At 72.0% G+C, this 54,468-nt stretch carries 54 protein-coding genes and 1 riboswitch (1 of these 55 cut by a window edge); of the genes, 33 read left to right on the top strand and 21 right to left on the bottom strand.

Going from position 1 to position 54,468, the window contains the following annotated elements; translation table 11 throughout:
• The 5 genes from ASF49_RS20215 to ASF49_RS20190 form a co-directional block, all read left to right on the top strand.
• Positions 1-229, top strand: the 3' portion of a protein-coding gene (locus ASF49_RS20215; protein WP_055957014.1) for an ABC transporter permease. It extends 716 nt beyond the left edge of the window; 229 of the gene's 945 nt are visible here — the last part of the coding sequence; its start codon lies beyond the left edge, outside the window; the stop codon is at positions 227-229.
• 208 nt (positions 230-437) lie between these two features.
• A complete protein-coding gene (locus tag ASF49_RS20205) occupies positions 438-1,346 on the top strand; it encodes an ABC transporter permease (RefSeq protein ID WP_056477386.1) in 909 nt (302 codons plus the stop codon).
• Positions 1,347-1,348: 2 nt separating this feature from the next.
• The gene (locus ASF49_RS20200) at positions 1,349-2,377 is read left to right on the top strand and encodes an ABC transporter ATP-binding protein (protein ID WP_200930092.1); all 1,029 of its coding nucleotides are present in this window, start codon (positions 1,349-1,351) and stop codon (positions 2,375-2,377) included.
• Positions 2,374-3,303 carry an ABC transporter ATP-binding protein gene (locus ASF49_RS20195; protein WP_056477384.1) on the top strand — a complete coding sequence of 310 codons (930 nt, stop codon included), beginning with the start codon at positions 2,374-2,376 and terminating at the stop codon, positions 3,301-3,303. Before ASF49_RS20200 ends, ASF49_RS20195 begins: the two co-directional genes overlap by 4 nt.
• Positions 3,304-3,323: 20 nt before the next feature.
• Positions 3,324-4,901, top strand: a complete 1,578-nt coding sequence (locus ASF49_RS20190; RefSeq protein ID WP_056477382.1) for a gamma-glutamyltransferase family protein — start codon at positions 3,324-3,326, stop codon at positions 4,899-4,901.
• A gap of 16 nt (positions 4,902-4,917) precedes the next feature.
• Here the strand turns inward: ASF49_RS20190 and ASF49_RS20185 are convergent, their stop codons facing one another.
• Positions 4,918-5,856, bottom strand: coding sequence for a pirin family protein (locus tag ASF49_RS20185; protein ID WP_056477380.1), 939 nt, complete (start codon positions 5,854-5,856; stop codon positions 4,918-4,920).
• A gap of 244 nt (positions 5,857-6,100) precedes the next feature.
• Here ASF49_RS20185 and ASF49_RS20180 point away from each other — a divergent pair, with 244 nt between their 5' ends.
• Positions 6,101-7,327: an adenylate/guanylate cyclase domain-containing protein gene (locus tag ASF49_RS20180; RefSeq protein WP_056477378.1), complete on the top strand. Its 1,227-nt coding sequence runs from the start codon at positions 6,101-6,103 to the stop codon at positions 7,325-7,327.
• An 82-nt stretch (positions 7,328-7,409) separates the two neighbouring features.
• Here ASF49_RS20180 and ASF49_RS20175 read toward each other — a convergent pair whose 3' ends face one another.
• On the bottom strand, positions 7,410-7,610 hold the full coding sequence (locus tag ASF49_RS20175) for a hypothetical protein (protein WP_056477376.1): 201 nt from the start codon (positions 7,608-7,610) through the stop codon (positions 7,410-7,412).
• A gap of 203 nt (positions 7,611-7,813) precedes the next feature.
• Here ASF49_RS20175 and ASF49_RS20170 point away from each other — a divergent pair, with 203 nt between their 5' ends.
• From ASF49_RS20170 to ASF49_RS20130, 9 genes are all read left to right on the top strand, one after another.
• Entirely contained in the window at positions 7,814-8,293 is a 480-nt protein-coding gene (locus tag ASF49_RS20170; protein WP_056477533.1) for a DUF2721 domain-containing protein, read from the top strand.
• A 120-nt stretch (positions 8,294-8,413) separates the two neighbouring features.
• On the top strand, positions 8,414-9,721 hold the full coding sequence (locus ASF49_RS20165; RefSeq protein ID WP_056477373.1) for an NAD(P)/FAD-dependent oxidoreductase: 1,308 nt from the start codon (positions 8,414-8,416) through the stop codon (positions 9,719-9,721).
• A 66-nt stretch (positions 9,722-9,787) separates the two neighbouring features.
• Positions 9,788-11,299, top strand: a complete 1,512-nt coding sequence (locus ASF49_RS20160; RefSeq protein WP_056477370.1) for a glucosamine inositolphosphorylceramide transferase family protein — start codon at positions 9,788-9,790, stop codon at positions 11,297-11,299.
• Between the two features lie 167 nt (positions 11,300-11,466).
• Positions 11,467-12,792, top strand: a complete 1,326-nt coding sequence (locus ASF49_RS20155; protein ID WP_056477367.1) for an MFS transporter — start codon at positions 11,467-11,469, stop codon at positions 12,790-12,792.
• 5 nt (positions 12,793-12,797) lie between these two features.
• Positions 12,798-13,913 carry a metallophosphoesterase family protein gene (locus ASF49_RS20150; RefSeq protein ID WP_056477364.1) on the top strand — a complete coding sequence of 372 codons (1,116 nt, stop codon included), beginning with the start codon at positions 12,798-12,800 and terminating at the stop codon, positions 13,911-13,913.
• Positions 13,914-13,967: 54 nt separating this feature from the next.
• Positions 13,968-15,236 carry an arsenic transporter gene (locus ASF49_RS20145; RefSeq protein ID WP_056477361.1) on the top strand — a complete coding sequence of 423 codons (1,269 nt, stop codon included), beginning with the start codon at positions 13,968-13,970 and terminating at the stop codon, positions 15,234-15,236.
• A 43-nt stretch (positions 15,237-15,279) separates the two neighbouring features.
• Positions 15,280-16,209: a DMT family transporter gene (locus ASF49_RS20140; RefSeq protein WP_056477358.1), complete on the top strand. Its 930-nt coding sequence runs from the start codon at positions 15,280-15,282 to the stop codon at positions 16,207-16,209.
• Between the two features lie 304 nt (positions 16,210-16,513).
• Positions 16,514-16,738 carry a hypothetical protein gene (locus tag ASF49_RS20135; protein ID WP_055956977.1) on the top strand — a complete coding sequence of 75 codons (225 nt, stop codon included), beginning with the start codon at positions 16,514-16,516 and terminating at the stop codon, positions 16,736-16,738.
• A 23-nt stretch (positions 16,739-16,761) separates the two neighbouring features.
• A complete protein-coding gene (locus ASF49_RS20130; RefSeq protein WP_056477355.1) occupies positions 16,762-17,019 on the top strand; it encodes a BrnA antitoxin family protein in 258 nt (85 codons plus the stop codon).
• 52 nt (positions 17,020-17,071) lie between these two features.
• On the opposite strand, the gene ASF49_RS20125 is transcribed toward ASF49_RS20130, so the two are convergent.
• Both ASF49_RS20125 and ASF49_RS20120 read right to left on the bottom strand, forming a co-directional pair.
• The gene (locus ASF49_RS20125; RefSeq protein WP_056477352.1) at positions 17,072-17,554 is read right to left on the bottom strand and encodes a YaiI/YqxD family protein; all 483 of its coding nucleotides are present in this window, start codon (positions 17,552-17,554) and stop codon (positions 17,072-17,074) included.
• Positions 17,551-18,618, bottom strand: coding sequence for an adenylate/guanylate cyclase domain-containing protein (locus tag ASF49_RS20120; protein ID WP_056477349.1), 1,068 nt, complete (start codon positions 18,616-18,618; stop codon positions 17,551-17,553). Before ASF49_RS20120 ends, ASF49_RS20125 begins: the two co-directional genes overlap by 4 nt.
• A gap of 273 nt (positions 18,619-18,891) precedes the next feature.
• Here ASF49_RS20120 and ASF49_RS20115 point away from each other — a divergent pair, with 273 nt between their 5' ends.
• The 3 genes from ASF49_RS20115 to ASF49_RS20105 all read left to right on the top strand — a co-directional run bounded on the left by ASF49_RS20115 (position 18,892) and on the right by ASF49_RS20105 (position 22,759).
• A complete protein-coding gene (locus tag ASF49_RS20115) occupies positions 18,892-19,731 on the top strand; it encodes an aldo/keto reductase (protein ID WP_056477346.1) in 840 nt (279 codons plus the stop codon).
• A gap of 84 nt (positions 19,732-19,815) precedes the next feature.
• Positions 19,816-21,123 (top strand): OprO/OprP family phosphate-selective porin, encoded by a 1,308-nt coding sequence (locus tag ASF49_RS20110; protein WP_082511441.1) that lies wholly within the window; start codon positions 19,816-19,818, stop codon positions 21,121-21,123.
• Positions 21,124-21,241: 118 nt separating this feature from the next.
• Entirely contained in the window at positions 21,242-22,759 is a 1,518-nt protein-coding gene (locus tag ASF49_RS20105) for an FAD-dependent oxidoreductase (RefSeq protein WP_056477343.1), read from the top strand.
• Positions 22,760-22,777: 18 nt separating this feature from the next.
• Here the strand turns inward: ASF49_RS20105 and ASF49_RS20100 are convergent, their stop codons facing one another.
• The 3 genes from ASF49_RS20100 to ASF49_RS20090 form a co-directional block, all read right to left on the bottom strand.
• On the bottom strand, positions 22,778-24,982 hold the full coding sequence (locus tag ASF49_RS20100) for a transglycosylase domain-containing protein (RefSeq protein WP_056477340.1): 2,205 nt from the start codon (positions 24,980-24,982) through the stop codon (positions 22,778-22,780).
• 218 nt (positions 24,983-25,200) lie between these two features.
• Positions 25,201-25,650, bottom strand: a complete 450-nt coding sequence (locus tag ASF49_RS20095) for a GNAT family N-acetyltransferase (RefSeq protein WP_056477337.1) — start codon at positions 25,648-25,650, stop codon at positions 25,201-25,203.
• Positions 25,651-25,709: 59 nt separating this feature from the next.
• On the bottom strand, positions 25,710-26,033 hold the full coding sequence (locus ASF49_RS20090; protein ID WP_056477334.1) for a hypothetical protein: 324 nt from the start codon (positions 26,031-26,033) through the stop codon (positions 25,710-25,712).
• A 169-nt stretch (positions 26,034-26,202) separates the two neighbouring features.
• Here ASF49_RS20090 and ASF49_RS20085 point away from each other — a divergent pair, with 169 nt between their 5' ends.
• The gene (locus ASF49_RS20085; RefSeq protein WP_056477332.1) at positions 26,203-26,421 is read left to right on the top strand and encodes a hypothetical protein; all 219 of its coding nucleotides are present in this window, start codon (positions 26,203-26,205) and stop codon (positions 26,419-26,421) included.
• Positions 26,422-26,445: 24 nt separating this feature from the next.
• Here ASF49_RS20085 and ASF49_RS20080 read toward each other — a convergent pair whose 3' ends face one another.
• On the bottom strand, positions 26,446-26,745 hold the full coding sequence (locus tag ASF49_RS20080) for a hypothetical protein (RefSeq protein ID WP_056477329.1): 300 nt from the start codon (positions 26,743-26,745) through the stop codon (positions 26,446-26,448).
• Between the two features lie 144 nt (positions 26,746-26,889).
• Between ASF49_RS20080 and ASF49_RS20075 the strand changes: the two genes are divergently transcribed.
• Positions 26,890-27,747, top strand: coding sequence for a glutamine amidotransferase-related protein (locus tag ASF49_RS20075; protein WP_056477326.1), 858 nt, complete (start codon positions 26,890-26,892; stop codon positions 27,745-27,747).
• A 4-nt stretch (positions 27,748-27,751) separates the two neighbouring features.
• Here the strand turns inward: ASF49_RS20075 and ASF49_RS20070 are convergent, their stop codons facing one another.
• From ASF49_RS20070 to ASF49_RS20060, 3 genes are all read right to left on the bottom strand, one after another.
• Positions 27,752-28,864: an acyltransferase family protein gene (locus ASF49_RS20070; protein WP_056477323.1), complete on the bottom strand. Its 1,113-nt coding sequence runs from the start codon at positions 28,862-28,864 to the stop codon at positions 27,752-27,754.
• Between the two features lie 123 nt (positions 28,865-28,987).
• The gene (locus ASF49_RS20065; RefSeq protein WP_056477320.1) at positions 28,988-29,362 is read right to left on the bottom strand and encodes a hypothetical protein; all 375 of its coding nucleotides are present in this window, start codon (positions 29,360-29,362) and stop codon (positions 28,988-28,990) included.
• 24 nt (positions 29,363-29,386) lie between these two features.
• The gene (locus ASF49_RS20060) at positions 29,387-30,232 is read right to left on the bottom strand and encodes an alpha/beta hydrolase (RefSeq protein WP_056477317.1); all 846 of its coding nucleotides are present in this window, start codon (positions 30,230-30,232) and stop codon (positions 29,387-29,389) included.
• Positions 30,233-30,473: 241 nt separating this feature from the next.
• On the opposite strand from ASF49_RS20060, the gene ASF49_RS20055 reads away from it, so the two are divergent.
• The 3 genes from ASF49_RS20055 to ASF49_RS20045 all read left to right on the top strand — a co-directional run bounded on the left by ASF49_RS20055 (position 30,474) and on the right by ASF49_RS20045 (position 32,029).
• Positions 30,474-31,241 (top strand): hypothetical protein, encoded by a 768-nt coding sequence (locus ASF49_RS20055; protein ID WP_056477314.1) that lies wholly within the window; start codon positions 30,474-30,476, stop codon positions 31,239-31,241.
• A gap of 185 nt (positions 31,242-31,426) precedes the next feature.
• A complete protein-coding gene (locus ASF49_RS20050) occupies positions 31,427-31,657 on the top strand; it encodes a hypothetical protein (protein WP_056477311.1) in 231 nt (76 codons plus the stop codon).
• A 117-nt stretch (positions 31,658-31,774) separates the two neighbouring features.
• Complete coding sequence (locus tag ASF49_RS20045; RefSeq protein ID WP_055956943.1) at positions 31,775-32,029, top strand: hypothetical protein; 255 nt, start codon at positions 31,775-31,777, stop codon at positions 32,027-32,029.
• A 96-nt stretch (positions 32,030-32,125) separates the two neighbouring features.
• Here ASF49_RS20045 and ASF49_RS20040 read toward each other — a convergent pair whose 3' ends face one another.
• Complete coding sequence (locus tag ASF49_RS20040) at positions 32,126-32,866, bottom strand: BA14K family protein (RefSeq protein ID WP_056477308.1); 741 nt, start codon at positions 32,864-32,866, stop codon at positions 32,126-32,128.
• 148 nt (positions 32,867-33,014) lie between these two features.
• A riboswitch (TPP riboswitch) is annotated at positions 33,015-33,123 on the top strand.
• A gap of 78 nt (positions 33,124-33,201) precedes the next feature.
• Here ASF49_RS20040 and thiC point away from each other — a divergent pair.
• A complete protein-coding gene (gene thiC / locus ASF49_RS20035) occupies positions 33,202-35,094 on the top strand; it encodes a phosphomethylpyrimidine synthase ThiC (RefSeq protein ID WP_056477305.1) in 1,893 nt (630 codons plus the stop codon).
• Between the two features lie 22 nt (positions 35,095-35,116).
• Here the strand turns inward: thiC and ASF49_RS20030 are convergent, their stop codons facing one another.
• The 3 genes from ASF49_RS20030 to ASF49_RS20020 all read right to left on the bottom strand — a co-directional run bounded on the left by ASF49_RS20030 (position 35,117) and on the right by ASF49_RS20020 (position 37,969).
• Entirely contained in the window at positions 35,117-35,620 is a 504-nt protein-coding gene (locus ASF49_RS20030) for a TY-Chap domain-containing protein (protein ID WP_156653111.1), read from the bottom strand.
• A 167-nt stretch (positions 35,621-35,787) separates the two neighbouring features.
• Entirely contained in the window at positions 35,788-37,323 is a 1,536-nt protein-coding gene (locus tag ASF49_RS20025) for a Y-family DNA polymerase (RefSeq protein WP_082511440.1), read from the bottom strand.
• On the bottom strand, positions 37,241-37,969 hold the full coding sequence (locus ASF49_RS20020) for an ImuA family protein (RefSeq protein WP_056477299.1): 729 nt from the start codon (positions 37,967-37,969) through the stop codon (positions 37,241-37,243). The genes ASF49_RS20025 and ASF49_RS20020 overlap by 83 nt, the downstream gene beginning before the upstream one ends.
• Before the next feature lie 328 nt (positions 37,970-38,297).
• On the opposite strand from ASF49_RS20020, the gene ASF49_RS20015 reads away from it, so the two are divergent.
• From ASF49_RS20015 to ASF49_RS20005, 3 genes are all read left to right on the top strand, one after another.
• On the top strand, positions 38,298-39,191 hold the full coding sequence (locus tag ASF49_RS20015) for a collagen-like protein (RefSeq protein ID WP_056477295.1): 894 nt from the start codon (positions 38,298-38,300) through the stop codon (positions 39,189-39,191).
• 158 nt (positions 39,192-39,349) lie between these two features.
• On the top strand, positions 39,350-40,075 hold the full coding sequence (locus ASF49_RS20010) for a molecular chaperone DjiA (RefSeq protein WP_056477292.1): 726 nt from the start codon (positions 39,350-39,352) through the stop codon (positions 40,073-40,075).
• Positions 40,072-40,827 carry an N-acetylmuramoyl-L-alanine amidase gene (locus ASF49_RS20005; RefSeq protein WP_056477289.1) on the top strand — a complete coding sequence of 252 codons (756 nt, stop codon included), beginning with the start codon at positions 40,072-40,074 and terminating at the stop codon, positions 40,825-40,827. The genes ASF49_RS20010 and ASF49_RS20005 overlap by 4 nt, the downstream gene beginning before the upstream one ends.
• 75 nt (positions 40,828-40,902) lie before the next feature.
• Here ASF49_RS20005 and ASF49_RS20000 read toward each other — a convergent pair whose 3' ends face one another.
• The gene (locus ASF49_RS20000) at positions 40,903-41,928 is read right to left on the bottom strand and encodes a TerC family protein (protein ID WP_056477527.1); all 1,026 of its coding nucleotides are present in this window, start codon (positions 41,926-41,928) and stop codon (positions 40,903-40,905) included.
• 188 nt (positions 41,929-42,116) lie between these two features.
• On the opposite strand from ASF49_RS20000, the gene ASF49_RS19995 reads away from it, so the two are divergent.
• Positions 42,117-43,358, top strand: a complete 1,242-nt coding sequence (locus ASF49_RS19995; protein ID WP_056477286.1) for a TIGR03862 family flavoprotein — start codon at positions 42,117-42,119, stop codon at positions 43,356-43,358.
• 98 nt (positions 43,359-43,456) lie between these two features.
• Here the strand turns inward: ASF49_RS19995 and ASF49_RS19990 are convergent, their stop codons facing one another.
• Positions 43,457-43,726: a hypothetical protein gene (locus ASF49_RS19990; RefSeq protein WP_056477283.1), complete on the bottom strand. Its 270-nt coding sequence runs from the start codon at positions 43,724-43,726 to the stop codon at positions 43,457-43,459.
• A 205-nt stretch (positions 43,727-43,931) separates the two neighbouring features.
• Between ASF49_RS19990 and ASF49_RS19985 the strand changes: the two genes are divergently transcribed.
• The 3 genes from ASF49_RS19985 to ASF49_RS19975 all read left to right on the top strand — a co-directional run bounded on the left by ASF49_RS19985 (position 43,932) and on the right by ASF49_RS19975 (position 49,179).
• Positions 43,932-44,555, top strand: a complete 624-nt coding sequence (locus ASF49_RS19985) for an urease accessory protein UreE (RefSeq protein WP_056477280.1) — start codon at positions 43,932-43,934, stop codon at positions 44,553-44,555.
• Between the two features lie 51 nt (positions 44,556-44,606).
• Positions 44,607-45,617, top strand: coding sequence for a tRNA dihydrouridine(20/20a) synthase DusA (gene dusA, locus ASF49_RS19980; RefSeq protein ID WP_082511439.1), 1,011 nt, complete (start codon positions 44,607-44,609; stop codon positions 45,615-45,617).
• A 211-nt stretch (positions 45,618-45,828) separates the two neighbouring features.
• Positions 45,829-49,179: an autotransporter outer membrane beta-barrel domain-containing protein gene (locus ASF49_RS19975; RefSeq protein ID WP_056477277.1), complete on the top strand. Its 3,351-nt coding sequence runs from the start codon at positions 45,829-45,831 to the stop codon at positions 49,177-49,179.
• A gap of 72 nt (positions 49,180-49,251) precedes the next feature.
• On the opposite strand, the gene ASF49_RS19970 is transcribed toward ASF49_RS19975, so the two are convergent.
• From ASF49_RS19970 to cobS, 3 genes are read right to left on the bottom strand one after another with little or no spacing between them, the layout of a single operon-like run.
• A complete protein-coding gene (locus ASF49_RS19970) occupies positions 49,252-49,941 on the bottom strand; it encodes a retropepsin-like aspartic protease family protein (RefSeq protein ID WP_056477274.1) in 690 nt (229 codons plus the stop codon).
• A complete protein-coding gene (locus ASF49_RS19965; protein ID WP_056477271.1) occupies positions 49,938-50,153 on the bottom strand; it encodes a DUF1289 domain-containing protein in 216 nt (71 codons plus the stop codon). Before ASF49_RS19965 ends, ASF49_RS19970 begins: the two co-directional genes overlap by 4 nt.
• A 51-nt stretch (positions 50,154-50,204) precedes the next feature.
• Positions 50,205-51,023, bottom strand: coding sequence for an adenosylcobinamide-GDP ribazoletransferase (cobS, locus tag ASF49_RS19960; RefSeq protein ID WP_056477268.1), 819 nt, complete (start codon positions 51,021-51,023; stop codon positions 50,205-50,207).
• A 101-nt stretch (positions 51,024-51,124) separates the two neighbouring features.
• Between cobS and cobT the strand changes: the two genes are divergently transcribed.
• Positions 51,125-52,162: a nicotinate-nucleotide--dimethylbenzimidazole phosphoribosyltransferase gene (cobT, locus tag ASF49_RS19955; RefSeq protein ID WP_056477265.1), complete on the top strand. Its 1,038-nt coding sequence runs from the start codon at positions 51,125-51,127 to the stop codon at positions 52,160-52,162.
• Positions 52,163-52,167: 5 nt separating this feature from the next.
• Here cobT and ASF49_RS19950 read toward each other — a convergent pair whose 3' ends face one another.
• Complete coding sequence (locus ASF49_RS19950) at positions 52,168-53,703, bottom strand: sensor histidine kinase (protein ID WP_056477262.1); 1,536 nt, start codon at positions 53,701-53,703, stop codon at positions 52,168-52,170.
• A gap of 292 nt (positions 53,704-53,995) precedes the next feature.
• On the opposite strand from ASF49_RS19950, the gene ASF49_RS19945 reads away from it, so the two are divergent.
• Positions 53,996-54,451 (top strand): (2Fe-2S)-binding protein, encoded by a 456-nt coding sequence (locus ASF49_RS19945; RefSeq protein ID WP_056477259.1) that lies wholly within the window; start codon positions 53,996-53,998, stop codon positions 54,449-54,451.
• Positions 54,452-54,468: the final 17 nt, after the last annotated feature.

Below are 54,468 nucleotides of genomic sequence, written 5' to 3'. Positions count from 1 at the left end.
CATCACCCTGGGCGCCCTCGAATTCGGGCAGCTCCTCTCCGGCGCCGTGCTCACCGAGCAGGTCTTCTCGGTGCCGGGCTTCGGCAAGCTGATGGTCGATGCCGTGTTCAACCGCGACTACGCCACCGTGCAGGGCGTCGTGATCTGCACCGCCACCACCTACGTCCTCCTCAACCTCGCGGCCGACCTCCTCGCGGCCTTCGTCAACCCGAAGCTGAGGCGCGCGTGAGCATGGAAACCGCGCAGGAGCACCGCATCGCGAGGATATCGAGCGCGCCTCTCCTCCCCCTTGCGGGGAGGAGTTGGGAGTGGGGGCGGCTCCGCTGGCCTCAGACGATCGAGGGGCGCCCGACCGCCCCCACCCTCGGTCCCTCCCCGCAAGGGGGAGGGGAGGGCGCCGCTTTCGGGGACGATACGATCAACGGGAGCGGCGCCCGATGACCAAGGCCGTCATCGCCCCCGCCGGCGTCGCCCTGCCGGCCGCGGAGCCCGGCCCCCGCGCCGAGCCCGGCCCGATCCGCGAATTCTGGACGCGCCTCAGCGGGCGGCGCACCGCCATGGTCGGCCTCGTCATCGTGGTGGCGCTGATCCTGATGGCGGTCTTCGCCGACTGGATCGCGCCCTACGATCCCATCGCCACCGACTGGGGCGCCATCCGCACCGCGCCGAGCTGGGCGCACCCGTTCGGCACCGACGAGGTCGGACACGACGTGCTCTCGCGCATCATCTTCGGGGCGCGGGCCTCCCTGGGGGCCGGCCTGACCTCGGTGGCCCTCGCGGTGGCCCTCGGCCTCCCGTTCGGGCTGCTCGCCGGCTATGCCGGCGGCGTGGTCGATCTGCTCATCATGCGCCTGACCGACGCGCTGCTGGCGATCCCGTTCCTGATCCTCGCGATCGCGCTCGCCGCCTTCCTCGGCCCGAGCCTGACCAACGCCATGGTGGCGATCGGCCTCTCGGCGACCTCGACCTTCGTGCGCCTGACCCGGGCGCAGGTGCAGGCGGTGGCGGCGGAGGAGTTCGTGGAGGCCGCGCGCGCGGTCGGCAACCCGCCCTGGCGCATCGCCATCCGCCACATCGTGCCCAACATCGTGCCGGCGATCCTGGTCCAGGCGACCCTGACCATCGCCGCGGCGATCATCGCCGAGGCCAGCCTGTCCTTCCTCGGCCTCGGTCAGCAGCCGCCGGAGCCGTCCTGGGGCTCGATGCTCAACGTCGCCAAGAACTTCCTCGAGCAGGCGCCCTGGATGGCGATCTGGCCCGGCGCCTCGATCTTTCTCGCGGTGCTGGCCTTCAACCTCCTCGGCGACGGCCTGCGCGACGCCCTCGACCCCCGGCAGAGGACCTGACGATGGGCCAGGACGGGGAAACCTTGCTCGACGTCCGCGATCTGGCCGTCGCCTTCGACAGCGAGGGCGGCGCGGTGCACGCGGTCAACGGCGTGTCCTACACGCTGGCCGAGGGCGAGACCCTCGGCATCGTCGGCGAATCCGGCTCCGGCAAGAGCGTCCACGTGCTGGCGATGCTGGGCCTGATCCCGCGACCGCCCGGCCGCATCACCGGCGGACAGGTCCTGTTCGAGGGCCGCGACCTCTTGCGCCTGCCGGAGCGCGATCTGCGCAAGGTGCGCGGCGGCCAGATCGGCTTCGTGTTCCAGGACCCGATGAGCTCGCTCAACCCCGGCATGACGGTGGCCGCGCAGATCGTCGAGCCCCTGCGCATCCATCTCGGCCTCGACGGTCGCGCGGCCCGCGCCCGCGCGAAGGACCTCCTCGACCTCGTGCGCATCCCCAATGCCGGCGCGCGCCTCGACCAGTACCCGCACGAGTTCTCCGGCGGCCAGCGCCAGCGGGTGATGATCGCCATCGGCCTGTCCTGCCGCCCGAAGCTCCTCATCGCCGACGAGGCGACGACGGCCCTCGACGTCACCGTGCAGGCCGAGATCATCGCCCTGGTGCAGGAACTGAAGCGCGAGATCGGCATGGCGATCGTCTGGATCACCCACGACCTCGGGGTGGTGGCCGGCATCGCCGACACCGTGCAGGTGATGTATGCCGGCCGCATCCTCGAGCGCGGCCCCGTGGACGACATCTTCCGCGATCCACGGAGCGCGTACACGCTCGGCCTGCTGCGCTCGCTGCCCGATCTCAGCCGGGGCCGGGCCGGGCGCCGGCGCCTGCACCAGATCGAGGGGGCGCCGCCCGACATGCGCCATCCGCCGCCGGGCGACCCCTTCGCCGCGCGCAACGCCTACGCGACGCCGCGCTGCCTCACCGAGGCGCCGCCCCTGGTCCAGGCGCCCGGCGCCGCGCCGGGCCATCTCGTCGCCGCCTGGTACGACCTGCCGGCGCGGCTCGCCGCCGAGGAGGGTGCGCGATGAGGCCGGAGCCCGCCGACCGCTATCCGCTGCTCTCGGTGCGGAATCTGAGCAAGCACTACCCGCTGCGCAGCTGGTGGGGCGGCAAGGGCTCGGTGTTCCGGGCGGTCGAGGATGTCAGCTTCGACATCCGGCCCGGCGAGACCCTGGGGCTGGTGGGCGAGTCCGGCTCGGGCAAGTCCACCATCGGCCGCGCCGTGACCATGCTGAATCCGCCGAGCACCGGCACCGTCGCCTTCGAGGGCACCGACCTCGCCAAGCTCTCCGCCGGGGAGATGCGCCGGATGCGCGCCCGAATCCAGATGGTGTTCCAGGACCCCTACGCCGCCCTCAACCCGCGCATGAGCATCGGCGACTACGTGGCCGAGCCGTTCCGGCTGCACCGGCCCGAGATGGCACGGGCGGAGCGCCGCGACGAGGTCGAGGGCCTGCTGGCCCGGGTCGGGCTCGATCCGCGCTTCGCCCGGCGCTACCCGCACCAGTTCTCCGGGGGCCAGCGCCAGCGCATCTGCATCGCCCGCGCCATCGCCCTGAAGCCGAGCTTCATCGTCGCCGACGAGCCCATCGCCGCCCTCGACGTCTCGATCCAGGCGCAGGTCGTGAACCTGCTGCAGGATCTGCAGGACGAGCTCGGCATCTCGTACCTGTTCATCTCCCACGACCTGCGCATGGTGCGCTACCTGTGCCAGCGCGTCGCCGTGCTCTGGCACGGCCGCGTGGTCGAGCTCGCCGAGGCGGATGCCCTCTACGAGGACCCGCGCCACCCCTACACCCGGCGGCTCCTCGGCGCCGTGCCGGTGCCGAACCCGGTGGAGGAGCGCGCCCGCCTGCGCGCCGCCTCCCTCCTGCCCCCCGCCGACCCGGATGCCACCGGCGGCCTGGTCGAGGTCGCCCCCGGCCACTGGGTCGCCGACACCCGCTACTCCTGACGCGCCAAGGACCCGACGCCGTGAGAGACTTCTCCCAACCGGGCCGCTCGCCCGTCTATGCCGCCAACGCCGCGGTCGCGACCTCCCATCCCCTCGCCAGCCTGGCGGCCATCGAGATCCTGAAGGCCGGCGGCAACGCCGTCGACGCCGCCATCGCGGCGGTGGCGGTGCAGGGCGTGGTCGAGCCGGCCATGACCGGCATCGGCGGCGACTGCTTCGCCCTCTACGCGCCGAAGGGTGCCTCCGTCCCGATCACGCTGAACGGCTCCGGCCGCAGCCCCGCGGCCGCGCACGATGCCTGGTACGTGGAGAACGATGTGGCCATCGAGGCCACCTCGCCGCATGCCGTCACGGTGCCGGGCGCGGTGGCGGCCTGGGCGCGGCTGCTCGCCGATCACGGCACCCGCAGCCTCGGCGAGCTGCTCCGGCCCGCGATCCGCTACGCGGAGGAGGGCTATGCGGTGCAGCCGCGGGTCGCCTACGACTGGGCCCGCAACCGGGACAAGCTGCGGGCCGATCCGGGCTCGGCCGCCGCCTATCTCGTCGACGGCGAGGCGCCGAGGGTCGGCACGACCATGCGCCATCCGAAGCTCGCCGCCACCCTGCGGCGCATCGCCGAGCACGGCGCTCCCGGCTTCTATGAGGGGCCGGTGGCCGAGGACATGGTCGCGCGCCTGCGCGCACTCGGCGGCCTCCACACCCTGGAGGATTTCGCCGGCGCCGCGCCCGAATACGTGACGCCGATCTCCACCCGCTATCGCGGCTACGACGTCTACGAGTGTCCCCCGAGCGGCCAGGGTCTCGCCGCCCTGATGATGCTCAACGTGCTCGCGCGATACGACGTCGGCGCGCTGACGGAGCTCGACCGGGTCCACCTCTTCGCCGAGGCCTGCAAGCAGGCCTACCACCATCGCGACGCGCTCTTCGCCGATCCGGTGGTGCACGCGGTTCCGGTCGAGCACCTGCTCTCCCAGGCCTGGCAGGCCCGAGCGCACGGCGCCATCGACATGACCCGCGCGCAGGAGCCCGTGCTGTGGCCGGAGATCCGGCACACCGACACGGTCTATCTCTGCGTGGTCGACCGCGACGGCAACGCGATCTCGCTGATCAACTCGATCTTCCAGGGCTTCGGCAGCGGCATCACCGCGCCCGAGAGCGGCGTGCTGCTGCACAATCGCGGCTTCTCGTTCCGGGTCGAGCCCGGCCACCCCAACACCATCGCGCCGTCGAAGCGCCCGATGCACACCATCATCCCCGGGATGCTGATGCGCGACGGCGCGGTGGTGGCACCCTTCGGCGTGATGGGCGGGCACTACCAGGCCATGGGCCACGTCGAGCTCCTGACCGGCATCATCGACCGGGGCCTCGACGTGCAGGAGGCGCTGGATGCGCCGCGCAGCTTCGCCTACGGGGGCGGTATCGAACTCGAAGGCGGCTTCGGTCCGGGCCTCGCCGAGGCGCTCGCCGCCCGCGGCCACGTCACGGTGCCGGCCCCGGTCCCGATCGGTGGCGGCCAGATCATCTGGATCGACCCGGCGACGGGGATGCGCGCCGCCGGATCCGATCCGCGCAAGGACGGCTGTGCCCTCGGCTACTGAGGCGTGGGATGCCGGCTCAGGGGTAGCGCACCGGGGCCGGCTGCTCGGGCAGGGGAATGAACTCGGATTCGCCCGGTACGGTGTCGAAGCGGGCCTGGCGCCAATCCTCCTTGGCCTGCTCGATCCGCTCGGGCCGCGAGGAGACGAAGTTCCACCAGAGATGGCGCGGGCCGTCCATCGGCTCGCCGCCCAGCACCATGAAGCGGGAAGCCTCGCTCGCCCGCACGCTGATCCGGTCGCCCGGCCGGAAGACGAGAAGTTGGCCCGGGCCGAACCCGTCCCCGGCGATCTCGATGGCGCCCGAGACCGTGTAGATCGCGCGCTCGTCGTAGGTCGGGTCGAGGGGCAGGACCGCGCCGGCCTCGAGCATCACGTCGGCATAGACCATCGGGCTCGATGTCCGCACGGGGGATTTCGCGCCGAAGGCCTCGCCAGCGATCAGCCGGACGGTCTTGCCCTCGCCGCTGAGGATCGGCAGCGCCCCGGCTTCGTAATGCTCGAAGGCCGGTGCGGTCTCCTCGTCCCTGCCGCTCAGCGCCACCCAGCTCTGAAGGCCGAACAGGGTCGAGCCGGTCCTGCGCAGGTCCGCGCCCGTGCGCTCGGAATGGGTGATGCCGCGCCCGGCCGTCATCCAGTTCAGTTCGCCCGGCCGGATCGGCAGCTCGGTGCCGAGGCTGTCCCGGTGCATGATCTCGCCCTCGAACAGGTAGGTCACCGTCGAGAGGCCGATATGCGGGTGCGGGCGCACGTCCATGCCCTGGCCGAGCAGGAACTCCGACGGCCCCATCTGGTCGAAGAAGATGAACGGGCCGACCATCCGGCACTCGGTCGAGGGCAGGGCGCGCCGGACGGCGAAGGAGCCGAGGTCCCGCGAGCGCGGCACGACCAGGGTCTTGATCGCGTCGCAGGTGAAGTGGTCGCCCGGAATCGGTTCGTCCGCACCGTGCCAGCTCATCCGAAATCCTCCTGCGAGATTCCATCCGGACGGATCGGCCCGTCCGTGCCGGTCAGCCTTAGCACGCGGACGCGGTCACGGCGTCCCGGGGCCGAGTGTCCTGGCGCCGAGTGTCCTGGCGCCGGATTCTCCGAGACCGGCATCCCTGGCGCGCAGGCGCCGGCGGGCCCATGATCGCGACACCGGCGGCCGGTTTCGCCGGGGCTTTCCCGGCCGGGGCGGTGACGGGCAACGAGGCGCGGACATGAACAGTCCCCTGCATCAGGACGAGAGCCGCCGCTTCGCGCGGGCGCAATTGCGCGGGCAGATGCTGGACTGGCTCCTCGCCGGGACCCGGGGCGAGCGCTTCCTCGACGACATCTTCGTGGCCTTCTGCGCTCGCCTGCGCGAGGCGGGCGTGCCGGTGGCGCGGGGCACGATCCACCTGCGGACGCACCATCCGCTCTGGCTCGGCACCCGCATCCTCTGGCGCAGGGGGGCGGAGACGGCGGAGCTGCAAAACTTCGAGTACGGCATCGTCGACACCGACCAGTTCAAGCTGAGCCCGGCCGCCGAGATCCTGAACGGGGCGGACCAGGTCCGCAAGCGCCTGGAGGAGCCGGAGCAGCCCGAGACCGACTACGGCATCTACCGGGACCTGCGGGCGGAGGGACTGACCGACTACGTCGCCTGGCCGCTGCACTACACGCTGGGCAAGCGCCACATCGTCAGCTTCTCGGCCGACGGACCCGGCGGGTTCGAGCCCGACGACCTCGACCTGCTGGCCTCGCTCCTGCCGGCCCTGTCGGTGGTGACGGAGGTGCGGCACAAGAACCGCCTCACCCGCCTGCTCCTCGACACCTATGTCGGCCCGCATGCCAGCGAGATGATCCTGAATGGTGCCACCCGGCGCGGCAGCGGCGTCACCGTGGAGGCGGCCATCATGGTCATCGACCTGCGCGGATTCACCGAGATCTCCGAGCTGTGGCCGCGCGACGACGTGATCTCCCTGCTGAACGACTACTTCGACGCGATCTCGCTGCCGATCGAGCGCCATGGCGGGGAGATCCTGAAGTTCATGGGCGACGGCCTTCTGGCGATCTTCCATCTCGACACGCCGGCGGCCTGCACCGCCGCGCAATCGGCCGCCGGGGAGGCGCGCGCCGCCATGCGGGCGCTGAACGCGGCGCGGTCGGCGCGCGGGCAGCCGCGCCTCGGCTACGGCATCGGCGTCAATGTCGGCGCGGTGATGTACGGCAATATCGGGTCGCGCTCGCGCCTCGACTTCACGATCATCGGCCCCGCCGTGAACGTGGCGGCCCGCCTGGAAGGCCTGACCAAGGTCCTCGACGTCAGCGTGCTGTTCTCGGGCGCCTTCGCGGCCCGGTCCGGCGACGGGCATCGCCTCGTGCCCCTGGGGACCTTTCCCCTGCGGGGCGTCGGCGATCCCCTGGAGGTGCTCGCCCTGCCGGACGACGAGGGCGAAGCGTGAATCGCTGCGCCGTCCGCGAAACGACGAAGGCCAGCCTCGCGGCCGGCCTCCTGGATGGTCGAAGCGGGTTCGAGGCCGCGACTTACTCGGCGGCGCTCATCTCGGGCGAGAAGTGGCCGCACCAGTCGGCGGAGCCAACGACCGGCCACAGGCCGTGATCGGACGGACCCGGCTGGCTGATCGGCGGGTTGAACCGGCACAGGCCCTCGTCGGCCGACGCGGCGGCGCCGTTGACCTTGTGCTCGTCGAAGAACTTGCAGCTCTCGCACTTCGCGTTCGCCATGTCCGTGATCTCCATCCTGCGCGGCACCCGTGCCGCCCGTAGTTACAAATTAGAACAGATCCAATGTAGCAGTCAACTGCGTTTTCGGCGGTGGGTTCCCATCCGCTCGGGAAAAGGGATGCGAGTGCCGATCGTGAGCCGACCGGGCGCCGATATGGGGCGACCGTATTCCGGCCGGCCGCACTTTGGCCTATCAGCCGCCCATGTCCGCTACGCCCGTCGCCCCCGACGACATCGCCCACGTCATCCAGATCGCCCTCGCGCCCGCCTTCCTGCTGACGGCGCTGGCGACCCTGCTCAACGTCTTCTCGACACGCCTCGGCCGCGTCGCCGACAAGGTCGATGCGGCGGCGGCGGGCCTGCGGACCGCCGATGCGCACGAGGCCGTCCGCCTGTCCCGGCAATTGTCCTACCTGCGGCGGCGCTCCTTCGTGCTCGACGGGGCCGTGGTGCTGGCCTGCACCGGTGCGGTGATGACCGGCATCGCCGTGCTGACCCTGTTCGTGGGGGCCTTGCGCGATGCCGCTACCGCCTCGATCCTGTTCGCCTGCTTCGGCATCGCGTTGGTCTGCACCGTGGTCGCGGTCGTCGCCTTCCTGGTGGAGATCCTGATGGCCGGCCGCGGCATCCGGGACGAGGTCGACCGTCAGCAGGAGCACGCGGAGGACCGCGGCGCCCGCTGACGCGGCGCCCCGGCTGGCCGGGCGGCGAACGGGAGGCCGGCGCGCGCAGCGATGGCCTCGATCAACCGGCCGCACCCTGCTACGCGCCTTCCCGTCGGTGAGGAATGCGGTGGAGGTCCGATGAGCGGCGAGACGGACAAGGCGGATGTGATCGTCATCGGCGGCGGAATGGTCGGACTCGCCTCGGCGATCGCCCTGCGCGACCGCGGCCTCGACGTCCTGCTCTGCGATCCGGGCGAGGCGCGCGCCCGCACCTCCTTCGGCAATGCCGGCGTGATCAGCCGGGGCTCGATCTTCCCGATGTCGAGCCCGGCTCTCTGGGCCAAGCTGCCGACCTACCTGCGCAACGCGGATCGCGGCCTGCGCCTGCGCCACGCCCACGTGGCCCGCGTCCTGCCCTGGACGGCGCATTTCCTGGCCTCCGCCCGGACCTCCGCCTGGGAGCGGTCCGCCGCGTCCCTGCTGCCGCTGACCAGTGCGGCGCTGCCCGAGCATCTCGCGCTCTCGGAGCGGGCGGGCGCCGGGCACCTGCTGCGCCGCTGCGGCTGGATCAAGCTCTACCGGACCCATGCCGCCTTCGCCGGCGCGGCCCTGGAGCGCGCGATCCTCGCCCGACACGGCGTGACCTTCGAGATCCTCGACCCGGACGACATCCGCGAGGCCGAGCCGGCGCTGGTCCGGCCCTACGCCCAGGGCATGCTCCTGCCGGAGACCGGGGCGGTGAGCGATCCCGGCGGCCTTCTCGAGGCCTATGAACAGCTCTATCGCGGGCTCGGCGGCCGAACCCTCCGGATGGTGACCACCGCCCTGGAGCCCGACGGCGAGGGCTGGCGCGTCCGGCACGAGGGCGGGGCCGTTCAGGCCCGCCAGGTCGTGCTGGCGGCCGGCGCCGCGTCGGGGGACATCGCGCGGGGCCTCGGCTACCGCTTCGCCTTCGCGGCCGAGCGCGGCTACCATGCCCATTACGCCCTGCACCCGGACAGCCCGCCGCTGGTCCGGCCGGTGCTCGACACGGGCGCCGGCTCGATCATCGCGCCGATGGGGGAGGGGCGGGTCCGCGTCCTGTCCGGGGTCGAGCTCAACGCCCGCGCGGCGCCCCCCGACTACGTCCAGATCGAGGCGGCGACCCGGGAGGCGGCCGGCACCCTGCGCCTCGGCGCGAACCTCGACAACCGGCCCTGGATGGGCGCGCGTCCCTCAACCCCGGACGGCCTGCCGGTGATCGGCCCGGCGCCCCGGCACCGCGGGCTGATCTTCGCCTTCGGGCACGGCCATATCGGGCTGTCCACGGGGCCGATCACCGGGCGCCTGGTCGCCGATCTCGCCACCGGCGCGACGCCGGCCATCCCGGTCGCCCCCTTCGCGCCCGAGCGCCTCCTCGGCTGGCCGCGATGGAACCCGCCGCGCGCTCGCTCCGGCGCGGATTGACGCCTCCCCCCGGAGGCGCCATGCCGGTGGACCGCGCCACCCCCTCGCCCGAGGACAACGGTCCCCATGCGCCTGAGCGTTCGCCTCGACGGGGGCATGTGCCGTCGTTGGCACCTCCGGCTGATCGAACGCCTCCTGCGCCGCCCCGGGCTGTCGGTGTCCCTCGACCTGTCGCCGGGACCGGGGGCGTTGCCGCCCAACGCCGCCCTGCTGTTCCGGCTCGAGGCGATGCTGCGACGGCTGCCGCGCACCGGACCGGCCCTGCGGGTCGAACGCGCGGATCTCGAGGCGCGCGCATCCCCATTCGCCGGCCGGCCCGACCGCGTGCTCGACCTCTGCGGCGACGCCGCGGGGCCGCCCGGTGTCCCGGTCTGGCGCCTCGCCTTCGACGGGGCCTGCGGCGAGGCGGCCCTGCTCGCCTCGCTGCTGGCCGGGCGCACGCCCGTGGTCAGCCTGAGCGAGGACGGACGGATCGTGGCCTCCGGGCGGGTCGGGACCGAGGCGCGCGGGATCATGCTCACGGCCTTCGAGGATGCCCTGGTCCGGACGACCAGCCTGATCCTGGCCGCCCTCGGCGGGGCGGGGCCACGGCTCGCGCCCGACGGACCGGCCGTCCCCGGCCCGGCACCAACGGGCCTCACGGCCACCGCTCTCGCCGCCCGTGCCCTGCGCACCTGCACCCGGATGGCCGGCCGGCGGCTCTATGCGCTCTGCACCTGGGCGCCTCACTGGCGGGTCGGGTGGCGCCGGCTCGCCGGTCCCGACCTCATCGACCTCCAGGCCCATCCGGAGACCGGCTGGCATACCCTGCCCGACGACGGGCGCCGCTTCTACGCCGATCCCTTCCCGATCGCGGATGTCGCCGGGACGGTGCTGTTCGTGGAGGATTACAGCCACGTCCTGCAGAAGGGCGTGATCTCGGCGGTGCGCTTCGGGGCCGACGGCCCCCTCGGCGCGCCGGTGCCGGTGCTGGAGGCCGCCCACCACCTGTCCTATCCGTTCGTCTTCGCCGAGGACGGCGCCCACTGGATGGTGCCGGAGAGCGGCGCCACCAGGACTCTCGACCTCTACCGCGCCACCGCCTTTCCCGGCAGCTGGGTGAAGGAGGCGACCCTGATCGCGGGCCTCAACCTCAGCGACCCGACCCTGCTCCGGCACGGCGGCCGCTGGTGGCTGTTCGCGACGGTCCGGGACGACGGCGAGCACGACGGCCCCTTCGCGGCCTGGGGCTCCTATTCCGACAGCCTGCATCTCTGGTCCGCACCGAATTTCCGCGGACCCTGGACCCCGCATCCGAGGAACCCCGTGCTGGTCGACATCGCGGCCGCCCGGTCCGGCGGCCGCATCGTCGCGCGCGACGGCGCCCTGTTCCGGCCGGTGCAGGATTGCCGGGACGGCTATGGCGGGGCCTTGGGCCTCGCGCGGATCCGGCGCCTCGACGAGACGGGCTATGTCCAGAGCGTGGAGATGATCCTGCGATCCGGGCCGCGCTTTCCGGGCACGGGCCTGCACACGCTCAACCGGGCATCGGATTTTGAATTCATCGACGGTGCCGGACGCGTCCGCCGGCGATTCTAAAATTCGACGTATCGCAGCGACTTACGTCATCACGTAGATTTTAATCCCGCCCGAGGAACAATCAGTTTCGCCCACGCTTGTGCCACCGCTGCCGGGGGACGGGGCGTCCGGTCCCCCGCGAGCCCGATCTCACATCGTCCTGCTCGAACGTCCGGAAGGGCCCCCTCATGGCCGAGCCGCTCTCTCCCCGCACCACCACGATGCGAAATCCCTCGACGCGCGCCCTGCGCGGCCTTGATGCCCTGAACTTCTTCCTCGCGGACGTCCGCGACGGCCTTGGTCCCTACCTGGCGATCTACCTGATCGCCGTGCGCGGCCCGGATCAGGGCTGGAACGAGGCCACGACCGGCCTGATCATGACCATCGCGGGCATCGCCGGCCTCATCGCCCAGACGCCGGCCGGGGCGCTGATCGACCGGACCAATTCCAAGCGCGCCATCGTGATCGCCGCGGCGGTGGCGGTGACGGTGAGCTGCCTCGTCCTGCCCTTCATCTCGAACTTCTACGCGGTGGCCGCCACGCAGTCGGTGGCCGGCATCGCGGGGGCGATCTTCCCGCCGGCGCTGGCGGCCATCACCCTCGGTGTCGTCGGCCCGAAGATGTTCGCCAAGCGCATCGGCCGCAACGAGGGCTTCAACCATGCCGGCAACGCCGCCTCGGCGGCGATTGCGGGCGGCACCGCCTACTTCTTCGGACCGATCGTGGTGTTCTGGCTGATGGCGCTGCTGGCCGTCTGCAGCGTCGGCGCCATGCTGATGGTGCCGGCCGATTCCATCGACGACGACGTCGCCCGCGGTCTCGACCAGACCGAGGCACAGAGCCGGACCGAGGGACAGGAGGAGCCTTCGGGCCTGACCGCGCTCCTGAAGAACAAGTACCTGCTGCTCTTCGCCGTCCTGGCGGCCCTGTTCCACCTGTCGAACGCCGCCATGCTGACCTCGGTGGGGCAGCTGCTGACGAAGCTCTCCGGCAAGGACAACGCCACCTCGCTGATCGCGATCTGCATCGTGGCCGCGCAGCTGGTGATGGTGCCGGTGGCGGTGTTCGTCGGCGCCAAGGCCGACGTGATCGGGCGCAAGCCGATCTTCCTCGCCGCCTTCGGCGTGCTCGCGGTCCGCGGCGTGCTCTACACCCTGTCCGACAACCCGTTCTACCTCGTGGGCGTCCAGCTCCTCGATGGGATCGGCGCCGGCATCTACGGCGCGCTCTTCCCGGTGATCGTCGCCGACCTGACCCGGGGCACCGGCCGCTTCAACGTCTCGCAGGGCGCGGTCGCCACGGCCCAGAGCCTGGGCGCGGCGCTGAGCGCGACGCTCGCGGGCGTGATCATCGTCTCGGCGGGATATTCCACCGCCTTCCTGTCGCTGGCGGCGATCGCGGGCCTGGGCTTCGCCCTCTACCTCTTCGCGATGCCGGAGACGCGGGGCTTCGAGCCCGGCCGCTCGGGCGCCGATGACGGCGGCCTGACGCCGGTCCCCGTGGCGGCGGCCTGACCGGCATGAGCGCCAGCGACGACATCCTCGCCTTCGCCCATATCGGCGACCTGCACCTCACCACCGCGGGCGCCGACAATGCCCGCGACGTCCACGCCATCGTGGACCAGATCAACGCCGTGGACGGGCTCGATTTCGTCTACGTGCCCGGCGACAACGCCGATAACGGCACGGCCGAGCAATACGGCCTGGTGCGCGCGGAGCTCGAACGCCTGCGCCGGCCGGTCCATGTCATCACCGGCGACCACGACATGGAGGGCGGCAGCCTCGAGGCGTTCTACGAGGGCCTCGGCGCGCCGCGCCTGCCCTACGCGGTCACGGTGTCCGGCACCCGCTGCCTGTTCCTCGACATGTGCGGGCCGGGCTCCGGCGGGCCCGACTTCCGCCTCGGCGCCGAGCAGGTCGCGTGGCTCCGGCGCGAGGTCGATGCGGCCGAGGCGCAGGGGCAGGACTGCGCCCTGTTCATGCACAGCTACCCCGCCGACCTGAAGGGGGACGGCGAGGCCGCGACGGTCGCCGAGCTCGTGCACGGCTCGCGCATCCGCCTCGTCGAGATGGGGCACACCCACTACAACGAACTCGCCAATGACGGCCGGACCATCTACGCGGCCACCCGCTCGACGGGTCAGATCGAGGAAGGGCCGGTCGGCTACACCATCGCGGCGATCGACCGGGGCGTGGTGAGCTGGCGCTTCAAGGAGCTGGCGCAGAGCTGGCCCTTCGTGGTGATCACCGCGCCGGCCGACCGGCGCCTCGCCCATGCCGAGGATCATATCGTCTCGGGCAGCACCGAGATCCGCGCCCTGGTGCTCGGCGCAGGAAGGATCGCGGTCTGTGAATTCAGCATCGACGGCGGTCCCTGGCGTCCGATGCGGCGCGCCGAGGGCGAGCGCCGCTTCCGCGCCACCGTCGATTGGCCGGCCGGCGCCGGGCGCCTCACGGTCCGGGCGCAGGACGCCGAGGGCGGGGTCGGCGAGGATCGGATCGAGCCGGCCGGCGATGCCGGCGCGCTGGTCACCTCCAGGGGGTTGGGCAGCGACGCCGATTCCGTCGGCGCGTGGGCCGACCGGGGCATCCTCGGTACTCAGCTCGGCCCGAACCGCAATGGGCGCCACTGGTGAGGCGTCAAGCTCGCCACGCCTGACCTTCCTTCCCGATCAAGGACTTCGAGCCCCATGGGTGCGCTGACGCTGACCCCGAACCTCGTCACATGGGTGATCGCCGCCGTCGCCACCCTGGGGGTGATCACCCGTCCCTTCTCCTGGCCGGAGGCGATCTGGGCCGTGCTCGGCGCCGCCGCCCTCGTGGTGTTCGGCCTGTTGCCGGCCGGGACCGCCTGGGAGGGCGTCCTCAAGGGAACGGACGTCTACCTCTTTCTCGTCGGCATGATGCTGATGTCCGAGGTGGCGCGGAAGGAAGGCCTGTTCGACTGGCTCGCCGGCATCGCGGTGCGGGCGGCCAAGGGCTCGGCCACCCGCCTGTTCACCCTGATCTACGGGGTGGGCACGGTGGTGACGGTGTTCCTGTCCAACGATGCCTGCGCGGTGGTGCTCACCCCGGCCGTCTACGCCGCCACCAAGGCCGCCAGGGTCGAGAACCCGCTGCCCTATCTCCTGATCTGCGCCTTCATCGCCAACGCGGCGAGCTTCGTGCTGCCGATCTCCAACCCGGCCAACCTCGTGGTCTTCGCCGAGCACATGCCGCCGCTGACCCAGTGGCTGGCCATGTTCGGGCTGCCCTCCGCGCTGGCCATCGTCGCCACCTACGCGACCTTGCGCCTGACCCAGAACGCCGTGCTGCGCGACCAGCAGGTCGCCACCGACGTCGAGGCGTCTCGCCTGTCGCGGACCGGGCTGGTCGCCGGCCTCGGCATCGTGGCCACCGGCGGCGTGCTTATCGGCGCCTCCGCGTTGGGACTCGACCTCGGCCTGCCGACCTTCGTGGCCGGCGGACTCACCACGGCCGCCGTCCTGCTGATGAAGCGGGGCGGCCTCGTCGAGGTCGCCAAGGACGTCTCCTGGAGCGTGCTGCCGCTGGTGGCCGGCCTGTTCGTGCTGGTCGAGGCGCTGGAGAAGACCGGCGTCCTGCGGATGATCGCCGACGCCCTCAAGCGGGCCGCGTCCGCCTCGCCCGTCGAGACCGCCTGGGGCGCCGGCAGCCTGATCGCGGTGCTCTGCAACCTCGTCAACAACCTGCCGGCCGGCCTCATCGCGGGCGCTGCCGTGCAGACCGCCCACGTGCCCGACAAGGTGGCCGGCGCCGTGCTCATCGGCGTCGATATCGGCCCGAACCTGTCGGTGACGGGCTCGCTCGCCACCATCCTGTGGCTGACCGCGATCCGGCGCGAGGGCCAGGACGTCGGCTTCTGGCGCTTCCTCAAGCTGGGCCTCCTCGTCATGCCGCCGGCCCTCCTGCTGGCGCTCGCCGGCCTTCTCCTCGTCTGATCCGTCGCGTCTTCAGCCCGAAGTCCCTAGCCCCAGGTCCCCCGTGAACGCCGCACTGCTCTATCCCTTCATCCTCGTCGCGGGCGTCCTGCAGGCGCTGGGCAATTCGATGAACGCGCAGCTGCGCGGCCGGCTCGTGAACCCCTGGCTCGCCGCCTCGGTCTCGTTCCTGCCGATCGTCTTCGTGTTCGCCACGCTGTTCCTCGTCATGCCGACGCCGCTCCCCACCCTGGAGACCCTCGGCAAGATGCCCTGGTACGCGCCCCTCGGGGGCGTCGCCGGCGCGGTGGCGGTGTTCGGCGGGCTCGCCTTCATCGACAAGGTCGGCGCGGGGCCCTTCAACGGACTGACGCTCACGGCCAACATCCTGGCCTCGCTCGCCATGGATTCCTTCGGTCTGTTCGGCCTGCAGGGCGGCGGCTTCAAGTTCATGCCCTGGCTCGGCGGGCTGCTGATGGCCGTCGGCGTGTTCTTCATCGCCCGCACCACCGCCGACACGGGCGGAGACAAGCAGGGCGGGCACGGCCTCAACCCGAAGCTGCTCTACCCCTTCATCGTGGTGGCGGGCATCCTCCAGGCCGTCGGCGTCGTCTGGAACTCCCAGCTGCGCGGCGCCCTGGTGAACCCCTGGCTCGCCGCCACCGTCTCCTTCCTGCCCGTCGTGTTCGTGTTCGTGCTGGTGTTCCTCGTACGCCCGACGCCGCTGCCCACGCGCCAGGACGTCTCCGGCGTGCGCTGGTGGATGCCGCTCGCCGGCATCACCGGAGCGGTGGCGGTGTTCGGGGGCCTGCTCTTCGTCGACAAGGTGGGGGCGGGCGCCTTCAACGGGCTCCTCATCACCGCCAACCTCCTGACCTCGGTGGCCCTCGATCATTTCGGGTGGGTCGGCATGAGGCAGGTCAAGGCCGGCCCCGCCCGCCTCGGCGGTGCCGCCCTGATGGTCGCCGGCATCGTCCTGATCTCGGTGTTTTGAGCGTCACCTACGTATTCGAAAACGCGAAGCTTGAGGACAAGCGGTTGCAGCCGCCGGGAAACGTTGGCCTTTTCGGCGCCCGGCGTGCTAAACCTCCGACGATCCCGCCCGGAGCCGATCCGCGTCAAGGGTGTGTGGACAGCCTCTCGTGCCGCCCGATTGCCGTCTCCCGGTCTAGTCCGGCGCGCGTCACGACCTGATCGGTCACCGGAATCCGGCGCCCGGGCCGCCCCCGCGGCCGCGCCGACGGGCATCTGCGACGCCGCGCCGAGCGCGTGCGGGAGGGTTCAAGGACAGGAATGCAATGAGCGACGAGACCGACGCCCGGACCCGATCCGAGGAGCGTGCCGAGCGGGCCGAGCGGATGGCCAAGGAAGGCGCCCAGGCCATGGCCGAGCATCTCGCCTCGGTGAAGGCCGTGGACGAGCGGACGGTGAAGCTGCGGGCCCTGCGCCTCGCCAAGGAGGCCGCCGACGCCGAGGCGAAGGCCGCCGCCCCACCGCCCGCGCCCAAGCGCAAGCGCTCCTGAGACGGCCCGGCGGAGGAGAAGCCATGGCATTCGATCGCTCCCGTCGACCGAGCGACCCGCGACAGGCCGCCGAGGCGGCCTTCAAGGCCGCCACCACCAAGCCCGTCGAGACCGCCAAGCCGATCTCGGCCGTCCCGGCATCTCCGGCTTCGGCCGTGCCCGGCGCCCGCGAGATGGTGAGTCTGCGCCTCGACCGCGCCGTGCTCGAGCATTTCCAGAAGGACGGTCCCGGCTGGCAGGACCGCATCAACGCGGCGCTCAAGGTCGCCGCCGGCCTCTAGGCGGAGCGCCTCGCCGCGACGCGGGCACCCCGACCGGTTCGGCGACCGAGACCTAGCCGAACCCGCCTCGCTTCAACCGCATGACCGTGCGGTCGAGGGCACCGAGGAAGGCGGAGCGGTCGCGGGCCGAGAAGGGTTTCGGCCCGCCGGTGATCGCGCCGGCCTCGCGCAGGTCCTGCATCAGGTTGCGCGTGGCCAGCGCCATGCCGATGCCGCTCTCGCTGAACGGCTTGCCGGTGGGCGCGAGCACCTCCGCCCCCGCCTTCACGCAGCGGCTGGCGAGGGGCACGTCGGCCGTGACGACGATGGCGCCCGGCCGCGCCCGCTCGGCGATCCAGTCGTCGGCGGCATCGAACCCGTCGCTCACCACCACCCGTTCGATCCAGGGCTCGCGCGGCAGGGCCAGGAAGCTGTTGGCGACCACGTAGACATGGAGACCGTAGCGTCCGGCGACGCGGTAGGTCTCGTCCTTCACCGGGCAGGCATCCGCGTCGATAAAGACGGCGATGGCCCGGGATGCCGCGTCCCCGCTCATTGGGCGGCCACCGATTGCGGCGGGATGCCGGGCTCCACCGCCTCCGCTCCGACCCGCTCCAGGGTCGAGACGCTGAGGGGTTGGCCGCGCCCCCGCAGGGCGTGCGCGCCGAGGGAACGGGCGCGGATGCCCTCGGGCAGGCGCGCGATCCGGGCCAGCAGGTCGTCGGAGACGAGGATCTCGGTGCCGAGGGGCCGGCAGAGGGATTCGATGCGCGCGGTGACGTTCACCGCATCGCCGAAATACGCGATCTTGTGCCGGTCGACGCCGACTTCCGCCGTCACGATAGAGCCGCCGTGCAGGGCGGCGCGCAGGCGCGGCACGGTGCCGAACCGGGCCATCCAGGCCTCGGATTCCGCCTCGAGCCGGTCCATCACGTCGAACACGCAGGCGACGCAGCGCGCGTCCTTGAGGCCGCGGGCCATCGGCCAGGTGATCATCGCCATGTCGCCGATATAGTCGTCGATGGAGCCGGCATTGCGCCGGACCGGCTCGGCGAGAGCCGCGAAGACCGCACCGAGATAGGCCTGGGCCTTGAGGTCGCCGTGGGTCTCGGCGAAGGCGGTCGAGCCGACGACGTCGAGGAACAGGAAGATCCGCTCCTCGCGCACGGGCTGGTGGTAGCGCCCGACCAGGAAGTTCACGAACACCTCGCCGCCGATCAGGTCGCGCATGCGGATGACGAAGACGAGCATCGCCGAGACCGCGAGGCAGTAGGCCAGCACCCGCGGGGTGATCCGCACGGCGTGGCTGAGATCGTCGTTGGTCAGGCCGAGGGCCCAGACCAGCAACCCGCCGAGCGCGATGCCGGCCGCGATCATCAGCACGTAGGCGAACTCGGCCGCCGGCACGTAGAACTTCGCCGGCATCCGGCGCATCCGCGCCTGGAGACCGCCGAGGATCATGCCCCGGTCGAAGGCCAGCGTCGTCCCGCCCACCGCCAGGCCGTAGATCAGGCCGGCGAGGGGCGTCGCGCCCCCGGCGAACAGCACGTTGTAGAGGAGGCCGGCTCCGCCGCAGGCGATGAGGATGAGGAGCCAGAACCAGCGGTGCTGCGGCAGCATCAGCGGCGTCCCCCGTGCGGTGCCCCGGCGGGGGCCGGCGGCGGCGATCCGGCAGGAATGGGGGAGGGTGCAGCGCTGCGCAACGGATGGGCCCCTTCGGGGAAAGGCCCGACGTCGGTGCAGCCCCTTGGCGCACCGAGCTTCGGACCACGTCCCCATCACCGCCCCATGATGGCGCGAGTAAGGCCAAGGTGACGCAGGCCAGCGGATCGGGGACCGGTGTGGCTCCCAAGCGTTGGCTCCTCGGACCATCTGGACAGGAGCGCGGGACGAATGCGGAGCAGGACTTTCGGCGCGGCGGACCGCGCGGTGCCCGTCATCGGGCAGGGGACCTGGCACCTCGACCAGGCGGACCACGCCACGGCCGTCGCGACGCTGCGGGCGGGGCTCGATGCCGGCATGACGCATGTCGACACCGCCGAGATGTACGGCGAGGCCGAGCCCCTGGTGGGCGAGGCCATCGCGGGCCGGCGCGCGGAGGTGTTCCTGGTGTCCAAGGTGGTGCCGGGCAATGCCAGCCGGACGGGCGTGGTCGCGGCCTGCGAGCGCTCGCTCAAGCGCCTCGGCACCGACCATCTCGACGCCTACCTGCTGCACTGGCCGGGCCGGTACCCGCTGGAGGACACCATCGCGGGCTTCTCCACCCTGAAGCGGGCGGGCAAGATCCTGTCCTGGGGCGTGAGCAACTTCGACGTCGCCGATCTCGACGACGCCCTGGCGATCGCCGGCCCGGGCCAGATCGCCTGCAACCAGGTGCTCTACCACCTGCAGGAGCGCGCCATCGAACACGCGGTGCTGCCCTGGTGCCGGCGCAACGGCGTCGCCCTGGTCGGCTACTCGCCCTTCGGCAGCGGCGATTTTCCCGAGGCCGGGAGCGCCGGAGGCCGGGTGCTTTCCCGCCTCGCGGAGGCGCACGGCACGACGGCGCGGGGCATCGCCGCCGCGTTCCTGACACGCGACGAGGGCACCTTCACGATCCCGAAGACGGCGCGGCCGGAGCGGGCGCGGGAGAATGCGGCGGCGGGCGCGATCACCCTGACGCCGGAAGATTGCGCCGCCCTGGAAGCGGCCTTCCCGCGCGGCCCGCGCCCGCGCAGCCTGCCGATGCTGTAGCGGCCCGGGCGAAGTTGTGGCCAATGGCCGGGGACGAGCCAGCGCGGACGGTCCGCGTCGGTCACCGGGTAGGGAGTGCGAGCGATGGCGCGATGGCGGGATCGGGCGATCCTTCGTCCGGCGGTCCTTCGTCGGGCAGTGCTCGGTTCGGCGTTTCTCGGCCTGTGCTGGCCCGCCGGGGCGCCCGTTCTGGCGGAGGAGGCCAGGCCCGACCGGCGCAACCCGGAGCAGCCCGACGGCGAGACGCTGACGATCGACGGGAAGGGCATCACCCTGACTTTCCCCGACGTCGCCAAGCTGCGCATCGGCGGCAAGCTGCAGCTCGATTACGGGGCGGCCGCCATCCGGCAGGCCGGCTTTCCCGAGCCTTTTCCGGACAACTTCGCGGTGCGCCGGGCCTGGATCGAGAGCTACCTCACCCTCGGCAAGAGCCTGGAACTCGCCTTCCAGTATGATTTCGCCGACCCGATGCGGCCGATCAACGATGCCGCCGCGGCCTATACGGGTCTGGAGAACACCCTCCTGACGGTGGGCAACATGAAGGAGCCCTTCAGCCTCGACCAGTTGACCGGCGACAACACCACCCTGTTCACCGAGCGCTCGCTCGCCGACGCCTTCGCGCCCGCCCGCAACCTCGGTGTCGCGCTCGGCCGCCACGGGGAGGACTGGACCGTGGTCGCCAGCGTCTTCGGCGGCAACGCCAACACCGGTATCGGCAGCGAGGGGGTCGCCGCCACCGGGCGCGCCACCTACGCGCCGATCCGCGAGGACGACCGCGTGCTGCATCTCGGCCTCGCCGGGAGCGTCCGCGATCTGCCTCGCGACGGTCAGGGATTGTCGCTGTCGAGCCGGTCCGAGGCCTTCCTGTACCAGCGCAACTTCGTCGATACCGGCGACATCCGCGACGCCGCGCGCGTCGGCCGCATCGGCCTGGAGGCCGCCTATCGCGACGGGCCGTTCCTGGTCCAGGCCGAGTACATCCGCACCGCGGTGGAGCGCACCGGCGGCGCCCGGACCGTCGGCTTCCAGGGCGGCTACATCCAGGCCAGCGTCATCCTCAACGGCAAGGGCCGGGCCTACAAGCTCGCCCCCGATTACGGCGCCACCTACGCGACCTTCTCCGGCGTGCAGGTGGCGGAGGCCGACCGGGTCTCGCGGGGCGGGATCGGCGTGTTCGAACTCGGCACCCGCTTCAGCGCCATCGACCTCGACGATGCCGGCATCCGCGGCGGCATCGAGCGCGACGTCACGGTCGGACTGAACTGGTACCCAGACCGCAACATCCGGGTGGTCGCCGACTATGTCCGCTCCCACACCAGCCCCTCGGCGGTGCAGGGTGGCCGCACCATCGACGCGGACACCTTTATCGGGCGGTTTCAGCTGTATTGGTAGACAGCGGTTCCGGGCGGTTTGGGGCCGCCGGGCCGGGTTGCGGCCGCCCCCCGGTGCGGTGCTACGATGCGCCCGAAAGCCGGGCCGCGCCCGGCGCTCCGGGTCGGCGTGACGATCCATGCAACGCACGGAAGTCCTGATCGTCGGCGCCGGCCCGACGGGCCTGGTCCTCGCCCTGTGGCTGACGCGGCTCGGAATCCGCGTCCGGATCATCGACCGGACGGAAGGGCCCGGCACCACCTCCCGGGCGCTCGGCATCCAGGCGCGCACCCTCGAGCTCTACCGCCTGCTCGACCTCGCCGACGCGGTCGTCGAGGCCGGGCACCCCGTGCACGCCGTCAACATCTGGACCGCCGGCACGAAGCGCGCCCGCGTGGCGTTCGCGGCCGACCCGCGGAATCCCACCCCCTATCCCTTCCTGCTGATCTACCCGCAGGACGCGCACGAGCGCCTCCTCATCGATCGGCTCACGGCGGCGGGGGTCCAGGTCGAGCGACGCACCGAGCTCGTCGGGTTCACGCGGGACAGGACATGCGTCGTCGCCACCCTGCGCGCGCTCGACGGCGCGCAGGAGCAGGTCGCTGCCGCCTACCTGGCCGGGTGCGACGGCGCCCGCTCCACGGTACGCGAGACCCTGGGGATCGGCTTTCCCGGCGGAACTTACGACCGATTCTTCTACGTCGCCGACATCGCCGCGGACGGTCCCACCATCGACGGCGAGATCCATCTCAACCTCGGAGGAGCCGCCGATTTCCTCGCCGTCTTCCCCCTGGCGGAGCGCGGGCGGGCGCGCCTCGTCGGGACCGTGCTCGACGAGCACCCCGGCCGCCGCGAGAGCCTGACCTTCGACGACATCGCGGCCACGGCGCTGGAGGGCCTGCAAATCGCGCCGCGGACGGTGAACTGGTTCTCGACCTACCGGGTGCATCACCGGGTCGCCGACCGCTTCCGGGACGGGCGCGTCTTCCTGCTCGGGGATGCCGGGCATATTCACAGCCCGGCCGGCGGGCAGGGCATGAACACCGGGATCGGCGACGCGATGAACCTCGGCTGGAAGCTCGCCGCCTGCCTGCGGGGACGGGCCGGCGACGCCCTGCTCGACACCTACGAGACCGAACGGATCGGCTTCGCCCGCCGCCTCGTGGCGACGACGGACCGGGTGTTCACCCTGGCGACCTCGGAGAACGCGTCGGCGCAGCTCTGGCGGACATGGCTCGCACCCTGGCTGGCGCCCCGCATCGCCGGCTTTCCGGCCCTCCGGCGCTTCCTGTTCCGCACGATCTCGCAGATCGGGTTGGCCTACCGGCACAGCGCCCTCAGCGCGGGTCGTGCGGGACGGGTCCAGGGAGGAGAGCGGTTGCCCTGGCTGCCGAGTGCGGACGATGTCGCCCCGGAATGGCAGGTGCGGGTTCACGGGACGGCAGCGCCGGACCTCGCGCGCTGGTGCGCGCAGGCGGGCCTGCCCCTGCGCGTCCTCGCCTGGAGCCCCGAGGCCGAGCGGGGAGGCCTGGCCCGGGATGCCCTCTACCTCGTGCGCCCCGACGGCTACGTGGGTCTCGCCGATGCGAAGGCTTCCGTCCCGAGGCTGGCCGCCTTCCGGGCGCAGCACGGCCTGCGCTGGGGAGCGGACGCCTGATCGGAGGAGGCGCGGGGGCTACTCGCCGACCCCGAACAGCTTCTCGAGGAAGTTGCGGTCATCCTGGCTCGGACCGCGGCTCGCATCCGCGTGGCGGGCGGCCGGGCGCGGCGGGGCGGCGGCCTGCGGCTCGCCGAGGAGGGCACCGATCAGGCCACCCGGAGTGCTGCTGGTGACGGCCGGCTCGGACGGGCCGCGATTTCGCCAGCGGTTGGCGCCGGGCAGCATCGCCGGGCTATGCCCCTTGAGCGCCACGGTCATGTAGGCCTTCCAGATCTCGCCCGGCAGGTTGCCGCCCGAGACCTTCTTCGTCGGCTCGCCGTCATCGTTGCCGAGCCAGATTCCGGTGACCAGGGTGGCCGAATAGCCGATGAACCAGGCATCGCGGAAATCCTGGCTGGTGCCGGTCTTGCCGGCGAGATCCCAGCCCGGAACCTCCGCCTTCTTGGCGGTGCCGGTGACGAAGGTCTCGTGCATCATCGCGTTCATCATCGAGACCGCGTTGGCGTCGATGACGCGGCCGAGGCCGCCGTCCTTGCGCTTGTAGAGCACCTTGCCGTCGGCGCTCTTCACGCTGGCGATGATATAGGGGATCACCCCCGTGCCGCCGTTGGCGAAGGCCGCGTAGGCGCCCACCATCTCCAGGGGCGTCACCTCGGAGGTGCCGAGCGCGATCGAGCCGTTGGCCTGGAGCGGGGAGGAGATGCCGAGGCGCTGGGCCGTCTGCACCACGGTCTTCGGACCGACCTCCTGGCCGAGGCGGACCGCCACGGTGTTGAGGGAGAGCGCGAGGGCGTCGCGCAGGGTCACGGGTCCCCGGTAGTCGCGGGAATAGTTCTCCGGGTTCCAGCCCTTGATGCTGATCGGCGCGTCGTCCCGCACCGTGTCGGGAGTCAGGCCGTGCTCGACCGCCGCGAGGTAGACGAAGGGCTTGAACGACGAACCGGGCTGGCGCTTGGCCGTGGTGGCACGGTTGAACTGGCTCTGGGCGTAGTCGCGCCCGCCCACCAGGGCGCGGATCGCTCCGTCCGGCTTCATCGAGACGAGGGCGCCCTGGGCGACGTTGTAGCGGCCGCCCTTCTGGTTCAGTTCGTCCACGAGCGCCTTCTCGCCGGCGCCCTGGAGGCCGGTATCGACGGTGGTCGCGATGACGATGTCGCTCTCGAACTTCGGCAGGAAATCGTCCAGCACGTCCATCACGAGGTCGGCGACGTAGTTCGCCGAGCCGCCGCCGCGCACGCTCGCCGGCCGTGCCGGGGTCGCCAGGGCCAGCTTCGCGTCGGCCGGCTTGGCGAAGCCCAGCTCCTCCATGGCGGCGAGCACCTGGGCGGCGCGGGCCTGGGCCGCGGGCAGGTTGCGGTTCGGCGCCAGGCGCGAGGGCGCCTGGACGAGGCCGCCGAGCATCGCGGCCTCCGCCAGGGTCACGGCTTTCGCCGGCTTGCCGAAATAGCGCTGGGCCGCGGCCTCGACGCCGTAGGCGCCGGCGCCGAAGTAGACGCGGTTCAGGTAGAGCTCGAGGATCTCGTCCTTGCTGTACTTGTGCTCGAGCCACAGGGCGAGGATCGCCTCCTGGATCTTGCGCGAGGCCGAGCGCTCCGGGGTCAGGAACAGGTTCTTGGCGAGCTGCTGGGTCAGGGTCGAGCCGCCCTGGGAGACGCCGCGCCGGGTCACGTTCTGGGCGACCGCGCGGGCGATGCCCACGGGGTCGACGCCGAAATGGCTGTAGAAGCGCCGGTCCTCGATCGCCACGAAGGCGCGCGGCAGGTAGGGCGGCAGTTCCCTGATGCTGACGACCCGGCCGCCGGTCTCTCCGCGATTGGCCAGGAGTGAGCCGTCGCTCGCCAGGATCGCGATGTTGGGGGGCCGCTTGGGCACCGCGAGCTGGTCGATCGGCGGCAGCTGCGAGGCGTGGTAGGCCACGAGCCCCGCGATGCCGATCACGCCCCAGAGGCCGAGGACGAGCACGCCGTAGGCGAGCCGCCCGAGGATCGAGCGGCGGGCGCGCCGGGGCGCCTTGCGCAGCGCCCGGGCGGGCGGTGCGGCGGATGCGCGGCCCTTCGCGCCGCGGCCGCCCTTCGAACCTGACTCGCCTCGCGCCACGCCGCCTCCCGCGCGATCCGATCGCGAGAGCCGCAGGTCGAGGTCGGCCGGGTCTCCGACGCGGCCCTCGGGCACGTCGAAGTTCGGCTCTCCCCTGCCTCCGCCTGCGCGTCCCTTCGCCATGCGTTCCGTCTGCCCCAAGGTTCGTTCGCGATTCGAGCGTCCCTGCTTGCGCACGGTAAATGCGGCGGGTTTAAGGGGTGTTAACCGGATGATTTTTCAAAGCCTTGAGAAATCAGGGGAAATTCGACGGCCTCCGCGGTTCGTGCACCGAATGTTCAGGCGGCCGCCGGGCAGGACGGATGTGCCGGAACGACCTGACGCGCGATGGTCCGGCCCGCTCACCCCTTCTTGCGCAGGGGCCTGACCGAGAGGACGCCCTGGTCGGTGAAGCCGGTGGCGGCGCCGAAGGCCTGCAGGTCCGCCTGCCGAGGGCCGGCGAGCAGCTGGATGTCGCCGCACCCCGCCGAGCGCGCCGCCTGCGACGCCGCCTTCAGGAGGAGGCGGCCGATGCCGCGCCGTCGTGCATCGGGATCGACCAGCAGCGTGGTGATCTGTGCCGTCGCCAGGCTGGCGGCCAGGGATGGATACCAATGGACGACGACGAGGCCGCTCGGCGGCCCCCACTCGATGGCGACGAGCGCGGCACCCGCGCCCTGCCGAAGGGCCTCGATCCGCTCGGCCAGGGCCTCGGCGGCGACGGGATGGCCGCAGGACCGCAGAAGTTCGGCGAGGCCCGTCGCGTCGCCGCCAGTCGCCGCCCGGATCTCCAGCCCGTAACGGCTCGCCACGCATCGCTCCGATCGGCTCCGCCGGCCGGGCCGCCGGAGCGAGGGGTCCCTGGACCGTTCTAGTCGCGCCGCATCAGGCCGAACAGGGCGAAGCCCGCCAGCGCCGCGAGGCCGAGGGCGAGGCCGCGATTGTCCTGGAAGCGGCTCGCTGCAGCCTGCCCCGCCGCGCGCAGGTCGCTGCCCAGCGGCGAGCCGCTCAGGATGTGCTCGGCACGGTCGTGGTTCTCCGGCCGGGTCGCGATCGACACCGCGAAGGCGTCGTCGTCCAGGCGATCGATCTCGACGCTGTTGCGCGCGAAGCCGGCGCGCGACAGGCGATCCCGCGCCACGCGGGCGGCCCTGAGAGACGGAACGGTCACGGTGGCCAACACGCTGTCAGACATCAAGTTTTCTCCCTATTCGGCAAACCAAACCTCGGCCGGCGGAATAGGGTTCCGCGAGAGGGCGTCCGGGAAGGTCGCCGGCCGCGCGCCTTAAGCATCCGGCAACCAGCGTGGTCCTAAGCCCGGACCTCGCCGCGCGGGTCCGCCGCGCGAGGCCGTCGAGAGGAGCATGCCGGACTTGCGCGATCCGTTCGTTCCTGCCGCCCTCGCCGACCGCCTGCGGGAGAAGCGCCGCAAGCCGCGCGCCCGGGATGCGCTCGCCTACGAGCCGGCCAAGCCTGTCTTCGCCGAACTCCTCGACGCGCGTGGACACGGCACCGGCCAGTTCGTGCGCCTGTCCCAGGGCATGGTGGAGGCGATCACGCGCGGGGTCCGGGAGGAGGCCTGATCGCCGGCCGAGCCCGCATGGGGATCAGCGGTCGCAGCCGATACAGATGTCGCGCACCACGCGCTGGCGTCCGAGACCCGTACGCTGGTTCGGCAACTGTCCGTTGAAGGCATGCTCGACCGGCCGGGCCGTCGGCGCCACCGGCTTCGGCGCCTCCGGCGAGGCCGGCCGGGGGGCGGGGGCGGGGGCGGTCAGGGCCATGTACTGCGCGGCGGCGGGTGCCGAACCGAGGCCGAGCGCCAGACCGGCGAGAGCGAGGCTCAGGGGCGAGCGCCGGGAGAACGCGCGTTCGCGTGGGGCGGTCGCGGGACGTCGCGTGGCCATCGGAGCCTCCGGTCGTGATCTCACGGTGCGAATCGACACGGAGCCGCCATGCGGCGATCCGGCGTCCAGCCTGACGGGAACGAGGGGAAGCAGGGATCGTTCCCAGTCCCTTTGACCGGCTCCGGGCCGGATGGGACCGCACAGATGCTGCACCTCCTCGTGGCCGATGGGAACGACCGGTCGGGACGGGCCGATCACGTTTCGGCCACCGGCGTCACCTCGGCGGAAGCCTACGCGGAGGTCCTGCGCCAGATCTCGGCCGGGGTCGCCTGCACCCTGATCAACCCGGCCGACGCCGATGCCGCACTGCCTCCCGGCATGACGCTCGCCGGCTTCGACGCCCTCGTCCTCACGGGCTCGGCACTTCACGTCTGCGACGAATCCGCGGCAGTTCGGCGCCAGATCGGTCTCGTGGCCGAGGCGCTCGGTGCCGGGCTTCCCGTGTTCGGCTCCTGCTGGGGCGTCCAGGTCGCCGCGGTCGTGGCGGGCGGCCACGCGGCCCGCAATCCGAAGGGGCCGGAATACGGGTTCTCCCGCGACCTCGTGCGGACCGAGGCCGGCCGGGCGCACCCGCTCCTCGCGGGACGGGACGAGCGCTTCGACGCGCCGGCCATGCATCTCGACGCCGTCATCACCCCGCCGGCTCACGCCACCGTCCTGGCCGGCAACGGGGTCCTGTCGGTCCAGGCGATCGAGATCCGGCACGGCGCGGGCGTTTTCTGGGGCACGCAGTATCACCCGGAACTCGACCTCGACGCCCTCGCGGCGATGCTGCGCCTCAGCGCCGACGACGTGGTGGAGGCCGGCGCGCTGCCGGATCACGCGGCGGTGGAGGCCTATGCCGCCGATCTCTGCCGCATCCACGCGGACCCGGAGGGGCAGCGGGACCTGATTGCCCGCCACCGGCTCGGGGCCGAACTGCTGGAGCCGGCGCGCCGGCGCGCGGAGATCGGCAACTTCCTCGACCGTCTCGTGCGTCCGCGGGTCGAAGCCGCGGCCTGAGGGATCAGACCGCGCGCAGGGCGGGAGCGCGCGGCCGCGGGCGGGCGCCGACGATGTGGAAGGCGCGCGGCCGCACGAACAGGAACGACAGGCGCGTGTGACGGATCATCCGCTCGAAGGCCAGCGGAACCAGGATCGCCACCACGGTCACGACGAGGCTCGCCCAGCCGATGTCGGTGATCGCCCCGGACTTCACGATCAGGGTGCGGGTGAGGGCCATCGGCAGGAAGAAGGCCAGATAGATCACGATCGAGCGCTGGCCGCAGGCCCGCAGGGCCGCCGTCACCGGGCCGCCCGCGCGGGACATCAGGGCGCCGATGGCGACGATCGCCAGGGCCCCCGCGCCGCTGAGGACGAGGCTCAGGCCCGGAAGGTTCGCCAGAAACGGAACGGCGCGGAATCCTGTGGGGATGAACACCATCGCGGCGTTGATCACGGCCCACAGGGCGAGGCCGAGAAGGGCCGCGCGGGCATGGCGCTGCACGAGGTCGGCGAAGGTGAAGATCCGCGCCGCGAACAGATAGCCGACCAGGAACCAGATGTAGCGGTCGCAGAACTCGTTAATGAGTTCCGAGCCGGTATGGACGGGCAGGACCTGCAGCAGAGCCGCCCCGCCGAGGAGCCAGGCCGTCGGCACCGACCGCAGGGCCTTGGTCAGGACCGAGAACACCGCCAGCAGGTAGATGAACCACAGGGTCGAGTAGGGCTCGACGACGGCCAAAGCGAGGTGGGCCACGAAGGCGCCGGGACCGGCACCGTCGGTGATCTGGCCATACTTGAAGGCCGATTGGATCAGCACCCAGAGGACGTAGAAATAGACGAAGTGCACGAGGCGCCGGTCGAGGAACAGGCGCCAGTCGCGGTCGATCACCCGTCCGAGGAACAGTCCCGACAGCAGGAAGAAGTCCGGGATGCGGAAGGGGCGCGCGAAGGCCACGACGGTGTGGAGGAAGCCCTCGCCCTCCATGGCGATGCCGGCGCCCAGGGTCGAGTGCATCATCACCACCAGGATGATGCAGAGGCCCTTGGCGACATCCACCCAGGCGAGCCGGCTCGCATCCTCGGGGGACCCCGCCGCGTGCCGCCCCGCTCCCTGCCCAGCCTCGACCGCCGCCATGATCCGTCCCCGCTCACAGTGCTGCGATCCTCGGGCGCGAGGTCTTAAGGATGGGGATACGGGCCGGAACGCTCGGCCATCATACCGAACGGACGGTAAAGGCGTCGTCGCGAATCGCGGCCTTCAGTGCGGGTTGCGCTTGGCGCCCCGGCGGCCGCGCGTCATGCGGGTCGCCGCATGGAAGTCGTCCGGCTTCGTACGGATCCAGGCCAGGAACTCCGCCATCTCGGGTGCGCCCCGCAGGGCGTCCATCTCGGCGAGGCGGCGGGCGATCTCGGCCTCGCTGAAGCGGGCGTGGATCGCCGAGTGGCAGATCTGGTGCAGGCGCACCGTACCGGCCCGCGCTCCGCCCTTCAGCTTCGGGGTCAGGTGATGCAGGCTCGATTTGGCATGGGGCGGGATCGGCCGCTCGCAGAGCGGGCAGGTGACCGCAGGCTTGGCCTGTGGACCGTGCGTCGCCGGGTCGTCGTCGCGCCAGAGTCGGGCTCGTCGTCCCAAGGGCCTCTCCGTCGGATGGGTCCGTCAGCGGACCGCTGGCGGGACAAGGGGGCGGCAGGCCGGATCGTTCGATCCGAAGACATCGAGGGCCTGCCGGTCCTGCGTCCCCAGGATGGACACGTGGTCGCCGGCGATCACCGTCATTTGCGCGCGCGGACCGGCGAGCGCGGCCAGCCGCTCGGCATGCGCCCTGGGCACCACCGCATCGTCCGCGCCATGGACGATGAGCACCGGCCCGGTACCCGCGGCGATGCGGGAATCGGACCGGAACGTGTCCTGCAGGAGCAGGCGGGTCGGCAGGTATGGGAAACGCCCGGCGACGATGGCCGAGAGGGAATCGAACGGCGCCTCGAGATAGAGGCCGAGATGCGGCCGGCTCTCGGCCAGGGCCACCGCCACCGCGGCGCCGAGGGAGTGCCCGTGCAGCAGCACCGGCGCCCCGGGCGCCCGGGCCTGGACCAGCGCGTAGGCCGCCTGCCCGTCGGCGATCAGGCCCGCCTCGCTCGGGCTCCCGGTCGAGCCGGGATAGCCGCGATAGGCGATGGCGAGGACGCCCCAGCCCGCGGTGCGCCAGGGCGCGCCGGCAAAGCGCGCCGCGCCGGGCTCCGGGCGCGAGCCGTTGCCGTGGAGCGTGAGGATGACGGGGCAGCCCGGCTCCGGCGCGCGCCAGAACCCGAGCAGGCGCTCCCCGTCGGCCGTCGGCAGGCTGATCGCCTCCGTGCCCGCCGGTGCCGGACGCGCCGGAGTGGGCGCCTGGCTGCGGAAGGCGCCGGGGTAGATCAGGTGGCGCTGGAACACGGTCAGGAGCGTGACTCCCAGGAGGGAGAGCCCGAGGAACGCGGTGGCCACGAGGGAAGCGAGAAGACGCATGCGCTCGACTGATGGGAGGCCGCGATCCGGCGAAGCCTCGAGGTGTCATGGCGGGGCGCCGAACCGCGCCGGACCCGAGGAAGGGGCTTCGGGGCGTGTCCGAGAGGTAGGGACTGGACTTTGGCGTGTCACCAGCGATGTTGCGTCGCGTGAAAGCGCCCGTTCCCGTCTCCCCCCGCCGCCGGCTCGAGCAAGTGCACGACCGGGCCGTCCGGCCCGCACCGGTCCGGCGCCGCGCGCCATGACGGGATCGTCCGGCGATGGACGGGCCGCGGGCGTTCCGGGCCTGAGCCCGAACGTGCTCCTCCTCGGGTTGATCTTCTGCGGAATCGGCTTCGGCATCGGCGCCGGGGCACTCGCGGGCTCGGGCGCCGCCTTCGTGTTTCTGATGACCGGTTGGGTGCTCGGCCAGTGCCTGCACGAGTATGGCCATGCGCGCGCCGCGCACCATTGCGGCCTGGCTCCGACCGGGGCGCTGACCCTTGATCCGCTGCGGGCGCCCGCCCCTGTGGCGACCATGCTGCTGCCGGCCCTGTTCACCATCCTGGGCGGCATCGGGTTTCCCAGCGGAGCCGGTGTCCCGCCCGAGGCAGGGCTGAGCCGGGGCCGGCAATCCGCGGTGGCTGCGGCCGGTCCGGCGATGAGCTTCGCCTTCCTTCTCACGCTCGCGCTGCTCTACAGCCTGACGAGTGCGGAGGCCGAGACCCTGCGGGCGGTTCTCGCCGTCTCGGTTCTGTTCCAGGGGACGGCCCTGGTCCTCGGCCTGATGCCGGTCCCGGGCCTGGACGGCTACGGCATCCTCCGGCCATGGCTGCCCGACTCCGGAACCGCCATCCTATCGTGGACGGACCGGATGGCCCGGCATCCGAGCCTCGTCCTGCTGGGCCTGTTCCTGGCTTCCTCGGCTTTCACCCGACCCCTGTTCCGGGCCAGCCTGCTGTTGACCGAGACGTTCGGCATCGATCTCACCGATGTGATCGCCGGTTTCAGGCTCGTTCGCCTCTGGTGATGGAGCAGATGCTCCGCCACGGCGGACGGGGTGCGATATTTGATTTGCCGGCTGAATGCCTGCGATGCAATGTGTCCGTCAACGAGCCGGGCCGTACGCTTGCCGCGGGTGCGGACAGGTCGTGCAGGGCTTGGAGTCCGGGACGTCGCGCCCGATGGCGGCGATGTCGAGGTTGTGAGCACAGCATGCGTGACGATACGTCGGGGCGGCAGGCCTCGCCTCACGCCTACCGCGTTCTCCTGCTCGACGCTTCCGGCCGTGTCCTTCGCACCAAGTCCCTCGCGGGCTGCACCGAGGCCGAGGCCATCGAGCGGGCCCGGGACTTCGTGGATGGACGGTCGGTCGAGCTCTGGGACGGAAGCCGCCTGATCCAGCGCCTCGACGCGTCCCACGACCCGGAAGCGGACGAACCCTGACCGGACGGGCGGCCGCGGCATTCGGGCATCGTGGGGGCCGAGCGAGCTTTCGTGCTAGGTGCCCCTCGACCTCCGGACCCGACGCGATCCGGTGCGCCCGGTGGAGAGACTCCTGCGATGGCCCTTAAGACGACGTTCCTGGTGCAGACCTTCGTGCTCAAGCGCAAGCGGCTCTCGCCGGGGGACCGCGAGGTGGCGGTGACGGAGAGCGGGGCGCTGAAGAAAGCCGAGGCCATGGCGGCGCGCTTCCCCGGCACGGCGGCGATCAAGGTCGTGGCCGACGACGAGACGGGGGAACTGGAGAGCGCGTCCATCCTCGGCAGTTTCGGCGAGGTGCCGGACGATTTCGCCGAGAGCCTGCAGGGGTCCTGAGGCGCCGCCCTCGGCGGCCGCAAGCCCGGCTCTCGAAACGCGAAAGGGCTCCGCCTCGCGGCGGAGCCCTTCGATGCTGCGGTGACGCGTCAGCCTTCACGGGCAGGCGTGGCGCTGGCCGTCATTGCCGAGATAGGTCCCGCTGCGGCGGTCGTAGGAGCGGAAGCGCTGGACGCAGTAGGCGACGTCGTCGCCGCCGGTGGCGACTTCCGGACCGGCCTCGTAGCCCGTCGCGGCATAGCCGCCATAGGGCGCGGAGCCGCCGTAATAGGCCGGGGCATAACCGCCGGCATAGTAGTCGTCGCCGTAATAGCCGCCATAGGCGCTGCCGAGGCCGTAGCCGATCCCGGCTCCCGCGAGACCCAGGCCGAGCCCGAGGCCGAGCCCGCCGTAGCCGCGGCGGTAGCCGTAGCCGCGTCCGGCATAGGCGCCGCCCCGATTGAACCCGCCCCGATTGAAGCCGCCGCGATCGCCCCGGAAGCCGTTGCCGGCGGCAAGGCCCGCTCCGGCGCCGACGGCACCCACACCGACGGCCCCGCCGCGATTGAAGCCGCCGCGGTTGAAGCCCCCCTGCGCCAGGCCGCCGCGGAACCCGCCGCCGCCGAAGTTGCCCCCGACATTGCCGCCGCGGAACCCGCCGCCCTGAGCGAGACCGCCACGGAAGCCACCCCCGCCGAAGTTGCCGCCGCGGAACCCGCCGCCGCCCATGCCACCGCCGTGGAAGCCGCCGCCACCGCCCCGGAAGCCGCCGCCACCGCCCGGACGCGCATCGGCGGAGGCGGGAATCAGCGAGAGGGCACCGACCAGGGCGGCCGATGCCAGGAATATGCGCTTCATGGGAGAACCTTCGTTCGTGTGCCGACCCCGAGGGTCGAACTTCTGGTGAACGAACGCGGGGCCTGACGATAAAGTTCGTTTCACACCCTCTTCCGCGTCGGTTTGCCGGACCGGTGATTGACAAACCGGCCGCCGACCTCGAATCTGGAAGCATTCCGAGGGGGGCTCCGAGTACGGGAGCTGAGATTGGGCGCGTCGCCCTGACCCTTGAACCTGATCCGGTTCGTACCGGCGGAGGGACGGGAATCTCAACGACGGCGCGAATCTCCAGGCGCCATCCCGTCCAATCCCTCCGCCCATGAACCGGATCGTCTCCCACGCCAGGAGCGAAACCGATGAATGCACCCGTTCTCCCGAAGGATCTGCCGCAGGGCCAGCCGCAGGCGGTGACCACCGGCCCGATCATGGGCTCGCGCAAGGTCTACGCGCCCGTGGCCGGGCACGACGACATCCGGGTGCCGTTCCGCGAGATCACGCTCAGCGATCCGAAGGAGGCCCCGGTGCGAGTCTACGATCCGTCGGGTCCCTACACGGAGACGGATGCCAGGATCGACCTCCATGCCGGCCTGCCGCTGGTGCGCGAGCCCTGGATCGCCCGGCGCGGCTACGCCACGGTGACCCCGCGCGCGGTCAAGCCCGAGGACAACGGCTTCGTGCCCGAGGACAAGCTCGTGGCCCCGTGCCCGGCCACCCGCGAGATCCGCAAGGCCGGCCCCGGCCAGATGGTGACGCAGTACGAGTTCGCCCGCGCCGGGATCATCACCGAGGAGATGATCTACGTCGCCAACCGCGAGAACCTCGCCCGCCAGACGATGCTGGAGGGCGCGCAGGTGGCGCTGGCCGACGGCAACAGCTTCGGCGCGTCCCTGCCGGCCTTCATCACGCCCGAGTTCGTCCGCGACGAGGTGGCCCGGGGCCGCGCCATCATCCCGGCCAACATCAACCACCCCGAGGTGGAGCCGATGGCGATCGGCCGCAACTTCCTGGTGAAGATCAACGCCAATATCGGCAACTCCGCCGTGACGTCCTCGGCCGCCGAGGAGGTCGAGAAGCTGGTCTGGGCGACCCGCTGGGGCGCCGACACGGTGATGGACCTCTCGACGGGCCGCAACATCCACAACATCCGTTCGTGGATCGTGCGCAACTCGCCGGTTCCGATCGGCACCGTGCCGATCTACCAGGCCCTGGAGAAGGTCGGCGGCGACCCGCTGAAGCTCGACTGGGAGGTCTTCAAGGACACGCTCATCGAGCAGGCTGAGCAGGGCATCGACTACTTCACGATCCATGCGGGCGTACGCCTCGCCCACGTGCCGCTCACGGCGCGCCGGGTCACCGGTATCGTCTCGCGCGGCGGCTCGATCATGGCGCGCTGGTGCCTCGCCGGCCACCGGGAGTCGTTCCTCTACGAGCGCTTCGACGAGATCTGCGACATCATGCGGGCCTACGACGTCTCGTTCTCGCTCGGCGACGGCCTGCGCCCCGGCTCCATCGCGGATGCCAACGACGCGGCGCAGTTCGCCGAGCTGGAGACCCTGGGCGAACTCACCAAGATCGCCTGGGACAAGGGCTGCCAGACCATGATCGAGGGCCCCGGCCACGTGCCGATGCACAAGATCAAGGTGAACATGGAAAAGCAGCTCGTGGAGTGCGGCGAGGCGCCGTTCTACACCCTCGGCCCGCTGACCACCGACATCGCCCCCGGCTACGACCACATCACCTCCGGCATCGGCGCCGCGATGATCGGCTGGTTCGGCTGCGCGATGCTCTGCTACGTCACCCCGAAGGAGCATCTCGGTCTGCCCAACCGCGACGACGTCAAGGAAGGCGTGATCACCTACAAGATCGCGGCCCATGCCGCCGACCTCGCCAAGGGCCACCCGGCGGCGCAGCTTCGCGACGACGCCCTGTCGCGGGCCCGGTTCGACTTCCGCTGGGAGGACCAGTTCAACCTCTCCCTCGACCCCGACACGGCGCGCGCCTACCACGACGAGACCCTGCCGAAGGACGCCCACAAGGTCGCGCATTTCTGCTCGATGTGCGGCCCGAAGTTCTGCTCGATGAAGATCACGCAGGACCTGCGCGCCGAGGTGCTGGCGATGGAGGCGGCCGGGCAGGTGCTCGGCGAGGCCGCGCCCCTGAGCGCGGCCGAGCGCGAGGCCGGCATGGCGGCGAAATCCGCCGAGTTCCAGGCCGAGGGCGGCAAGCTCTACGTCGACGCGGCGGAGTAGGAGGTCGCGTCCCGGGCCGGTCTCAGCTGACCGGCCCGGGACAGGCATTGCGGGAGAGAATCGCCCGCGGTGCGTTGAATTTCAGGGGCGTGGTCTCGCGTGCTCGGTAGGCATCATACAACGCGCCGATCATGAGATCGGCCACGGCATCGAAGTCGGGCGGCGTGCCGAGCTCGATCTCCCGCTGATAGTTCTCGTTCCGGTTGACCTCCACGAAGCCCAGTCGATACAGGGCCGCCCTCGCGGGCTCGGGCAGAAGAGGGCCGGGCATTTCGGCCCCCCGGGCATACGCGCCCGAGGAAGCTTCGCAGTACATCTTCCGATCGTCGTCGAAGAAGATGCACTGCACGTAATGGTCATCCGTCTGGGCGAGACTCACGGCGAGGAACCGCTCTCGGGACGTGGAGCGCGGGCCAAGCAGGTGGATGCTGCTCAGCCGCTCCACCACGGCACAGCGATGAGCCTCGACGAAGGCGGCGCGGCCGCGGTCCTCCAAGGCGGCGACCGAGGCCGAGACGAGAACCATCCCCAGCATCGCCGCTACGGTCGGCCGGATCCGGCGTCGCCCCTGTCCGGTGGAGACCATTCCGACCGCCTCGATATCCTATCGTCGGACACGCGCGTCTGATCGCAAGAAATTCTATCACAGGTTGAAAAACCGGTCTCGTTCGGTCGCCTTCCGTCCTCGTCTCCTCACGCGAACAGCCCGTGCACGAACCAGCGCGCGGGCGCTTCCATCGTGAGGAATTCCTCGCGATAGACCCAGAGGCGGCGGCCGGCCTCGTCCTCCACCACGTAGTAGTCCCGCGTCGGCCCGGGGGCGTGCCACCACGCGTCGGCGATGCGCTCCGGCCCGTCCGCATGGGCGACCCGGTGCAGGCGCCGGCGCCAGCGGAAGCGGTGCGGCGGCCCATCGGGGGCGAGTGCGACGACGTCCTCGGCGGCCTCGCCCCGGCTGAGCAGCACCAGCGGCCGCGGCTGGGGCGCCGGATCGGCCCGGCCCGTCTTCGCAGGCAGGCCTGTCCGCCACGGCTCCACGACCTCGGCCCGCTCGGGCAGGTGGCTCTCCCGGAAGCCGAGCCGCATCATCCGCCGGCCGAGGCGCTGGCGCAGGGCATCGCCCAGATGTCCGGCTCCTCCCTCGCCACCGGTGGGGGCCTCCACCAGCATCCCCTGACGCGGCGCGATCGGACCCGTGGCGGTGACCGCGAGGCCCACGCTCTCGAAGCCGAAACCGGCATCGAGGGCCGGGCCGAGGCGGTCGAGGCGCAGGGTCAGCAGGCGCCCGAGCTGGGCCGGGCAGCGGGTCGGCAGGCTCATCCCGAGGTCGAGGGTTCGCACCACCCCGTCGACGCGGGTCAGGGACAGCCGCAAAGCCCGGGCGCCGAGGCCGGCCGCCTCCAGCCGCGGGGCCAATCCCTCCATCAGACGCATGGCCGTGGCGACGATGGTCTCCGGCCGGCCGATCGGCTCGAGGAAGCCGCGTACGGCCTCGAAGTCGCGCGGGTCCTCCGCCGGGACGAGGGGCTCCGGACGGTGACCGAGGGCCTGGTCGAGGCGCAGCAGTAGGATCTCGCCGAAGCGCCGGGCCAGGGGCGCGCGGGGCGCGGCGGCGAGGTCGCCGATCCGGCGCAGGCCGAGGCGGGCCAGGGCCTGCGCCGTGCCGGGATCGAGGCGCAGGGCCGCGACCGGCAGGGCCTGCAAGGCCTCCCCGTTGCATCCGGGCGCCACGAGGCCGCCCCCGCCGTGGCGCGCCAGGGCGAAGGCGCAGGCGGGCGTGTCGGCCAGCGCGATCCGCGTCGGGATCGCGCCCTCGGACAATCGCCGGGCGAGATCCGCCAGCAGCGGCGCCTCGCCGCCGAACAGGTGACTCGCCCCGGCGATGTCGAGGAAGAATCCATCCCCGCCCTCCGCCGGGCCGTAGGGCGCGACGACCGGGGTGTAGCGCTTGGCCCAGAGGCAGAGCCGGTGCAGGGCGGCTTCATCCGCTTCCGGGTCGGCAGGATGGACGGAAACGGGCGTGCCGATCCGCGCGCGGGCCCGGGCCAGGGTCTCGCCGGGTTCGAGGCCGAGGGCGCGGGCGGCGGCGTCCACCGCGACCAGGCGCAGGCCGTTGGCCTCCATCGCGGCCACGACCACGGGGCCGTCATCCCGAGCGCTGAACCCGTGCGCCCGCCTCAGCCGCGTGACCGGCCAATGCTCCAGCCAGACCGAAACGATGCGCGGCATGATCCCACTCCAGAAGCCAGTGTCCGGTCCGCCCATTGCGGCTTCGGTCGAGGGTCACCTGCCAGCATGGCCGCTCGATGCAGCCGAAGCGGTCGCGCAGGGCCTTGCCGGCGGCGATCCGCCAGCGGGTCGCGGCCACGTTGGGGCTCTCCGCCTCCGGTGGCCGCAGGACGAGGAGGAGGAGGTCGGTCCGCCCGGCCGCGAGGTGAAGCCGGCGGCTCTGGGTCAGGGGCAGGGCGGCGTCGACGAGGCCCGCCACGGCGGCCAGCCCCTGCGCGCGCAGGGATTCCTCCAGGGCGCGATAGGCGTCGCCGTCGCTGGCGACCTCGAACAGCAGCAGCCGTCCGGGGTCGAGGCCGAGGCCGGCCAGACCATGCCCGTAGGGCAGGGGGTGGCCCTGGCCCGCCACCAGCAGGGCCTCGCCGCGCACCCGGGCGAGGTGGCGCGCCACCAGGGCGAGGGCGAAGCCGAGGGCCGCCGGCTCGTCCCCCGCCTGGGCCGGGGCGATCTCGTGCAACTGCCCAAGGGCGAGGCCGCCCTGTGCGAGGCGCGAATCGATGTCGTGGACGCCCAGCGGAAGGGCGCCCCGGAGGACCGGGGCATCGCCGCGGCCGGTCACCAGGTCGCGCAGGGCCGCCAGGTCCAAGGGGCCTGCATCGGGAGAAGGCGCCTTAACGCCCGGTCGATCCGACGGCTGGGTCTCGATCTCCGCATCGGGAGGATCTTCAGGGCTCTGTCTCATCGGCTCCGCTCCATCCCGCTACGCTAAGAACAGAACAGGAACATACTCAATCGGTTTCCAGGGGCTCCTGAGATTTCACCTGTGTTCAGGGACTTGGCCTGTGGAAGGCTGTGGATGCCTGTGGACGGCAGGGGCCGGGGCGGTGGCTCCGTCACCCTTGACCCTGTGGCGACGGCAGGGCAGCACTCCCCACCTGCCGCGCAAGCAGACGCGGATCAGCCGGGAGAACTCCATGCGTCTCGCTCGTGCCCTCGTGGTCCTGTCGGGCCTGATCACCGTCGCGGGAGGGCTCCCCGCTGCGGCGCAGCCGGCGGCCCAGCCCAGGGGCGAGGCACCCAAGGCGGCGGCACCGAAGGGACGCGGGCCGCAGGCCGCGTCGCAGCCGATCCAGGTCTACGATGCCCGCTTCGAGAACGGCGACCTGCGCATCTCCGGCAGCGTGCGCAAGCCCGGCACCGTGGTGGTGCTCGACGAGGACATCTCGATCATCGCCGACAGCCGGGGCCGCTTCGTCTTCCGCCTGCCCTACGTGCCCACCAACTGCATCGCCACGCTGAAGGCGGGCGAGGACGAGCGCGAGGCGGTCATCGCCAATTGCGGCCCTGCCGGCCAGCCCGGTCCGAAGGGCGAGACCGGGCAGAAGGGCGACACCGGCGACAAGGGCGAGACCGGCCCCGCCGGGCCGCAGGGCGTCGCCGGCCTGCCCGGTCCTCAGGGACCGAAAGGCGACGCCGGGGCCAGAGGCGAGCCCGGCCCGAAGGGCGAGACGGGCGCCCGAGGCGAGGCCGGCCCCAAGGGTGAAGCGGGACTTAAGGGTGAGGCCGGCCCGAAAGGCGAGTCCGGCCCGAGGGGGCCGGCCGGCGAGCGCGGACCGGCGGGCGCCAGGGGCGAGGCCGGTCAGGCCGCCCTCGCGGCGGCCGCGCCCGCATCCCCGTTCCGGGTGGTGCGCCAGGACACCTGCCCGGCCTCGGGCTGCGCCATCACCTGCGAGGGCACCGAGATCCTCGCCTCGGCCCTGTGCCTGAAGGGGGGCAGCGCCATCGTGACGGCGGGTGCCGACGGAACCTTGAGCGCGACCTGTCCCGCCGAGAGCCAGGGTCTCGTCGGCCTCTGCGCCCGGCGCTGAGGGACCGAGGCGACCCGAGCGATCGCCCCTCGCCGAAACGGAGCCGTCCGGTGTAAGGACGCGCTTCGTTTCGTGCCGAAGCCGATCCCACCCTTGTCGATACCGCCCATGCCGCCTGTCCCCTCCTGCACCGTTCCCAGCGTCCGCAGGGCCTCGCGATGAGCGCGGGCATCTGGGGCAAGCTCGGAGGGGCCGGCCTCGGCCTCGCCATCGGCGGTCCCCTCGGCGGCCTTGTCGGCGGCGTGGCCGGGCACTTCCTGGTCGACCGCGAGGGCGCGCTGTTCGGCGCCACGCCGCGCGACGTGGTCTTCACCACCGGCCTCGTGGCGCTCGCCGCCAAGATGGCCAAGTCCGACGGCGTGGTGACGCCGGCGGAGGTCGAGGCCTTCGCCAAGGTGGTGCAGGTGGACGCGCGCGCCCGGCCCGGCGTGCAGCGCCTGTTCGACCTCGCCAAGGGCACCGCGAACGGCTTCGAGGCCTATGCCCGGCAACTGGCCAACACCTTCCACGACGAGCCGGCCCTGCTGGAGGACGTGCTCGACGGCCTGTTCCACATCGCCAAGGCCGATGGCGCCATCCACGAGGCGGAGGAGCGCTACCTGCGCGCCGTGGCGGAGACCTTCGGCTACGACGAGGCCGCGTTCCGCCGCATCGCCGCCCGGCACGTCCGCCTCTCCGACGATCCCTACCTCGTGCTCGGCCTCGATCACGACGTCGACGATGCCGGGTTGAAGGCCGCCCACCGGGCCCTGGTGCGGGAGAACCATCCCGACCGGGCCATCGCGCGCGGCCTGCCGCCGGAGGCGGTGGCCATCGCCACCCGCCGGCTCGCGGCCATCAACGCCGCCTACGACCGGATCAGCACCGAGCGGGGCCTCACGTGAAACCGACGCCCGAGAGCCCCGTCGCCACCAGCGTCCACCCGTCGCCGAACCACGGCGAGCGCCGCTCCGGCCCGGTCGACCTCCTCATCCTGCACTACACCGGCATGGAGAGCGCGGCCGCCGCCCTGCAGCGCCTCGCCAACCCCGTGGCGGAGGTCTCGGCCCATTACGTGGTGCTGGAGGACGGCCGCGTGGTGCAGATGGTGCCCGAGGGGCGCCGGGCCTGGCATGCGGGCCAGGGCTCCTGGGCCGGGATCAGCGACGTGAACTCGCGCTCCCTGGGCATCGAGATCGTCAATAGTGGCCATGCCGGCGGCCTGCCGGCCTATCCCGCGGCGCAGATCGAGGCCGTGATCGCCCTCTGCGGCGATCTCGCCGGGCGCTGGAGCCTCGCCCCGCACCGGATCCTCGCCCATTCCGACATCGCGCCCGAGCGCAAGGAGGATCCGGGCGAGCACTTTCCCTGGGAGGGCCTCGCCCGCGCCGGCATCGGCCACTGGGTGCCGCCGGCCCCGATCCGCGACGGCCGCTTCTTCGCGCAGGGCGATGCCGGGCCGCCGATCGAGGCGCTGCAGGCGATGTTCGCCCTCTACGGCTACGACCTGCCGGTGAGCGCCACCTTCGACGCCCGCATGGGTGCGGTGGTGATGGCGTTCCAGCGCCACTTCCGCCCGGCCCGTATCGACGGCGTCGCCGACGCCTCGACCATCACGACCCTGCGGGACCTGATCGCGGCGCTGCCGGGGCGTTAGCGCACCATGGCGCGCGACCTTCCCCCGCAAGGGGAAGGGATGAGCCCGCGCGGCTCTCCAAGCACGGGCCGCCAATCACGCCCGATGCTGGACCGCCTCGCCGCCATGTCCGTGCGCATCCTCGGCCTCCGCGCCGCGGGTGCGCCAGAGGCTGTAGGCGATGCCCGCGATCAGGAACACGACGGTGACCGCGAGGGAGACCCACGGCGGCACGTGGACGAGGTCGAAGGTGTCGGCCACCACGATCTTCCCGCCGATGAAGATCAGGATGAAGGCCAGCGCCGTCTTGAGGTAGGCGAAGCGGTCAACCATCGCGGCGAGCGCGAAGTAGAGCGCGCGCAGGCCCAGGATCGCGAAGATGTTCGAGGTGTAGACCACGAAGGTGTCGGTGGTGATGGCGAAGATCGCCGGCACGCTGTCGACGGCGAAGATCACGTCGGCGCCGTTGACCAGGATCAGCGCCAGCGCCAGGGGAGTCAGCCAAAGGGCGGTCTTGCCGGTCTTCGGATCGGCTTTTCGCACCATGAAGCGCTGCCCATGCAGTTCGGGCGTGATCCGCAGGACGCGCTGCAGGAACCGGACGGCCCGGTTCTCGCGGATATCGCCCGGCTCCTCGTCCTTCGAGACCAGCATCTTGAGGCCGGCGAAGATCAGGAAGGCGGCGAAGATCGACAGCACCCAGGCGGCCTGGTGCACGAGGGCCGCGCCGAGGCCGATCATCAGGCCGCGCAGCAGCACGGCGGCGAGGATGCCCCAGACCAGGACCCGGTGCTGGGCGGCGCGGGGAATGCCCAGCGCCGTGAGGATGACGGCGATCACGAAGACGTTGTCCATCGACAGCGACTTCTCGACCACGAGGCCGGCGACGTATTCCTGGCCCGCCTGCGGTCCGAGATACCACCAGACCCAGCCGCCGAAGATCATCCCCAGGGTGAAGTAGAACAGCGTCAGGAGCAGGCTCTCCTTCACGCCGATCTCATGGTTCTTGTCGCGGTGCAGAAGCCCGAGGTCGAAGGCCAGCAACCCGGCCACGAGGGCGTGGAACCCGAGCCACATCCACACGGGCTTGCCGAGCCAGTCGTAGGACAGAAAATCAACCATGACGCAGGACCGTCGATGCTTCTTGAGGAGAGAAAGCATCGGCTCCGACATCACGGAACGCATCATGCAGCATCCCGCCAGAGGGGCCCGCAGCCGATGAGGCGCAGTTGGGACTCTGAACCGGGCGAATCAAGGGCGCCGGGCCGTCGCGCTTGACAGGGCCGGCCCGCGGCGGCTTCCCAGGATGCATGACGGAAAGCGAACGCAACGGCGGCGGGGACCACGGCCCCGCCGTGATCGGCGGCGGCCCCGCCGGCCTCGCGGCCGCGGAGGTGCTGGCGCGGGCCGGCCACACCGTGACGCTCTACGACCGGATGCCGAGCGTGGGGCGCAAATTCCTCATCGCCGGGCGCGGCGGTCTCAACCTCACGCATTCCGAGCCCCTGCCGGCCTTCCTGTCGCGCTACCAGCCGGAAGGCGGAGCGCTCGCCGAGGCCATCGCGGCGTTTCCGCCCACGGCCCTTCGGGCCTGGTGCGACGACCTCGGCCAGCCGACCTTCGTCGGGTCGAGCGGCCGGGTCTTCCCCGAGGCCTTCAAGGCGTCGCCCCTCCTGCGGGCCTGGCTCCAGCGCCTCGACGGCCTGGGCGTCCGCATCCGCACCCGCCACCGCTTCATCGGCTGGTCGGATGCGGGCGGCCCGGTCTTCGAGGCCCCGACGGGACGGGTCGAGACCGCGCACCGCCCGGTGCTCCTGGCCCTGGGGGGCGCGAGCTGGCCGCGCCTCGGCTCCGACGGGACCTGGGTGCCCCTGCTGGCGCGGGCGGGCATCGCGGTGGCGCCGCTCAAACCCGCCAATGTCGGGTTCACCGTGGCGTGGTCGCCGGTCTTCGCCGAGGGCTTCGCGGGAGCGCCCCTGAAGCGGATCGCCCTCAGCCTCGACGGCGTCCGCGTACGCGGAGAGGCCATAATCAGCGCCGACGGGATCGAGGGCGGGGCGATCTACGCCCTCGCGCACCGGATCCGCGCCGCCACCGAGCGCGGTGAGGCCCGGCTGGAACTCGACCTGCGGCCCGACGTCGACGAGAGCGCGCTGGCTCGGGCGCTCAGCGACCCGAAGCCCGGTCTGTCGCTGGCCAACCGCCTGCGCAAGGCCGCGGCGCTGACGCCGGTGGGGATCGGCCTGCTGCGCGAGGCGGCGCATCCGCTGCCGGTCGCCGCCGAAGCCCTCGCGGCCCTGATCAAGGCGGTGCCGCTCCGTCTCCTGGCCCCACGGGGGCTCGACCGGGCGATCTCGACGGCGGGCGGGGTCCGCTTCGACGAACTCGACGCCGCGCACATGCTGGTGCGGCGGCCCGGCACCTTCGTGGCCGGGGAGATGCTGGACTGGGAGGCGCCGACGGGGGGCTACCTCCTCCAGGGCGCCTTCGCCTCGGGTCGGGCGGCGGCGGCGGGCATGCTGGCCTGGATGGAGCGGTCTGCCGCCCCATAAACCCGCCGCCCCATGAAAAAGGCTCCCTCTCGGGGAGAGGGAGCCTGATGGTCCTGCGAGCGCTTGCGCGGTCCTCGCGGTCCGCGCGGTGCCGGCTCTCAGCGGCAGTACACGTCGCCGTAGGCGTCGCGGTAGGTGCCGTAGGGGCAGCGTGGGGCGGTGGAGGCGCCGACGATGGCGCCGCTGGCGCCGCCGATGGCGGCACCCGCGAGGGCTCCGCCGGCGCGGCCGGTGGCGGCCCCGCCGATGGCGGCACCGGCGAGAGCGCCGAGGCCGGCGCCGCCGAGCGCGCGGTCCTGCGGCGTGTTGCAGGCGCCGACCGAGAGGGCGAGGGCACCCGCGAGGGTGGCGGCAATGAGCTTCTTCATGGTTCCGAGACTCCCTTGTGCGTCGTGAGCCGGCCTTCGGCCGTGATGTTCGTGCCGCCCGAGCTTAAGCATTCCGCGCGGGAAATGCACGCCGAACGGCCAAGGTTCCGTGCCGCCTTTCCGTTTCCTCGAAAAACCTTCTAGTGATGCGGCCATCAGGACCCAACGGGGCGGCGCCGGCCGCCCGATCCGCCGCGAGGAATCCATGCAGCGCGCCACCGCCATCGTCCGCAAGGTCGCCGTCCGCGCCGATGCGATCGTCGACACGATCGTTCTCGACCATGCCGCCCGCCAAGCCCCGCCCGAGAGCCTGACGGGGGAGGGCGGCGTGAGCCTGTCCCTCGCGCTCGGCAAGGCCGTCGCCCTGGAGGACGGCGACGCCCTGCGCCTCGAGGACGGCCGCCTCGTCGCCATCCGGGCCGCCGGGGAGCCGCTCCTCGAGGTGCGGGCCGAGAACCCGGCCCGGCTGCTGCGCCTCGCCTGGCAGCTCGGCGGCAGCCACGTGCCGGCCGAGATCGCCGCCGACGTCCTCTACGTGCCCCGCAGCGCCGCCGAGCTCGTCCGCGGCCAGGGCTGCGCCGCCAGCCCGGTGACCCGGGCCTTCAGGCCGGAGCGCGCGGCCCACGACCACAGCCAGTGCGGCCACGATCACGGGCATCACGCGCACGACCACGCGGATCACGACCATCACGGACACGACCATGCGGGCCACGATCACGGGCATTCCCATGCGGGGCATGACCATGGGCACGCCCACGGGCACGACCATGCCCACGATCACGGTGCGCACGGGCACGTGCACGGTCCGGACTGCAAGCACGACCACTGAGCGCAGCGCCCCTGCGTTGAAGCCGGTGGCGCGGACGGTTATGTCCGCCCGATGATCGCCCGCGACCTCCGCTTCTCCATCGCGCCCATGATGGACTGGACCGACCGTTATTGTCGGGCCTTCCACCGCACCCTGTCGCGGCGCGCCCGGCTCTATACCGAGATGGTCACCACCGGGGCGGTCATCCACGGCCCCCGCGACCGCCTGCTCGGCTTCTCCGCCCTGGAGCACCCGGTGGCGGTGCAGCTCGGCGGCTCGAATCCGGTCGACCTCGCCGAGGCCGCGCGGATCGCCGAGGGCTTCGGCTACGACGAGGTCAACCTCAACGTCGGCTGTCCCTCCGACCGCGTGCAGGACGGGCGCTTCGGCGCCTGCCTGATGCGCGAGCCCGCCGTGGTCGCCACCTGCGTGGACGCCATGAAGGCGGCGGTCTCGGTGCCCGTCACGGTGAAGTGCCGCATCGGCGTCGACGACCAGGATACCGAGCAAGCCCTCGACGCCCTCGCGCGGGCCGTGGTCGCGGCCGGCGTCGACGGCCTCGTGGTCCATGCCCGCAAGGCCTGGCTCCAGGGCCTGTCGCCCAAGGAGAACCGCGACGTGCCGCCCCTCGATTATCCGCGGGTGGCGCGGCTGAAGCGGGCCCATCCGGCCCTGCCCATCGCCATCAACGGCGGCATCGCCACCATCGCGGACGCGGCGGCCCATCTGGCGGACGTCGACGGCGTGATGATCGGCCGGGCCGCCTACAGCGATCCGGCGATCCTCCTCGAAGTCGATCCTGTCCTGTTCGACGAGCCCGCCCCGGCCGCGGACCCCTTCGCGGCCCTGGAGGCCTTCGAGCCGGTGCTGGCGGCCTTCCTGCAGGAGGGCGTGCGCCTGCACGCGGTGACCCGGCACATGCTCGGCCTGTTCAACGGCCGCCCGGGCGCGCGCGCCTATCGTCGCCACCTCTCGACCCTCGGCCTTCAGCCCGAGGCCGGCCTCGCGACCCTGCGCGCGGCGGCGGACCTGGTGGCCCAGGCCGAACGGCGGATGAACGCGGCCGAGGCGAGCGCGGCCTGACGGCGGTGCGGTCCGGTCCGCGCCCGGCACGACGAGAGACCTTTTATCAATATCCGGCAAAGCAACTCCGCCATAGTTGCTTGAATGCAACGAGAAGATCTCTGGAATATTGTGACTGGATTATGAACGGGCGACCGCTTCCGTTTGCCCCCATGCCTGCCACGGCTGCTCCCCGATGATTCGTGCGGGAGAGCCAGGCTCGGGGGCAGAGATGCGACTTCATCCAGGTGTTTCCCTTTCCGGCGTATCCATCGCGGCCATCGTCGCAGCCACCCTCGGCGCGACCGGTGCACGCGCCCAGTCGGCGCAGAACATCACGGCGACGGGGCTGGTCTCCGGCCTGAGCGTTCTCCCCAACTCGGCCGCCGGAATCGCCGATCTCAACGCCAACCTCGCCACCGCCCTGGCGATCAACAACGGTGCGACGCCGGAGCAGCGGCTCCGGGCGACCATCGACAACACGATCACCAGTTCCAACGGCGTCGTCGTGGCCGACGCCCTGGGTTCGCGCCTCGGCGCCCTCTACAGGGCTGCGAGCCCGACCAGCGCGGTCAATCCGGGTCCTGCCACCTTCATCCCGACCACCGAGACCTCGTTCTCGCCGAACCTGCTGCAACTGATCCGTCAGGCGAACGCGGTCTCCGGCAGCGACTCGGCCTTCGCCAAGAACTACCTGGCCAACGGAACGGTCACGGGATCGCCCTCGACCTTCATCGGCTCCCAGAACCTTCCGGCGGGCGGCGTCTTCGGAGCCTACGACCGGATCTACAACCCGCCGGCCGGCGCCAACACGGTCGGCAATGCCCGGCCGGCCCAGGCCCGCCCCGACCAGACGGCGTCGTTCACCCAGCCGAACTTCTTCGGCGTGCCGGCGAACAACACGACGGACATCGTGCCGACCCTGCGCGGCAACGCCGCCTATCCGAGCGGCCACACCACCTTCGGGCAGACCACCGCGATCCTGCTCGCCCAGCTCGTCCCCGAGCGCTTCCAGGAGGCCGTGGCGCGCGGCTCCGAATACGGCAACAGCCGCGTGGTGCTCAGCGCCCACTATCCCATGGACGTCATCGCGGGCCGCATCCTGGCGACCTACGACCTCGTCCAGCTACTGAACAACAATCCGCAATACCTGAACTACGCCGTGCCGGGATCGCTGACCACGACGAGCGATTTCCAGGCGCTCTTCAATGCCGCCCGCACGGACCTGACCGGCCTCCTCACCAGCCAATGCGGGACGACCGTCGCAGCCTGCGCCGCATCGGGCACGCCGGACCGCTTCGCCGACAAGGCCCGGACCAAAGCCGACTACACCTACCGGCTGACCTACGGCTTCGCGCCGGTGGGGCCGACCGATCTCGCCCCCGTCGTGCCCGTGGGCGCCGAAATCCTGCTCGCCACCCGCTTTCCCTATCTCACGGCCGCGCAGCGCCGCGACGTGCTCGCCACCACCGAGATCGCCTCCGGCCAGCCCCTCGACAACGGCTCGGGCTACGCCCGCCTGAACCTCTATGCCGCCGCCGACGGCTACGGCGCCTTCAACGGCCCCGTGACGGTGACGATGGACGCTTCCAAGGGCGGCTTCTCGGCCCTGGACAGCTTCGACAACGACATCGGCGGCACCGGCTCGCTGACCAAGGCCGGCACCGGCACCCTGGTGCTCACCGGCACGAACACCTACGCGGGCGGTACCACCATCGCGGGCGGCACCCTCGTCGCCTCCGCCGCCGGCCTCGGCTCGGGCGCCATCGTCGACAATGCCAGCCTGATCCTCGACCAGGCCGGGGACGCCACGCTGGCCAATGCCATCGCCGGCAGCGGGCTCCTGACCAAGGCCGGCGCGGGCAGCCTCAGCCTCACCGGCACCAGCAGCTTCAGCGGCGCCACGGGCGTGGCACAGGGTCGTCTCGCCGTGAACGGCAGCCTCGCCGGCTCGGTGGTGACGGTGGGCTCCGGCGCCAGCCTCGGCGGCACCGGCACGGTGGGCGGCCTGGTGGCCCAGACCGGCGCCGTCGTGGCGCCGGGCAACTCCATCGGCACCCTCTCGGTCGCGGGCAATGCCGGCTTCGCCCCGGGCGCGACCTTCCAGGTCGAGACCAACGCCGCCGGCCAGGCCGACCGCCTCGCGGTGGCCGGCACCGCCACCCTCACCGGCGGCACCGTCCAGGTCCAGGCTGCGGCCGGCACCTATGATCCGCGCACCGCCTACACCATCCTCACGGCGAATGGCGGCGTGCAGGGCCAGTTCGCCATCGTCACCGCCAACTTCGCCTTCCTCACCCCCACCCTGCGCTACGCCCCCGCCGCGGTCGACCTGACGCTCACGCGCAACGACCTCGCCTTCGCCCGCATCGCCCAGACCCGCAATCAGGCCGGCGTCGCCGACGCCATCCAGGCCGCCGGGGCGGGCGCCGCCCTCTACGGGCGCACCGTCGGGCTGACCACGCCCGAGGCGCGCGCCGCCTTCGGCGCGCTCACCGGCGACATCCACGCCAGCGCGGCGGGCGCCCAGTTCGAGACCGCCTACTTCGTGCGCGAGGCCCTCCTTGACCGCCTGCGCCGGGGCGCCAGCCCGGGCGCAGCCGAACTCGCCGATTACGGCACCCTGCCGGCGGCCTACACCGCCGACCTGCCGGGCCGGGCCGTCCCCGTGGCGCCAGTGCCGGTGCGCGTCCTCGACCCGCGGGTGTTCGGGCTCTGGGGCCAGGGCTTCGGCAGCTTCGGCGAGGCGCGCAGCGACGGCAACGCCGCCGGCCTGTCGCGCCAGACCTCCGGCTTCGTGCTCGGGGCGGATGTGCGGCTGGAGACGGGCTTCCGGCTGGGCGTCGCGGGCGGCTACACCGCCACCAGCCTCGACGGCACCGGGCGGCTCTCCTCCGGCACGATCGAGAGCGGCTTCGGCGGCCTCTACGGCGGCTTCGAGCAGGGGCCCGTGGCCCTGCGCCTCGGCGCCGTCTACGCCGACCAATCGAGCCGCCTGCGCCGGGCCGTGACCTTCGCGGGGTTCTCCGACAGCGACACGGCCCGCTACGGCGGCGCCACCGTGCAGGGCTTCGGCGAGCTCGGCTACCGGATCGTGCTCGGCGCGGGGCCGTCCGCGCCGGTCACCCAGGAAGATCGGCCGACGGCTCCGGTCCAGCCGGCCTATCTCGAGCCCTTCGTGGGCGGCGCCTACGTGTCGATCGGGCGCGACCGCTTCGCCGAGACGGGCGGACCGGCGGCGCTGACGGGCGCGGCGCAGACCACCGAGGTGGCGACCTCCACGGTGGGCCTGCGCGGGCAGGCCAGCCTCGACCTGGGTGGTGCCGCGCCGGTCTCGCTGCACGGGCTGGTGGGCTACCGCCGGGCCTACGGCGCCGTGGTGCCCAAGGCCCTCCTGAGCTTCGGCACGGGTCCGAGCTTCCTCGTCGCCGGCACGCCGATCAGCCGGGACGCGCTGGTGGCCGGGGCCGGCCTCGACGTGCGGGTGGCGCGCGACACCACCCTGGGCCTGGCCTATACCGGCCAGGTCGGCGAACGCGCTCAGGACCATGCCGTCAAGGGCAACTTCACCTACCGGTTCTGAACCGGTCCGACGCGCGACGGGTGTCACGACGCCGTCCTCCGGGGCGGCGTCTCGCGTTTCGGGACGGGGGTCTCAGCGGTCGCGCAGGACGAGCCGGTCGCCGCGGACCTCGAAGGAGGCGAGGCGGTCGAGGAAACTCATGCCGAGGAGATTCTCGCGCAGGGCCCCCGGCCGGCTCACCAGGGCCGGGACCCGCCGCTCGACGATGCCGCCGACTCGCAGGCTGTCGAGGAAGGCCGGGGCCGCCACGGTGACGCCGTTGGCGGTCGAGACCCGGACGCTGAACTCGGATTCCGCCGGGCGGATGCCGAGGGACGCCGCGCTCTCGGCGGTGAGGACCACGGAGCTGGCGCCGGTGTCGAACTGAAACCCCTGGGGCTGGCCGTTCACCTCGGCCCGGACGTGGAAATTGCCGTCGGCGCGCCGGGTGATCGTCACCGCTCCGTCCGCATCCGTGACCGCGCTGCCGGGCCGCACCGCCCCGAGCATCCGGTCGCCGATGATCCGCGCCTCGTTGCGATAGGCGTAGCCGGCGACCAGAGCGGCACCGAGGGCGCCCCAGACCACCAGGGCCATCAGGTTCGCGCTCATCCGGCCGCGGAACTGGTGCCAGAACCCGGCGGCCACCACCGCGAGCAGGCCCGCGCTCATGGCCAGTTGCGCGAACTGATCCGGTTCCATCCCGGCGATGCGCTGGCTGTCGTCGGACAGGAGCAGCACCGCCAGGGCGCCGCCGAGAATGACGAGTCCGACGAGAATCATGGTGCCGCCGGGCTCGCGGCGCGCGCCGGAAAGGCCCTGCGCAGGCGCGTCTCCAGCGTGGCCATCACCGCCCGGCGCTGGGGCTCCGACATCGAGCCCCACAGGGCGATCTCGTCGCGGGTGCGGCCGCAGCCCTCGCACAGGCCGGTCGAACCGTCGAGGATGCAGAGCTTCGTGCAGGGACTGGAGGGTTTGGGGCGGGGCTGGGTCATCGCCCTTGTCCATGCCAGGGCCATGGCGTCCGGATCAAGTCCGGCCGCCGCTCAGGCGGGGATGGCCGCGAGGAGGCCGACCAGGGCGGCGATCTCGGCCGCCTGCTGCGCGGCCCCGACGACGTCGCCGGTCTGCCCGCCGATCATCCGTCGCGCCAGGGCGGTGACCGCGAGGGATGCGCCGAGGCCGAGGCCGAGCATCAGGAGTAGGCCGGGCAGCGGGAGCCCGAACAGGAAGGTCGGCGCGGCGACGGCGAGCGTCAGGGCGGCGGCAATGGCTAGAGTCCCCCTGCTCGGGCGGCCGACGGCGGCGCCGGCCCCGTCAGGTCGGGCGGGCGGCAGCAGCGCCAGGGGGGCCAGGGCGGCACTGCGGGAGAGCGCGGCGGCGAGGAGCAGGGCCGGAGCGGCCAAGCCCTCGATCCGGTCGAGGAGCGTCGCCAGGGCGCCGATCCGCAGGGCCAGCGACAGCATCAGGGCGACGCCGCCATAGGCGCCGATGCGGCTGTCGCGCATGATCTCCAGGCGCCGGGCCGGCGTGGTCCCGCCGCCGAAGCCGTCGGCGACGTCGGCGAGGCCGTCCTCGTGCAGGGCTCCCGTCACCAGGACGCCCGCCGTCACCGCGAGGCCGGCGGCCAGGAAGGGTCCGAGGCCGAGGCCCCAGGCGGCGAGCAGCACCGCCGCGCCGGGCAGGCCGAGGAGGAAGCCCGCCAGGGGCAGCATCCGCGGGAGGGTGCGGAAGTCCGGAACCGCGTGCGGGTCGCCCTCGCCGGGCAGGGGCGGCACGGGCAGGCGGGAATAGAAGCGCAGGCAGCCCGCGAGGTCGTAGGCCAGGCGGGCGCCCGGAAAGGCGGCTTCGGCCTCCTCGTTCATCGCGACCCTGCCTCGCCTTCACCACCCGTGCCCGGATCGTTATAGCTCCCGCGACGGGCGGCCCGCCATCCTGGCGCCGGGCCGGCCACCGGAATTGCTTCATGACGACCGAGACGCATGCCACCGAGACGCCGTTCAGCGACATCCGCCGCCTCGTCGAGTCCCTGCCGGGTCCGGACCGGGACGCGGTGGCGATGGTGGCCGAGCGCGACGCCACCCTGACGAAGCCCGCCGGCTCCCTGGGCCGCCTCGAGCACCTCGTCTCCTGGCTCGCCGCTTGGCAGGGCAAGGGCCAGCCCACCCTCGACCGGCCCCTCGTCTGCGTCTTCGCCGGCAGCCACGGCGTCGTCGCCCACGGCGTCTCGGCTTTCCCGGCGGAAGTGAACCGCCAGATGCTCGACAACTTCGCGGCCGGCGGCGGGGCGATCAACCAGATCTGCGCCGCCTACGGCCTCGGCTTCAAGGTGTTCGACCTGGCCATCGACATGCCCACGGGCGACATCACCACCGGGGCCGCCTTCGACGAGAAGGCCTGCGTCGCCACCATGGCGTTCGGCATGGAGGCGGTGGCCGCCGGCACGGACTGCCTGGCGCTGGGCGAGATGGGCATCGGCAACACCACCGTCGCGGCGGCGATCTACGCGGCGCTCTACGGGGGCGAGGCCGCGCACTGGGTGGGGCGCGGCACGGGGGTCGACGCCGCGGGGCTCGCCCGCAAGGTCGCGGCCGTGGAGGCGGCCCTGGCGCACCATGCGGGCCATCTCGACGATCCCCTGGAGATCCTGGCGCGGCTCGGCGGCCGCGAGATCGCCGCCATGGCGGGGGCGATCCTGGCGGCCCGGCTGCAGCGCGTGCCGGTCGTCCTCGACGGCTACGTGGCGACGGCGGCCGCGGCCATCCTGCACCGCCTCGACCCGACGCTCCTCGATCACTGCCTCGCCGGGCACGTCTCGGCGGAGGGCGCGCATGCGGACGTGCTGGAGCGCCTCGGCCTCGTGCCGCTGCTGGCCCTCGGCATGCGTCTCGGCGAAGCCTCCGGCGCGGCCCTGGCCCTCGGGCTCCTCAAGGGGGCGCTCGCCTGCCACCGGGACATGGCGACCTTCGCCCAGGCCGGGGTCTCGAAGCGCAGCGCCGGCTGAGGCCCTCAGGCGGCGCGGGCGCGCTTCTCGGCGGGCGCGCCCTGCGCCTCGCCCGGCACTTCCAGGGCCGGCAGGGTCTCCATCACGCGGCTCGCGGGGAAGATCACCACGACCTCGGTCCCCTCGCGCGGCTTCGACTTCAGCTGGAAGTTGCCGCCGTGCAGGTCGACCAGGCCCTTCACGATGGGCAGGCCGAGGCCCGAGCCCTGCTCGGCCGTCTTGATCGCCAGCGAGCCCCGCCCGAAGGACGACATCACGGTGCCGATCTCGTCCTCGGGAATGCCGGGGCCGCTGTCCTTCACGCTGACATACTGGCCGCCCGACGAGGTCCAGCCGACCTTGATGGTGATCTCGCCGCCCGGCGGCGTGAACTTCACGGCGTTGGACAGGAGGTTCAGAACGATCTGGCGCAGGGCGCGCTCGTCGGCCCAGAGCCGGGGCAGGCTCCCGTCGATGAATTCGTGGATCACCTGGTTCTTGCCGCGGGCGCGCAGGCCCATCATGTGGCGGCACTCCTCGACGGCATGGCCGAGCTGGACCGCCTCCTCGTTGAGCTCGTAGCGCCCGGCCTCGATGCGCGAGAGGTCGAGGATCTCGTTGATCAGGTTGAGGAGGTGCATCCCGCTGTCGTGGATGTCGGAGGCGTATTCCTTGTACGAAGGGGCGACGTGGGCGCCGAACACCTCGTTCTTCATCACCTCGGAGAAGCCCAGGATCGCGTTGAGCGGCGTGCGCAGCTCGTGGCTCATGGTGGCGAGGAAGCGGGACTTGGCGAGGTTGGCTTCCTCGGCGCGGCGGCGGGCCTCGTCGGAATTGGCCTTGGCCTGTTCGAGCTCGCCGAAGATCGAGTCCTTCTCCGCATGGGATTGCAGCGCCTCGACCGTGGAGGCGTAGACGCGGCGCCCGAGGCCGAGGAAGAACAGCTGCGCGCCGACCACCATGGTGACCAGCATCATCGTGTTCATGTCCTGGGACACGGCGAGGAGCGACAGGGCGGCGATGCAGAGGGGCACCAGGGCCGCCCCGGCGGCGGCCGGCAGGGTCGCGGCGAGCATCGTCGCCATGGCCGCCACGATCACGAGGCCGAACAGCACGAAGGTTCGCGCCCCCGAGCCGCCGACCAGCACCATCATCGCCCAGGCGGTGCTCTGGAGGAACTCCGAGGCCATGAAGGTGCGGCGCCAGCTGCGCACCGAGACCGCGTCCGAATCCTGTGCCAGGAAGCGGCGCGTGAGGAGCTTGGCGACGGTGACGGTCGCCAGGAGGCAGAGGCCCCAGGCCGCCGCGATGGCCGGCGGCGTCCAGATCGCCGCGATGCCGGCGACCGCCAGGCCGAGCAGGGCCAGGGGAATGACCGCTCCCGAGCGATACTGCGCGTAGACCCGGATCAGCTCGTAGTCGAAGGCGCGTTCCAGCCCGCTCGTCGAGGTGAGCTTTTCCCGGGCCGAGCGCATGTCGCGCGCGACCTCGCGCCGGCGGGCCGCCTCCTGGGCGGACGGGCCACGGCCGCGCTGAATCATCTCGGCAGTCAGGTCGGTCATCACCGTCTTGAGGAGTCGGAGGAGGCGTCGTGGTCGGGATCGGGACCGCCGAGAGGCCGGGATACAACCGCTTCGAGACTGCGCCGGATTTGTTAAGAAGCGCCTGCCGGAACCGAGCGGATTGTCGGAATCCGGGTCATGCGCCCCGGCCGTGAACACGAATTCGCGCGGTTCCGCCACGGCACCGTTCCGCTGTGCGCGGAGGGCATCCGGTCTGCCAGGGTGTGCTTCCGCACATGGTTACGCAGCGGCAACGATTAGCGTCGTTCCAAACTGCGATCGGGAGGCCGGGATGCTGAAACTCACCGTCAACGGGGTCTCCCACGAGGTCGATGCGGACCCGGAGATGCCGCTCCTCTGGGCCTTGCGCGACCACCTCAACCAGACCGGCACCAAGTATGGCTGCGGCATCGCCCAGTGCGGCGCCTGCACGGTCCATCTCGACGGTCAGCCCGTCCGCGCCTGCCAGACCCGCATCGGGGATATCGGCACGGCCAAGATCACCACCATCGAGGGTGTCTCCGGCAAGGTCGCCGAGGCGGTGCGCACCGCCTGGCGCGGCCTCGACGTCGTCCAGTGCGGCTACTGCCAGTCCGGCCAGATCATGTCGGCGATCGGGCTCCTGTCCGAGAACCCGAAGCCGACCGATGCCGACATCGACGGCGCCATGGACGGCAACGTCTGCCGCTGCGGCACGTACCAGCGCATCCGCGCGGCGATCCACGAGGCGGCGCGAACCCTCGCCTAAGCCCCGGCCCGTCCCGC

The sequence above is a fragment of the Methylobacterium sp. Leaf104 genome (genome assembly GCF_001422885.1).
In the GTDB taxonomy this organism is placed as follows: domain Bacteria; phylum Pseudomonadota; class Alphaproteobacteria; order Rhizobiales; family Beijerinckiaceae; genus Methylobacterium.
This window is presented reverse-complemented; position numbering and strand designations above follow the sequence as displayed.

What these genes read in the sequence shown, in the direction of transcription:
- ASF49_RS19990 (WP_056477283.1), bottom strand. Translation starts at nt 43,726, where the DNA reads ATGAAGAAGCTCATTGCCGCCACCCTCGCGGGTGCCCTCGCCCTCTCG.
- ASF49_RS20040 (WP_056477308.1), bottom strand. Translation starts at nt 32,866, where the DNA reads ATGAAGCGCATATTCCTGGCATCGGCCGCCCTGGTCGGTGCCCTCTCG.
- dusA (WP_082511439.1), top strand. Translation starts at nt 44,607, where the DNA reads ATGATCGCCCGCGACCTCCGCTTCTCCATCGCGCCCATGATGGACTGG.
- ASF49_RS20185 (WP_056477380.1), bottom strand. Translation starts at nt 5,856, where the DNA reads ATGAGCTGGCACGGTGCGGACGAACCGATTCCGGGCGACCACTTCACC.
- ASF49_RS20175 (WP_056477376.1), bottom strand. Translation starts at nt 7,610, where the DNA reads ATGGCGAACGCGAAGTGCGAGAGCTGCAAGTTCTTCGACGAGCACAAG.
- ASF49_RS20135 (WP_055956977.1), top strand. Translation starts at nt 16,514, where the DNA reads ATGAGCGACGAGACCGACGCCCGGACCCGATCCGAGGAGCGTGCCGAG.
- ASF49_RS20205 (WP_056477386.1), top strand. Translation starts at nt 438, where the DNA reads ATGACCAAGGCCGTCATCGCCCCCGCCGGCGTCGCCCTGCCGGCCGCG.
- ASF49_RS19975 (WP_056477277.1), top strand. Translation starts at nt 45,829, where the DNA reads ATGCGACTTCATCCAGGTGTTTCCCTTTCCGGCGTATCCATCGCGGCC.
- ASF49_RS20090 (WP_056477334.1), bottom strand. Translation starts at nt 26,033, where the DNA reads ATGTCTGACAGCGTGTTGGCCACCGTGACCGTTCCGTCTCTCAGGGCC.
- ASF49_RS20045 (WP_055956943.1), top strand. Translation starts at nt 31,775, where the DNA reads ATGGCCCTTAAGACGACGTTCCTGGTGCAGACCTTCGTGCTCAAGCGC.
- ASF49_RS20085 (WP_056477332.1), top strand. Translation starts at nt 26,203, where the DNA reads ATGCCGGACTTGCGCGATCCGTTCGTTCCTGCCGCCCTCGCCGACCGC.
- ASF49_RS20050 (WP_056477311.1), top strand. Translation starts at nt 31,427, where the DNA reads ATGCGTGACGATACGTCGGGGCGGCAGGCCTCGCCTCACGCCTACCGC.
- ASF49_RS20055 (WP_056477314.1), top strand. Translation starts at nt 30,474, where the DNA reads ATGACGGGATCGTCCGGCGATGGACGGGCCGCGGGCGTTCCGGGCCTG.
- ASF49_RS20150 (WP_056477364.1), top strand. Translation starts at nt 12,798, where the DNA reads ATGAGCGCCAGCGACGACATCCTCGCCTTCGCCCATATCGGCGACCTG.
- ASF49_RS19970 (WP_056477274.1), bottom strand. Translation starts at nt 49,941, where the DNA reads ATGATTCTCGTCGGACTCGTCATTCTCGGCGGCGCCCTGGCGGTGCTG.
- ASF49_RS19985 (WP_056477280.1), top strand. Translation starts at nt 43,932, where the DNA reads ATGCAGCGCGCCACCGCCATCGTCCGCAAGGTCGCCGTCCGCGCCGAT.
- ASF49_RS19995 (WP_056477286.1), top strand. Translation starts at nt 42,117, where the DNA reads ATGACGGAAAGCGAACGCAACGGCGGCGGGGACCACGGCCCCGCCGTG.
- ASF49_RS20160 (WP_056477370.1), top strand. Translation starts at nt 9,788, where the DNA reads ATGCGCCTGAGCGTTCGCCTCGACGGGGGCATGTGCCGTCGTTGGCAC.
- ASF49_RS20195 (WP_056477384.1), top strand. Translation starts at nt 2,374, where the DNA reads ATGAGGCCGGAGCCCGCCGACCGCTATCCGCTGCTCTCGGTGCGGAAT.
- ASF49_RS19965 (WP_056477271.1), bottom strand. Translation starts at nt 50,153, where the DNA reads ATGACCCAGCCCCGCCCCAAACCCTCCAGTCCCTGCACGAAGCTCTGC.
- ASF49_RS19950 (WP_056477262.1), bottom strand. Translation starts at nt 53,703, where the DNA reads ATGACCGACCTGACTGCCGAGATGATTCAGCGCGGCCGTGGCCCGTCC.
- ASF49_RS20180 (WP_056477378.1), top strand. Translation starts at nt 6,101, where the DNA reads ATGAACAGTCCCCTGCATCAGGACGAGAGCCGCCGCTTCGCGCGGGCG.
- cobS (WP_056477268.1), bottom strand. Translation starts at nt 51,023, where the DNA reads ATGAACGAGGAGGCCGAAGCCGCCTTTCCGGGCGCCCGCCTGGCCTAC.
- ASF49_RS20170 (WP_056477533.1), top strand. Translation starts at nt 7,814, where the DNA reads ATGTCCGCTACGCCCGTCGCCCCCGACGACATCGCCCACGTCATCCAG.
- ASF49_RS20060 (WP_056477317.1), bottom strand. Translation starts at nt 30,232, where the DNA reads ATGCGTCTTCTCGCTTCCCTCGTGGCCACCGCGTTCCTCGGGCTCTCC.
- ASF49_RS20130 (WP_056477355.1), top strand. Translation starts at nt 16,762, where the DNA reads ATGGCATTCGATCGCTCCCGTCGACCGAGCGACCCGCGACAGGCCGCC.
- ASF49_RS20165 (WP_056477373.1), top strand. Translation starts at nt 8,414, where the DNA reads ATGAGCGGCGAGACGGACAAGGCGGATGTGATCGTCATCGGCGGCGGA.
- ASF49_RS20010 (WP_056477292.1), top strand. Translation starts at nt 39,350, where the DNA reads ATGAGCGCGGGCATCTGGGGCAAGCTCGGAGGGGCCGGCCTCGGCCTC.
- ASF49_RS20000 (WP_056477527.1), bottom strand. Translation starts at nt 41,928, where the DNA reads ATGGTTGATTTTCTGTCCTACGACTGGCTCGGCAAGCCCGTGTGGATG.
- ASF49_RS20110 (WP_082511441.1), top strand. Translation starts at nt 19,816, where the DNA reads ATGGCGCGATGGCGGGATCGGGCGATCCTTCGTCCGGCGGTCCTTCGT.
- ASF49_RS19945 (WP_056477259.1), top strand. Translation starts at nt 53,996, where the DNA reads ATGCTGAAACTCACCGTCAACGGGGTCTCCCACGAGGTCGATGCGGAC.
- ASF49_RS20025 (WP_082511440.1), bottom strand. Translation starts at nt 37,323, where the DNA reads ATGCCGCGCATCGTTTCGGTCTGGCTGGAGCATTGGCCGGTCACGCGG.
- ASF49_RS20070 (WP_056477323.1), bottom strand. Translation starts at nt 28,864, where the DNA reads ATGGCGGCGGTCGAGGCTGGGCAGGGAGCGGGGCGGCACGCGGCGGGG.
- ASF49_RS20120 (WP_056477349.1), bottom strand. Translation starts at nt 18,618, where the DNA reads ATGCTGCCGCAGCACCGCTGGTTCTGGCTCCTCATCCTCATCGCCTGC.
- ASF49_RS20015 (WP_056477295.1), top strand. Translation starts at nt 38,298, where the DNA reads ATGCGTCTCGCTCGTGCCCTCGTGGTCCTGTCGGGCCTGATCACCGTC.
- ASF49_RS20080 (WP_056477329.1), bottom strand. Translation starts at nt 26,745, where the DNA reads ATGGCCACGCGACGTCCCGCGACCGCCCCACGCGAACGCGCGTTCTCC.
- cobT (WP_056477265.1), top strand. Translation starts at nt 51,125, where the DNA reads ATGACGACCGAGACGCATGCCACCGAGACGCCGTTCAGCGACATCCGC.
- ASF49_RS20155 (WP_056477367.1), top strand. Translation starts at nt 11,467, where the DNA reads ATGGCCGAGCCGCTCTCTCCCCGCACCACCACGATGCGAAATCCCTCG.
- ASF49_RS20200 (WP_200930092.1), top strand. Translation starts at nt 1,349, where the DNA reads ATGGGCCAGGACGGGGAAACCTTGCTCGACGTCCGCGATCTGGCCGTC.
- ASF49_RS20125 (WP_056477352.1), bottom strand. Translation starts at nt 17,554, where the DNA reads ATGAGCGGGGACGCGGCATCCCGGGCCATCGCCGTCTTTATCGACGCG.
- ASF49_RS20115 (WP_056477346.1), top strand. Translation starts at nt 18,892, where the DNA reads ATGCGGAGCAGGACTTTCGGCGCGGCGGACCGCGCGGTGCCCGTCATC.
- ASF49_RS20105 (WP_056477343.1), top strand. Translation starts at nt 21,242, where the DNA reads ATGCAACGCACGGAAGTCCTGATCGTCGGCGCCGGCCCGACGGGCCTG.
- thiC (WP_056477305.1), top strand. Translation starts at nt 33,202, where the DNA reads ATGAATGCACCCGTTCTCCCGAAGGATCTGCCGCAGGGCCAGCCGCAG.
- ASF49_RS20100 (WP_056477340.1), bottom strand. Translation starts at nt 24,982, where the DNA reads ATGGCGAAGGGACGCGCAGGCGGAGGCAGGGGAGAGCCGAACTTCGAC.
- ASF49_RS20145 (WP_056477361.1), top strand. Translation starts at nt 13,968, where the DNA reads ATGGGTGCGCTGACGCTGACCCCGAACCTCGTCACATGGGTGATCGCC.
- ASF49_RS20075 (WP_056477326.1), top strand. Translation starts at nt 26,890, where the DNA reads ATGCTGCACCTCCTCGTGGCCGATGGGAACGACCGGTCGGGACGGGCC.
- ASF49_RS20030 (WP_156653111.1), bottom strand. Translation starts at nt 35,620, where the DNA reads ATGGTTCTCGTCTCGGCCTCGGTCGCCGCCTTGGAGGACCGCGGCCGC.